Annotated in this window: 51 protein-coding genes (2 of these 51 cut by a window edge); 28 read left to right on the top strand and 23 right to left on the bottom strand. The window is 59.3% G+C overall.

The genetic code is table 11. From position 1 onward, the window contains the following. From TU73_RS28225 to TU73_RS10650, 3 genes are all read right to left on the bottom strand, one after another. Positions 1-82, bottom strand: the beginning of a protein-coding gene (locus TU73_RS28225; protein ID WP_082642573.1) for a Com family DNA-binding transcriptional regulator. It extends 86 nt beyond the left edge of the window; 82 of the gene's 168 nt are visible here — the first part of the coding sequence; its start codon is at positions 80-82; its stop codon lies off the left edge, out of view. Between the two features lie 88 nt (positions 83-170). Beyond that, positions 171-515 carry a phage holin family protein gene (locus TU73_RS10645; protein ID WP_057012141.1) on the bottom strand — a complete coding sequence of 115 codons (345 nt, stop codon included), beginning with the start codon at positions 513-515 and terminating at the stop codon, positions 171-173. 590 nt (positions 516-1,105) lie between these two features. After that, a complete protein-coding gene (locus tag TU73_RS10650) occupies positions 1,106-1,849 on the bottom strand; it encodes a LexA family transcriptional regulator (protein WP_173668907.1) in 744 nt (247 codons plus the stop codon). A 234-nt stretch (positions 1,850-2,083) separates the two neighbouring features. Here TU73_RS10650 and TU73_RS10655 point away from each other — a divergent pair, with 234 nt between their 5' ends. Both TU73_RS10655 and TU73_RS10660 read left to right on the top strand, forming a co-directional pair. Then, a complete protein-coding gene (locus TU73_RS10655; RefSeq protein WP_032877518.1) occupies positions 2,084-2,572 on the top strand; it encodes a Panacea domain-containing protein in 489 nt (162 codons plus the stop codon). Then, positions 2,565-2,936, top strand: a complete 372-nt coding sequence (locus TU73_RS10660) for a hypothetical protein (RefSeq protein ID WP_057012142.1) — start codon at positions 2,565-2,567, stop codon at positions 2,934-2,936. The genes TU73_RS10655 and TU73_RS10660 overlap by 8 nt, the downstream gene beginning before the upstream one ends. Positions 2,937-3,179: 243 nt before the next feature. On the opposite strand, the gene TU73_RS10665 is transcribed toward TU73_RS10660, so the two are convergent. After that, entirely contained in the window at positions 3,180-4,235 is a 1,056-nt protein-coding gene (locus TU73_RS10665; protein ID WP_057012143.1) for an NAD(P)-dependent oxidoreductase, read from the bottom strand. A gap of 352 nt (positions 4,236-4,587) precedes the next feature. Here TU73_RS10665 and TU73_RS10670 point away from each other — a divergent pair, with 352 nt between their 5' ends. The 3 genes from TU73_RS10670 (at position 4,588) to fdxA (ending at position 8,135) form a co-directional block, all read left to right on the top strand. After that, a complete protein-coding gene (locus TU73_RS10670; protein ID WP_057012144.1) occupies positions 4,588-4,863 on the top strand; it encodes a DUF3077 domain-containing protein in 276 nt (91 codons plus the stop codon). A gap of 214 nt (positions 4,864-5,077) precedes the next feature. Then, positions 5,078-7,669 (top strand): DNA mismatch repair protein MutS, encoded by a 2,592-nt coding sequence (gene mutS, locus TU73_RS10675; RefSeq protein WP_057012145.1) that lies wholly within the window; start codon positions 5,078-5,080, stop codon positions 7,667-7,669. A gap of 142 nt (positions 7,670-7,811) precedes the next feature. Continuing rightward, complete coding sequence (fdxA, locus tag TU73_RS10680; protein ID WP_046071163.1) at positions 7,812-8,135, top strand: ferredoxin FdxA; 324 nt, start codon at positions 7,812-7,814, stop codon at positions 8,133-8,135. A gap of 494 nt (positions 8,136-8,629) precedes the next feature. Here fdxA and apbC read toward each other — a convergent pair whose 3' ends face one another. Continuing rightward, positions 8,630-9,724, bottom strand: coding sequence for an iron-sulfur cluster carrier protein ApbC (gene apbC, locus TU73_RS10685; protein ID WP_057012146.1), 1,095 nt, complete (start codon positions 9,722-9,724; stop codon positions 8,630-8,632). Between the two features lie 172 nt (positions 9,725-9,896). Here apbC and metG point away from each other — a divergent pair, with 172 nt between their 5' ends. From metG to TU73_RS10705, 4 genes are all read left to right on the top strand, one after another. Beyond that, entirely contained in the window at positions 9,897-11,948 is a 2,052-nt protein-coding gene (metG, locus tag TU73_RS10690) for a methionine--tRNA ligase (protein ID WP_057012147.1), read from the top strand. Between the two features lie 84 nt (positions 11,949-12,032). Beyond that, the gene (gene rsxB / locus TU73_RS10695) at positions 12,033-13,202 is read left to right on the top strand and encodes an electron transport complex subunit RsxB (RefSeq protein ID WP_057012148.1); all 1,170 of its coding nucleotides are present in this window, start codon (positions 12,033-12,035) and stop codon (positions 13,200-13,202) included. A gap of 111 nt (positions 13,203-13,313) precedes the next feature. Then, entirely contained in the window at positions 13,314-13,952 is a 639-nt protein-coding gene (gene nth / locus TU73_RS10700) for an endonuclease III (RefSeq protein WP_046071159.1), read from the top strand. Positions 13,953-14,059: 107 nt separating this feature from the next. After that, positions 14,060-14,242 carry a PA3496 family putative envelope integrity protein gene (locus TU73_RS10705; protein WP_057012149.1) on the top strand — a complete coding sequence of 61 codons (183 nt, stop codon included), beginning with the start codon at positions 14,060-14,062 and terminating at the stop codon, positions 14,240-14,242. 83 nt (positions 14,243-14,325) lie between these two features. Here the strand turns inward: TU73_RS10705 and TU73_RS10710 are convergent, their stop codons facing one another. The 3 genes from TU73_RS10710 to TU73_RS10720 form a co-directional block, all read right to left on the bottom strand. Beyond that, complete coding sequence (locus TU73_RS10710; RefSeq protein WP_003188986.1) at positions 14,326-14,958, bottom strand: response regulator transcription factor; 633 nt, start codon at positions 14,956-14,958, stop codon at positions 14,326-14,328. A 623-nt stretch (positions 14,959-15,581) separates the two neighbouring features. Beyond that, positions 15,582-16,799 carry an argininosuccinate synthase gene (locus TU73_RS10715; protein ID WP_034118348.1) on the bottom strand — a complete coding sequence of 406 codons (1,218 nt, stop codon included), beginning with the start codon at positions 16,797-16,799 and terminating at the stop codon, positions 15,582-15,584. A gap of 129 nt (positions 16,800-16,928) precedes the next feature. After that, complete coding sequence (locus TU73_RS10720; protein ID WP_057012150.1) at positions 16,929-17,837, bottom strand: flagellar protein MotY; 909 nt, start codon at positions 17,835-17,837, stop codon at positions 16,929-16,931. Positions 17,838-17,994: 157 nt separating this feature from the next. Between TU73_RS10720 and pyrC the strand changes: the two genes are divergently transcribed. Then, positions 17,995-19,041, top strand: coding sequence for a dihydroorotase (gene pyrC, locus TU73_RS10725; RefSeq protein WP_057012151.1), 1,047 nt, complete (start codon positions 17,995-17,997; stop codon positions 19,039-19,041). Next, positions 19,038-19,709 (top strand): ribonuclease T, encoded by a 672-nt coding sequence (gene rnt, locus TU73_RS10730; RefSeq protein WP_046071155.1) that lies wholly within the window; start codon positions 19,038-19,040, stop codon positions 19,707-19,709. Before pyrC ends, rnt begins: the two co-directional genes overlap by 4 nt. 67 nt (positions 19,710-19,776) lie before the next feature. Here rnt and TU73_RS10735 read toward each other — a convergent pair whose 3' ends face one another. Continuing rightward, positions 19,777-20,379, bottom strand: a complete 603-nt coding sequence (locus TU73_RS10735; protein WP_003172097.1) for a peroxiredoxin — start codon at positions 20,377-20,379, stop codon at positions 19,777-19,779. Between the two features lie 243 nt (positions 20,380-20,622). Between TU73_RS10735 and TU73_RS28235 the strand changes: the two genes are divergently transcribed. Both TU73_RS28235 and bfr read left to right on the top strand, forming a co-directional pair. Further along, positions 20,623-20,841 carry a bacterioferritin-associated ferredoxin gene (locus TU73_RS28235; protein WP_017526354.1) on the top strand — a complete coding sequence of 73 codons (219 nt, stop codon included), beginning with the start codon at positions 20,623-20,625 and terminating at the stop codon, positions 20,839-20,841. A 200-nt stretch (positions 20,842-21,041) separates the two neighbouring features. Continuing rightward, positions 21,042-21,512, top strand: coding sequence for a bacterioferritin (gene bfr / locus TU73_RS10740; RefSeq protein ID WP_057012152.1), 471 nt, complete (start codon positions 21,042-21,044; stop codon positions 21,510-21,512). Positions 21,513-21,574: 62 nt separating this feature from the next. Here bfr and grxD read toward each other — a convergent pair whose 3' ends face one another. Beyond that, entirely contained in the window at positions 21,575-21,913 is a 339-nt protein-coding gene (gene grxD / locus TU73_RS10745) for a Grx4 family monothiol glutaredoxin (RefSeq protein WP_005785264.1), read from the bottom strand. A gap of 86 nt (positions 21,914-21,999) precedes the next feature. Further along, positions 22,000-24,108, bottom strand: coding sequence for a molybdopterin oxidoreductase family protein (locus tag TU73_RS10750; RefSeq protein WP_057012153.1), 2,109 nt, complete (start codon positions 24,106-24,108; stop codon positions 22,000-22,002). 436 nt (positions 24,109-24,544) lie between these two features. Between TU73_RS10750 and argF the strand changes: the two genes are divergently transcribed. After that, positions 24,545-25,465, top strand: coding sequence for an ornithine carbamoyltransferase (gene argF, locus TU73_RS10755; protein ID WP_057012154.1), 921 nt, complete (start codon positions 24,545-24,547; stop codon positions 25,463-25,465). Beyond that, complete coding sequence (locus tag TU73_RS10760; RefSeq protein ID WP_057012155.1) at positions 25,462-26,505, top strand: ABC transporter ATP-binding protein; 1,044 nt, start codon at positions 25,462-25,464, stop codon at positions 26,503-26,505. The genes argF and TU73_RS10760 overlap by 4 nt, the downstream gene beginning before the upstream one ends. Positions 26,506-26,647: 142 nt before the next feature. Here TU73_RS10760 and ybaK read toward each other — a convergent pair whose 3' ends face one another. Beyond that, a complete protein-coding gene (gene ybaK / locus TU73_RS10765; protein ID WP_005785257.1) occupies positions 26,648-27,118 on the bottom strand; it encodes a Cys-tRNA(Pro) deacylase in 471 nt (156 codons plus the stop codon). Positions 27,119-27,445: 327 nt separating this feature from the next. Here ybaK and TU73_RS10770 point away from each other — a divergent pair, with 327 nt between their 5' ends. From TU73_RS10770 to TU73_RS10820, 11 genes are all read left to right on the top strand, one after another. Continuing rightward, the gene (locus TU73_RS10770) at positions 27,446-28,300 is read left to right on the top strand and encodes an MIP/aquaporin family protein (protein ID WP_057012156.1); all 855 of its coding nucleotides are present in this window, start codon (positions 27,446-27,448) and stop codon (positions 28,298-28,300) included. A gap of 74 nt (positions 28,301-28,374) precedes the next feature. Then, positions 28,375-29,880, top strand: coding sequence for a glycerol kinase GlpK (gene glpK, locus TU73_RS10775; protein WP_057012157.1), 1,506 nt, complete (start codon positions 28,375-28,377; stop codon positions 29,878-29,880). A 95-nt stretch (positions 29,881-29,975) separates the two neighbouring features. Beyond that, a complete protein-coding gene (locus TU73_RS10780; protein WP_014717134.1) occupies positions 29,976-30,731 on the top strand; it encodes a DeoR/GlpR family transcriptional regulator in 756 nt (251 codons plus the stop codon). Between the two features lie 276 nt (positions 30,732-31,007). Continuing rightward, on the top strand, positions 31,008-32,546 hold the full coding sequence (glpD, locus tag TU73_RS10785; RefSeq protein WP_057012158.1) for a glycerol-3-phosphate dehydrogenase: 1,539 nt from the start codon (positions 31,008-31,010) through the stop codon (positions 32,544-32,546). A 374-nt stretch (positions 32,547-32,920) separates the two neighbouring features. Next, positions 32,921-33,847, top strand: coding sequence for a glutamate/aspartate ABC transporter substrate-binding protein (locus TU73_RS10790; RefSeq protein WP_057012159.1), 927 nt, complete (start codon positions 32,921-32,923; stop codon positions 33,845-33,847). Between the two features lie 193 nt (positions 33,848-34,040). After that, positions 34,041-34,787 carry an amino acid ABC transporter permease gene (locus TU73_RS10795; protein ID WP_057012160.1) on the top strand — a complete coding sequence of 249 codons (747 nt, stop codon included), beginning with the start codon at positions 34,041-34,043 and terminating at the stop codon, positions 34,785-34,787. After that, positions 34,787-35,458: an amino acid ABC transporter permease gene (locus TU73_RS10800; RefSeq protein ID WP_046071144.1), complete on the top strand. Its 672-nt coding sequence runs from the start codon at positions 34,787-34,789 to the stop codon at positions 35,456-35,458. The genes TU73_RS10795 and TU73_RS10800 overlap by 1 nt, the downstream gene beginning before the upstream one ends. Continuing rightward, the gene (locus tag TU73_RS10805; RefSeq protein ID WP_033896404.1) at positions 35,455-36,189 is read left to right on the top strand and encodes an amino acid ABC transporter ATP-binding protein; all 735 of its coding nucleotides are present in this window, start codon (positions 35,455-35,457) and stop codon (positions 36,187-36,189) included. The genes TU73_RS10800 and TU73_RS10805 overlap by 4 nt, the downstream gene beginning before the upstream one ends. A gap of 121 nt (positions 36,190-36,310) precedes the next feature. Next, positions 36,311-38,212 (top strand): two-component sensor histidine kinase AauS, encoded by a 1,902-nt coding sequence (aauS, locus tag TU73_RS10810; protein ID WP_057012161.1) that lies wholly within the window; start codon positions 36,311-36,313, stop codon positions 38,210-38,212. Continuing rightward, positions 38,209-39,558: a two-component response regulator AauR gene (gene aauR, locus TU73_RS10815; RefSeq protein WP_057012162.1), complete on the top strand. Its 1,350-nt coding sequence runs from the start codon at positions 38,209-38,211 to the stop codon at positions 39,556-39,558. Before aauS ends, aauR begins: the two co-directional genes overlap by 4 nt. Beyond that, the gene (locus tag TU73_RS10820; protein WP_057012163.1) at positions 39,558-39,896 is read left to right on the top strand and encodes a GlpM family protein; all 339 of its coding nucleotides are present in this window, start codon (positions 39,558-39,560) and stop codon (positions 39,894-39,896) included. Before aauR ends, TU73_RS10820 begins: the two co-directional genes overlap by 1 nt. Before the next feature lie 64 nt (positions 39,897-39,960). Here the strand turns inward: TU73_RS10820 and TU73_RS10825 are convergent, their stop codons facing one another. The 6 genes from TU73_RS10825 to TU73_RS10850 all read right to left on the bottom strand — a co-directional run bounded on the left by TU73_RS10825 (position 39,961) and on the right by TU73_RS10850 (position 47,318). Continuing rightward, on the bottom strand, positions 39,961-41,352 hold the full coding sequence (locus TU73_RS10825) for a sigma-54-dependent transcriptional regulator (RefSeq protein WP_057012164.1): 1,392 nt from the start codon (positions 41,350-41,352) through the stop codon (positions 39,961-39,963). After that, complete coding sequence (locus tag TU73_RS10830; RefSeq protein WP_057012165.1) at positions 41,342-43,120, bottom strand: sensor histidine kinase; 1,779 nt, start codon at positions 43,118-43,120, stop codon at positions 41,342-41,344. Before TU73_RS10830 ends, TU73_RS10825 begins: the two co-directional genes overlap by 11 nt. Further along, the gene (locus tag TU73_RS10835; protein WP_057012166.1) at positions 43,120-44,244 is read right to left on the bottom strand and encodes a GNAT family N-acetyltransferase; all 1,125 of its coding nucleotides are present in this window, start codon (positions 44,242-44,244) and stop codon (positions 43,120-43,122) included. The genes TU73_RS10830 and TU73_RS10835 overlap by 1 nt, the downstream gene beginning before the upstream one ends. Before the next feature lie 77 nt (positions 44,245-44,321). After that, positions 44,322-45,230 (bottom strand): alpha/beta hydrolase, encoded by a 909-nt coding sequence (locus TU73_RS10840; RefSeq protein WP_057012167.1) that lies wholly within the window; start codon positions 45,228-45,230, stop codon positions 44,322-44,324. Next, entirely contained in the window at positions 45,227-46,621 is a 1,395-nt protein-coding gene (locus tag TU73_RS10845) for an aspartate aminotransferase family protein (protein ID WP_057012168.1), read from the bottom strand. Before TU73_RS10845 ends, TU73_RS10840 begins: the two co-directional genes overlap by 4 nt. After that, on the bottom strand, positions 46,614-47,318 hold the full coding sequence (locus TU73_RS10850; protein WP_057012169.1) for an MtnX-like HAD-IB family phosphatase: 705 nt from the start codon (positions 47,316-47,318) through the stop codon (positions 46,614-46,616). The genes TU73_RS10845 and TU73_RS10850 overlap by 8 nt, the downstream gene beginning before the upstream one ends. Positions 47,319-47,557: 239 nt before the next feature. Here TU73_RS10850 and TU73_RS10855 point away from each other — a divergent pair, with 239 nt between their 5' ends. Beyond that, positions 47,558-48,328 (top strand): MipA/OmpV family protein, encoded by a 771-nt coding sequence (locus TU73_RS10855; RefSeq protein WP_057012170.1) that lies wholly within the window; start codon positions 47,558-47,560, stop codon positions 48,326-48,328. A gap of 171 nt (positions 48,329-48,499) precedes the next feature. Here TU73_RS10855 and TU73_RS10860 read toward each other — a convergent pair whose 3' ends face one another. The 5 genes from TU73_RS10860 to TU73_RS10880 all read right to left on the bottom strand — a co-directional run bounded on the left by TU73_RS10860 (position 48,500) and on the right by TU73_RS10880 (position 52,153). Then, positions 48,500-48,904 carry an EamA family transporter gene (locus tag TU73_RS10860; protein ID WP_057012171.1) on the bottom strand — a complete coding sequence of 135 codons (405 nt, stop codon included), beginning with the start codon at positions 48,902-48,904 and terminating at the stop codon, positions 48,500-48,502. Next, positions 48,901-49,281, bottom strand: coding sequence for an EamA family transporter (locus tag TU73_RS10865; RefSeq protein WP_057012172.1), 381 nt, complete (start codon positions 49,279-49,281; stop codon positions 48,901-48,903). The genes TU73_RS10860 and TU73_RS10865 overlap by 4 nt, the downstream gene beginning before the upstream one ends. Next, a complete protein-coding gene (locus TU73_RS10870) occupies positions 49,278-50,198 on the bottom strand; it encodes an arginase family protein (protein WP_057012199.1) in 921 nt (306 codons plus the stop codon). Before TU73_RS10870 ends, TU73_RS10865 begins: the two co-directional genes overlap by 4 nt. Positions 50,199-50,425: 227 nt before the next feature. Beyond that, complete coding sequence (locus TU73_RS10875; protein ID WP_057012173.1) at positions 50,426-51,079, bottom strand: DsbA family oxidoreductase; 654 nt, start codon at positions 51,077-51,079, stop codon at positions 50,426-50,428. Positions 51,080-51,133: 54 nt separating this feature from the next. Then, the gene (locus tag TU73_RS10880) at positions 51,134-52,153 is read right to left on the bottom strand and encodes an alpha/beta fold hydrolase (RefSeq protein ID WP_057012174.1); all 1,020 of its coding nucleotides are present in this window, start codon (positions 52,151-52,153) and stop codon (positions 51,134-51,136) included. Between the two features lie 187 nt (positions 52,154-52,340). Between TU73_RS10880 and TU73_RS10885 the strand changes: the two genes are divergently transcribed. Further along, positions 52,341-57,671: the 5' portion of a dermonecrotic toxin domain-containing protein gene (locus TU73_RS10885; protein WP_057012175.1), read on the top strand. Its footprint extends 243 nt past the window's final position; the window shows 5,331 of its 5,574 coding nt (coding positions 1-5,331); its start codon is at positions 52,341-52,343; the stop codon falls past the right edge of the window.

Genomic DNA, 57,671 nt, shown 5'->3' on the forward strand with positions numbered 1-57,671 from the left:
GACACTTGATCTGGAGCTCGTTACACCTGCCTGCTCGGGCAAGTAATTTATTGCAGCTGCCGCATCTGAATTCTTTGAGCATGCAGGGACTCCTTTCGCGAATTTATGACCCAGGCGCGCAGGGTCTGGGCTTGTCATTCATCGCGGCGAATACCCGGTCATCGCACCGATCACTGTTGATCCGGGCGTGTGGTAGGAGGGTCATTGACCCCAATACGCCTGGCGGCCCACCGCTCATAAAGGCCGATGGCCACGTCGGCACCGGCCATGGCGGTCAGGCAACCAATGGCACCGGCGGTCCAGATCGACATGCCGGCGGCGTAGCACAGCATCAGGGCCGAAACCCCGCAGACCATGCAGGCCCCGGAGCGCAGGGCCAGACGACGAATCAACGACCAACCGCGGGCACCTTCCTTGTCGGCGCGCCACATTTCTCCAGACACTCCGCCGATCACGGCCAATACAATCACCAGCCAGATAGGCATTTCCGCTAACGCTTGCTGTTCATTTGTCATGTCACGCCTCCTGGCTGAGCAATTAATAATCCATATTTCATTTACACATGCTTCACTAGGTAGGCATTCCAAAAAGCCCGGTTGCCCGGGCTTTTCAGTAATGCTGTCCTCGGACTTTCGGCGCTACTGGCGCGGTACGGCCCTTTCCTCAATGTTTTTCCGACCACGATCCCTGTCTGCCGGATAACTGCTTCTGGTGCTTTACGCTGCACACCCGGGTCAGTTGCCAACCCTCTGAACCGTCAAGGCCGGTTCATCGCTGCCTGTTTTTGAAGCGTTGAAACTAAAGAGCGTCGGCATCCTTGCCGGTGTTGCCTGGCATCCCTGCCATCGCTTCGATGGCGTCCTTGCCGATGTTGCGTGCCTTCCTTGTCTTCCTTGGCAGCATCCTTGCCGCCTCCACCAGGCCTTGTTGGCTGGCTTGAGGTGAAGAATATGCATGTATGCATATACAGTCAATGCACAAATGCATTTATTTTTGCTATGGAAATGCACATATGCATTTACAGCTTTGCGGGCCAGGGGTTTGGCGGTTTTCTGCGGGCGAAAAAAAACCCGCTCATGGGCGGGTTTCGTCTTACGCGAGGAGGTTAACGGGCGTACATGCCCCACCAGAAAACATGTCCGAGGATGCTGATCTGCTCATCCTGGATATCCTGGAAGCTGTAGTCCTCATCCGGATGCTCATCACGGTTGAAACTGCGCAGGCGGATTCCCGAAGGCAGGCGATAGAGCTGTTTGACCCGCAGTTGGCCGTTGTGGTTGATAGCGTACAGATCACCATCGACGATATCGCCGATGCCGCTCTTGCCGGCATTCACGCCAACCGTGGCGCCGTCGCGTAGTACCGGCAGCATGCTGTTGCCGCGCACCGTCACGCACTTGGCCTGGTCGAACTGCACGCCGTTATGCCGCAGGCTACGCTTGCCGAACCGCAGGCTGGCCTTCTCGCTTTCCTCGATGACGAATCTTCCTGATCCAGCAGCCAATTCAACCTCGCGCAGAAAGGGGATCGACACCTCGTCATCATTGACGGGAGTGTCGTCGTCCCACAGGCTTATGTCCTTGAGTTCCGAATGCATCGGGTCGCGCCCTTCGTCGCGCAACCCACCCACCGCAGCGCGCCCGCGCAATTGGTCGGTGCTCACGCGAAAATACTCGGCAATGCGGGAGATGTGTTTATCCGACGGATCAACGATCTTGCCGCTGAGGATCCGGGACAGTGTGGATTGAGGTACGCCGGTACGCCGGTGAAGCTCCGTGGGGGAGATCCGGTCGCGGTCCAGCAGCTCTCTTAAGACGATAGAAACGTTGCGTTTTTGCATAACGCGGATAGTGACGGGAGTTTTCGGGGTTGGCAAATGCTAATTTGCATATTTATGCATTAAACAGCCGATTCTGATTAGCCTGAAACAAAATACTGTATATGCAAACAGTTAAATGCTCACTATTATCCCCAGCGGCCTGAGGTAAGACGCGGCAAATGAACAGGCTCCCTTGCTTATCGACAATTCAGGGGCTATGTATAAAACTCGTCAATCACCTAGCCAGCAACGACGGAGGTGCTCATGGCTTATTCAGCGCTAGCTGTTGCTAACGCCTTCATTGAACGCGCGAAGGAAGGCAAGGTTTCGGGCCTGACCCCGATGAAGCTGCAGAAACTGCTGTTCTATACGCAGTCCTGGCATTTGCGCGAACGGGACCAGCCCCTTATGGATGACCACTTCGCCCGCTGGCAATATGGCCCGGTCATCCCGTCGCTTTACCATGAGTTGAAATCCTACGGTAATCGCCCGGTGACCTCGCTGCTCAGCAACCTGAAGCCCGACGCCGAAGACATTGTCTTCGTGACACCGAGGGTTCCTGAGAGCGATACCTACACCCATCGCTTGATTGACCGGATCATTAACAAATACGGCAAATGGTCCGGCACCCAACTGTCCAACCTTTCCCACGAGGACGGCACAGCCTGGGCCCTCAAGGGCGCCGACGGTTCCGCCATTGACTGGGAAGACATGGCAGCACTCATTCACCCAAAGAGCCGCATCCGTGAGTGAAGAACTCGACAACCTGGAACTCACCCTGCCCCCCGTGGCAGGGCCCGACCAGGACACCCAGGCCGGTGGCGAGCAAGCCCTGGGCACCGACGATGAAAGAAGCCAGAACCTCAAAGACCAGAAGGCCGAACGGCAACTGCGCAAGAAGTATGCGGGGCGTGCGTTTTGGTTCGCTGCCTGCGGGGTGATTTTCTGGGGGGTCCTGCTGGTGTGGAATGGCTGGTCGACGTATTACTCGGGTAAAGCGCCGTTCTCGGACAATGTATTGATTGCCATCACTACGGCGACTTCAATCAACTTGTTTGCGGCGTTTCTTGGGGTGATCAGAGGGTTGTTTCCGGCTAGTGGGCGTAAATCCAAATAGTCTGGTCGTACTCATGCCCTGACTTCTCTATATCCGGCATTGAGTTGTGAGCCCGCAAAAGTCAGCTCATTATTTTCAAGGCACTGATCGGTTTTTTAGTTTTTGCCCACCTTATCCAGCAGCGACCGGTTGCAAAGATCGCACCGCGGTGGAGTTTCATCTTGCGACCGTAGCGTGAAGCCGCACCCGCGGCGGCTTCTGTCAATAGAGGTTTGCATCATGTGGCCTTCTTTGTGGCCTGGGTCAACGCGCGGTGGCGGCAGCACTGAATGCGTGGATCTTGTCGACGATCTGGCGTGACGCCGTCCGGATTGCCGTGGTGGTATTGCCAGCGATGTGCGGCGTCAATTGCGCATTGGCAATAGCGGTCAATGGCGAGTCGAAGCGGTCTTTTTCAAGGGCAAAGGTATCGATGGCAACGGCTTTGATATGCCTGGGAAACTGGCGCATGAAGGCGGCCAGCTGATGTTCGTCGACGATCCCGCCGCGCGCGGTATTGATGAGGATTGATCCCTGGCGCATCTGCTGGAACTCGGCAGTGCCGAACAAGCCTCGGGTCTGCGGGGTGAGCGGTACGTGGATCGAGACGATATCCGCCTCGGGCAGTAACTGTTCAAGACCTGCCCGTCGTTCAAGCCCAAGGCTGTGCGCCACCGGTTCGGTAAAACGTTCGGACCCGGTGGCGATCACCTTGATGCCCAGCGCCGCAGCCTTGCGCGCCACCTGCCGGGCAATGCTGCCGGTGCCCACCAGCCCAAGCGTCAGTTCGGCGTATTCGCAGGCAGGAGCCAAGGAGCCTTTTGCCCAATGGCCGTTGTGCGTTTCGGTGTTGTAGTCATCAAGGTCGCGCGACAGAAACAGCGCCTGGGCCACGACGTATTCGGCAACAGCGGCCGCGTTGGAGCCCGGTGTGTTGAGGATCGCCACGCCACACTGCTCGCACGCCAGCCGATCAATATGATTGATCCCTGTGCCAGCCTGGGCAATGGCGCGCAGTGGCGTGGCCAACCCCGGCGAGGTGGCAGCGCGGATCAGGCCAGCGCCCAAGGGGATGTTCAGGCGCGTCTTGAACACGCTGTAGCCCCCGGCCTGACTCACGGCGGCAATAAATCCAGGCTCGTCATGGCAGTTGATATCGGCATAGTGAATGCGCGTGCCGTAGTGCTGCCGAATGCGCTCTTTGTCCGCGGAATAATGCAGGTTGAGGGTGATGCCCAGGCCCAGTTCAAGAAAGCGATCGACTTCCTCAAACAGTAACGGCGGCCCGGGGGCGTCCAGTATCAGGGTGGTAAATGCCATACAGTTGGTCCTCTTGGAGGGTAGCGCCTGTTAGCGATTCGTGCAGAACGAAGGGATGGTCATCTTCATTAAAGAGTTTGAATAAGGGAAGAGCGTGTCCACGAGACAAATTTGCTAATTTCGCCCGTCAACACTACCAAGTGGACAAACCACGTCCCCAGTTGCCCCCCACCATCACGCCGGTTGCCTTGATTGCCGGTTTCTCACCCTGCGCACAGCTGCCACCCAAACCTGTGAGAAGGTTCGTGGCAGTTCCTCAAATCAAGGAGCTTTCACTTATGTGCTTCTATATTTACCGCACCAAACGGCGTCGCCCCTCTCGATTCATTTCCTCCGTGCTCGGAGGTGCTGTATGAATTCTGTGCAAGACCTGACCACCCTCGGCGTCACCCCCTTCTCCTTTCACTCCGACCAGCCTCTATTCCGCGTCAACAGCGGTGTTTCCCTGCAAGAAGCCTTGCATCACGCCTCCAATCTTCTCCATGTCGCCAAGCTGCTCGCAGAAGACGCGGCGATGACTAAGGAGACGGGCCGTTATGCCTGGACGTCGCATTACTTGCAGGAAATGGTCAAGGCAGTGGTTGATGATGTGGTGAAGGTGTTGGACTCGCCGGTTAATGCTCAGTAAGCCGCGAAAATAGAAAAGGCGGGTAACCGCTAACCTGTGTCGGCGCCGCTTCTTTAGTGATGGATATCGGGGCGGCACCGCTTTTGCTTTTTACCTATCCGTTTGCGACCTGCGCCCCCCCGACCTCGCGTGTTAACCTTGCCGCCATCGCACAAAATGCTGGGCCAAGCGCCCCCTTTGCCCCATCACTTTCAACGAATTTGCCTACTACCCAATGAGTAAAAACACTTCAGACCTGTCCTCCCACACCCCAATGATGCAGCAGTACTGGCGCCTGAAAAACCAGCACCCTGATCAGTTGATGTTCTATCGCATGGGCGACTTCTACGAGATCTTCTATGAAGACGCGAAGAAGGCCGCCAAGCTGTTGGACATTACCCTGACCGCGCGCGGGCAGTCGGCGGGGCAGTCGATTCCGATGTGTGGGATTCCTTATCACTCGTTGGAAGGCTACTTGGTCAAGCTGGTCAAGCTGGGCGAGTCGGTGGTGATCTGTGAGCAAATCGGTGACCCGGCCACCAGCAAAGGGCCGGTGGAACGCCAGGTGGTGCGCATTATTACCCCGGGCACGGTGAGTGATGAGGCGTTGCTGGATGAGCGTCGCGACAACCTGATCGCTGCGGTATTGGGCGATGAGCGGCTGTTCGGCCTTTCGGTGCTGGATATCACCAGCGGCAATTTCAGTGTGCTGGAGATCAAGGGCTGGGAGAACCTGCTGGCGGAGCTGGAGCGTATCAATCCGGTGGAGTTGTTGATTCCGGATGATTGGCCCAAGGACTTGCCCGCAGAGAAGCGTCGTGGGACCAAGCGTCGTGCGCCGTGGGATTTCGAGCGCGATTCGGCACTGAAAAGTCTGTGCCAGCAGTTCTCGGTGCAAGACCTTAAAGGTTTTGGCTGTGAAACCCTTACATTGGCCATCGGCGCCGCGGGTTGCTTGCTCAGCTATGCCAAGGAAACCCAGCGCACCGCCCTGCCGCATTTGCGCAGCCTGCGTCATGAGCGTCTGGACGATACCGTGGTGCTCGATGGCGCCAGCCGTCGCAACTTGGAGCTGGACACTAACCTGGCCGGTGGGCGTGATAACACCCTGCAATCGGTGGTCGACCGTTGCCAGACCGCCATGGGCAGCCGCTTGCTGACCCGTTGGCTGAACCGTCCGCTACGGGACTTGACCGTGCTGCAAGCGCGTCAGACGTCTATTACCTGCCTGCTGGACGGCTATCGCTTTGAAAAGCTGCAGCCGCAACTGAAAGAAATCGGCGATATCGAACGTATCCTGGCGCGAATCGGCCTGCGTAACGCGCGGCCCCGTGACTTGGCGCGCCTGCGTGATGCCTTGAGCGCCCTGCCGCAGTTGCAAGTGGCGATGACCGAACTGGACACGCCGCACCTGCAACAGCTTGCCGTCACCGCTGGCACTTACCCGGACCTCGCGGCACTGCTGGAAAAAGCCATCATCGACAACCCGCCCGCGATCATCCGTGATGGCGGCGTGTTGAAAACCGGCTATGACAGCGAGCTGGATGAGCTGCAGTCCCTGAGCGAAAACGCCGGGCAGTTCCTGATTGACCTGGAAGCCCGCGAAAAAGCCCGCACCGGCTTGGCGAACCTTAAGGTCGGTTACAACCGTGTCCACGGTTACTTCATTGAGCTGCCAAGCAAGCAAGCCGAGTCGGCGCCTATCGACTATCAACGCCGTCAGACCCTCAAGGGCGCCGAGCGTTTTATCACCCCGGAGCTCAAGGAGTTCGAAGACAAGGCGCTGTCGGCCAAAAGCCGCGCCCTGGCCCGGGAAAAGATGCTTTACGAAGCCTTGCTCGAGGATTTGATCAGCCGTTTGGCGCCATTGCAGGATACCGCCGCCGCCCTGGCGGAGCTGGATGTACTGAGCAACCTCGCCGAACGAGCGCTGAACCTTGACCTGAACTGCCCACGGTTTGTCAGCGAGCCGTGCATGCGCATTGTTCAAGGCCGCCACCCAGTGGTAGAGCAGGTGTTGACCACGCCATTCGTCGCCAACGACCTGTCGCTGGACGACGATACCCGCATGTTGGTGATCACCGGTCCGAACATGGGCGGTAAATCCACCTACATGCGCCAGACCGCCTTGATTGTGCTGCTGGCCCATATTGGCAGCTTTGTGCCGGCGGCCAGCTGCGAGCTGTCCCTGGTGGACCGTATTTTCACACGGATCGGCTCCAGTGATGACCTGGCTGGTGGCCGTTCGACCTTCATGGTGGAAATGAGCGAGACCGCCAACATCCTGCACAACGCCACCGAGCGTAGCCTGGTGCTGATGGATGAAGTGGGTCGCGGCACCAGCACCTTCGACGGCCTGTCCCTGGCCTGGGCGGCGGCCGAGCGCCTGGCGCATTTGCGCGCCTATACGCTGTTTGCCACCCACTACTTCGAACTGACGGTGTTGCCGGAAAGCGAACCGCTGGTGGCCAACGTGCACCTCAATGCCACTGAGCACAATGAGCGCATCGTGTTCCTGCACCATGTGCTGCCGGGGCCGGCCAGCCAGAGTTACGGCCTGGCCGTGGCGCAGTTGGCCGGTGTGCCGAATGACGTGATCACCCGCGCCCGCGAGCACCTCAGCCGCCTGGAAACCACGGCCCTGCCCCATGAAACGGTGGTTGCCAGCCCCACCAAGGCCAGCAAGAAACCCGCGGCGCCGTACCAGAGCGATCTGTTCGCCAGCCTGCCCCATCCGGTACTGGATGAGTTGTCCAAGCTTGACCTGGATGACTTGACACCACGTAAAGCGCTCGAAATGTTATATGCACTGAAGACTCGGATATAACGCAGACGCTTGCAAGCTGGTAGACTCTCGCGCGGTTTGGGATGCTGTGGGCTTTTAGCCTGGCCTGCAGACTATCGCTCCCAAACCTCGCGAGCCCCGCCGGAAGGGGTTTCGCTGCCGCCGCCTGAGGAGAAAATTAGAAATGACCTTCGTCGTCACCGACAACTGCATCAAGTGCAAGTACACCGACTGCGTAGAAGTGTGTCCGGTGGACTGCTTCTACGAAGGCCCGAACTTCCTGGTTATCCACCCGGATGAGTGCATTGACTGCGCCCTGTGTGAGCCGGAATGCCCGGCCGTCGCAATTTTCTCCGAGGACGAAGTCCCGGCAGAGATGCAGGAGTTTATTCAGTTGAACGTCGAGCTGGCGGAAATCTGGCCGAATATCACTGAGAAGAAAGATCCGCTGCCCGATGCCGCGGAGTGGGATGGCAAGAAAGGCAAGATTGCAGACCTCGAGCGCTGATAGCATCGTCGCCCCCTAAAAGGCCCCTTGCGGGCCTTTTTGCGTTTCTGAAGGACGCTTTTACTTTTCTGCAGGCGAAAAAAGGGGCGGTATGACCCGCCCACATTTTTTCCCTAGTCCCTTTATTCCTTTTCATCGTCCTGATGAATCGCATCCTGCGACGTTCCTTCAAACCATCGTTCCTTGATGGCTGTGTCAATCCGTGGACACAGGACTGATCTTAGAGGGTTCAATGAGAAGTTCAACGGGATCCAACGTGCGAACTGACACGCGCCCTCACCAAGATTAAGATAAATAATTGTTATATTTCAAATAGATAGAAAAAACCCGCACGCATTTGAGACGTACACACCCAGCAAAAAAACCAAACGCTTACGAGAAAGTAAGCGAATGCTTACACGCCCAATTGGGTAATGCGCGAAGTCGCGTGCTTGACCTGTAAGCGAGCCAAAAAAAGCCCCGACCACGTCGAGGCTTCTTGTCCTTCGACTGGATCAGTCGTCACTGACAGTAATCGTCGGCATCGCTGGGGCAGCCGCTTCCTGCAACACGATGCGCGCCCCCACATGACGGGCCAGTTCCTGATAGATCATCGCAACCTGCCCATCGGGTTCGGCCGCAACAGTGGGTTTGCCACCATCGGCTTGTTCGCGGATATCCATCGACAGTGGCAACGAGGCGAGCAGTTCGACGCCGTATTGTGTCGCGAGCTTCTCACCCCCGCCCTCACCAAACAGATGCTCGGCATGACCACAGTTGGAACAGATGTGCACCGCCATGTTCTCAACGACGCCCAGCACCGGAATATTGACCTTGCGGAACATCTCTACGCCTTTCCTGGCGTCCAGCAGTGCCAGGTCCTGGGGCGTGGTAACGATCACCGCACCCGCCACCGGGACTTTTTGCGCGAGGGTCAGCTGGATGTCGCCTGTGCCTGGCGGCATATCGATCACCAGGTAGTCCAGGTCGCCCCAGGCCGTCTGCGTGACCAGTTGCAGCAACGCACCGGAGACCATCGGCCCCCGCCAGACCATCGGTGTGTTGTCATCGGTGAGAAAGGCCATGGACATCACTTCCACGCCCAGCGACTCGATGGGCACGAACCATTTCTGGTCCTTGATCTTAGGCCGTGTGCCTTCGGCGATACCGAACATCACGCCCTGGCTCGGCCCGTAGATATCGGCGTCGAGAATACCCACCCGTGCACCTTCCCGGGCCAGGGCCAGGGCCAGGTTGGCCGCGGTGGTGGACTTACCCACGCCCCCCTTGCCGGAGGCCACCGCCACCACGTTCTTGACGTTGGCCAGGCCCGGGATCTGCGCCTGGGCCTTGTGCGGCGCGATCACACACCGGATGTCGACCTTGGCCGAAGCCACGCCGTCCAGGCCCTCGATGCCCATTTGCAACATCTGCGCCCAACCGCTTTTGAACAGGCCCGCGGCATAGCCCAGCTCCAGTTGCACCGACACCTGGTCACCCTGGACCTCGATGGCACGTACGCAACCGGCACTGACCGGATCCTGGTTCAAATAAGGGTCGGTGTATTGGCGAAGAACGGCTTCCACCGCTGCGCGATTGACGGCGCTCATGGGCTACTCCCGAAAAAAGACTGACTGAAACAGGCGGCTATCCTAACCGTTCCAGCTGATGAACGGCATGCTTTCTGAGGCACCGAAAATTCTGAAACAGCCTCACGGGGTGAAATAAATTTCCCGGCGCTTTATAGTGGCCGACCTCCGTTTCATCAAGTAGCCGAGCCCCATGTCCGAGCCACGCAAGATCCTCGTCACCAGCGCCCTGCCCTATGCCAATGGTTCCATCCATCTTGGCCATATGCTTGAGTACATCCAGACCGATATGTGGGTGCGCTTCCAGAAGCATCGCGGCAATCAATGCATTTATGTCTGCGCGGACGACGCCCACGGTTCGGCCATCATGTTGCGCGCCGAAAAGGAAGGCATCACCCCGGAACAACTGATCGCCAACGTGCAGGCTGAACACAGCGCCGACTTTGCCGAGTTCCTGGTGGACTTCGACAATTTCCATTCGACCCACTCCGACGAAAACCGCGAGTTGTCGAGCCAGATCTACCTGCGGTTGAAGGAAGCCGGGCACATCGACCAACGTTCGGTGACCCAGTATTTCGACCCGGAAAAGAAAATGTTCCTGGCCGACCGCTTCATCAAGGGCACCTGCCCCAAATGCGGCACCGAAGACCAGTACGGCGACAACTGCGAAAAATGCGGCGCGACCTACGCACCGACCGACTTGAAGGATCCCAAGTCGGCGATCTCCGGTGCTACTCCGGTACTCAAGGACTCGCAGCACTTCTTCTTCAAGCTCCCGGATTTCCAGCAAATGCTGCAAACCTGGACGCGCAGCGGCACCTTGCAAGACGCCGTGGCCAACAAGCTCTCCGAATGGCTCGACAGTGGCCTGCAACAGTGGGACATCTCCCGCGACGCGCCGTACTTCGGCTTCGAGATCCCGGGCGAGCCGGGCAAGTACTTCTATGTATGGCTGGATGCGCCGATCGGCTACATGGCCAGCTTCAAGAACCTGTGTGATCGCACCCCGCAGCTGGACTTCGACGCGTTCTGGGGCAAGGACTCCACTGCCGAGCTGTACCACTTCATCGGCAAGGACATCGTCAACTTCCACGCGCTGTTCTGGCCGGCGATGCTTGAAGGCTCGGGCTACCGCAAGCCGACCGGCATCGCCGTGCACGGCTACCTGACGGTCAACGGCCAGAAAATGTCCAAGTCCCGTGGCACCTTTATCAAGGCACGCACCTACCTGGACCATCTGTCGCCGGAATACCTGCGCTATTACTACGCGTCCAAGCTGGGCCGTGGTGTGGACGACTTGGACCTGAACCTGGAAGACTTCGTACAGAAGGTCAACTCGGATCTGGTGGGTAAAGTCGTCAACATCGCCAGCCGTTGCGCCGGTTTTATACACAAGGGCAACGCCGGTGTATTGGTAGCCGAGAACGCCGCACCGGAACTGACCGACGCCTTCCTGGCCGCCGCGCCGAGCATCGCCGACGCTTATGAAGCCCGCGACTTTGCCCGCGCCATGCGCGAGATCATGGGCCTGGCCGACCGCGCCAACGCCTGGATCGCCGACAAGGCGCCGTGGTCGCTGAACAAGCAGGACGGCAAGGAAGCTGAAGTTCAGGCGATCTGCGCCACCGGGGTCAACCTGTTCCGCCAGTTGGTGATCTTCCTCAAGCCGGTGCTGCCATTGTTGGCCGCCGATGCCGAGGCGTTCCTCAACGTGGCGCCGTTGAGCTGGAACGATCACACCACTTTGCTCGGTAATCATCAGTTGAACGCGTTCAAGCCCTTGATGACCCGGATTGACCCCGTGAAAGTCCAGGCCATGACCGATGCTTCGAAAGAAGACCTGGTCGCCAGCCAGACCGATACCGGCCAATCCGCGCCGGCGGGCAATGGCGAGCTGGCCAAGGACCCGATTTCCCCGGAAATCGATTTCGACGCCTTCGCCGCCGTGGACCTGCGCGTGGCGCTGATTATCAAGGCCGAAGCCGTGGAAGGCGCCGACAAGCTGCTGCGCCTGACGCTGGACATCGGTGACGAACAGCGCAACGTGTTCTCCGGGATCAAGAGCGCTTATCCGGACCCGTCCAAGCTCGATGGTCGCCTGACCATGATGATCGCCAACCTCAAGCCACGGAAAATGAAGTTTGGCATTTCCGAAGGCATGGTGATGGCAGCTGGCCCCGGCGGCGAGGAAATCTACCTGCTGAGCCCGGACAGCGGCGCCAAGCCGGGTCAACGTATCAAGTAAGTCCTGCAAAATGCCCCGTTTCAACGACGGGGCTTTTCAGCTTGCCCACCTCACAGGGCCGGGCGTCAACGCTATGATCAACGCATGAACCTCATTCAACGTATCGACGCGCTGCTACCGCAGACTCAATGCGGCAAGTGCGGGCACCCGGGCTGCAAGCCTTACGCCGAGGGCATCGCTAAAGGCGAGGCAATCAACAAGTGCCCGCCGGGTGGGCAAGAAACCATCGCTGGACTTGCGTACTTGCTAGGCGTACCGGTGCTGGACCTGGATACCAGCCGCGGTGAAGCCCCGGCGCAGATTGCCTATATTCGCGAAGCCGAATGCATCGGTTGCACCAAGTGCATCCAGGCTTGCCCGGTAGATGCCATCGTTGGCGCCGCCAAATTGATGCATACGGTGATAATCGACGAGTGCACCGGTTGCGACCTGTGCGTCGCCCCCTGCCCTGTCGACTGCATTGAGCTGCGCCCACTGGTCAGTGTGGTCCCCATAGTGGGTGGCCTGGCGACCAACGATCTCGAGCGCCATGAACGTAGCCTCAAGCGTGATCGGGCACGCAGGCGTTATGAACAACGCAATGCGCGTCTGCAACGGGAAGAAGAACACAAGCTCGCTGAACGCCTGGCTCGTTCCAAGCGGCCGGCGCCGACGGACGCAATACCTGTAGATAACCATCAGGTTGTTCAGGATGTGGCGATCAAGAAAGCCAAGGTCGCCGTCGCGATGAGCCGCGCCCAGTTGTACAAGTCCTTGAAAGCGTTTGGCCATCCACCGACTTTTGAGCAGCAGTCGCAATTGATCGTCCTGCAACGGCAATTCGAAGCTGCGGAGCAGGTGCTGGCCATGCTTGAGGGGGACAGCCCGCCAGCGACAGCAATACCCAAGGACCCTGCACTCAAGCGGGCCAAGATCCAACTGGCCATGCGTCGCGCGGAATTGAAAAAGGCGCAGGAGCAGCGTGCTGACAACCAGCAACTGGCCACATTGAGTGCCGCGCTGACCGCCGCCGAGCACGACCTGCATGAAGCCGAAGCAGCCTCCGAGCAGCCGCGACCGTCTTTGCAGCGCGTGGAAAAACGCCCTATCGACAGCCAACTGCGTCAGTTGAAAACCGCGTTGGCCTACGCTCGCGCTGATGTCAGCAAATTGCAACGCCAACCGGCCCCATCTGTAGATGAATTGAACGCCGCACAGCGAAGGCTGGACGAGGCAGAGCGTCAGCTGCAAGCCCATAGACCGAGCCCGGAATGAGTCGGGGGGCTTGCTACGCGACATGGCCGCCACCACATTGATACGTGCCGGGTTCAGCCCTGGGCCCTTTTTTCAAATGACGTAGACCACCCGCAAGGAATCGCTCTGCCCATGAACGCCGCAAAACGCCTGGAAATTTTCCGCAGGTTTCACGAAGACAATCCGGAACCCAAAACCGAGCTGGCCTACTCCTCGCCGTTCGAATTACTGATTGCGGTGATCCTGTCGGCCCAATCCACCGACGTGGGCGTCAACAAGGCGACGGCCAAGTTGTACCCGGTAGCGAATACCCCCGCAGCGATTTATGCCCTCGGCGTGGAAGGCTTGTCCGAATACATCAAGACCATTGGCTTGTACAACAGCAAGGCCAAGAACGTGATCGAGACATGCCGCCTGCTAATGGAACTGCACGCAGGCGAAGTACCGCAAACGCGGGAAGCCCTTGAGGCCTTGCCGGGCGTAGGGCGTAAGACGGCTAACGTCGTGCTCAATACGGCATTCCGGCAACTGACCATGGCGGTGGACACGCACATTTTCCGCGTCAGCAATCGAACCGGTATTGCACGCGGGAAGAATGTGGTCGAGGTGGAAAAGCAACTGATGAAGTTCGTACCCAAGCCATATCTGCTCGACTCCCACCACTGGCTGATCCTGCACGGGCGCTACGTTTGCCAGGCGCGCAAGCCACGCTGCGGCAGCTGTCGTATCGAAGACCTGTGTGAATACAAAGACAAGACGTCCGACGATTGAGCGATCATTAGGTTTCTTGATCAGTCGATTGAAAAAATCTTTTTTACCCACTCGCGGTTTATCGCTATAAGGAGCCCCAACGGCAGTCTTAGCCTGGAGTTAACCTTATGAGCACTGGCAAAGAACAACTGGAAGTGGACGACGACCTCGTTGAGTCGGACGACGATGTGGTAGAGGCACCTGTGGCAGAGGTGGCCAAGACCAATTTAAGCAAACGCCGCACTATCGACAATCTTCTGGAAGAGCGACGCTTGCAAAAACAGCTGGCCGATTACGACTTCGACTTCTGATCGATGCGTCAACGACCGGAAGCCTCCCTGACGGAGGCTTTTTTCTGCCGGTTACACGGGTGTACGAGTGGTGCAATGCCCGCCTAGACCAGGCCGTTGCGCTGGGCCAGTTCGATCAGGTCCACGAGGGAGCGGGCATTGAGCTTGAGTAGCAGGCGAGTCTTGTAGGTACTGACCGTTTTGTTGCTGAGGAACATGCCGTCGGCAATCTCCTTGTTGGTTTTACCACGGGCCAATTGTTGCAGCACCATCATCTCTCGGCCTGAGAGGCGTTCGACCATATCGGCTTCACTGGCGTTGCCCATGGTTGAGCGCACCGAGTTCAGCGCCTGGTTCGGGAAGTAGCTGTAGCCGGAAAGCACCGCCTTGATGGCACTCAACAGTTCTGTCAGATCCTGCTGCTTGCACACATAGCCGGCCGCCCCTGCCTGCATGCAACGCATGGAAAAATGGCCGGGAGCCTGTGACGTCAGCACCAGCACCTTGAACGATACAGCCTGCTTGGTTGAAGCCAGCCGACAAATAACTTCCAGGCCATCGAGCTTGGGAATTCCTATATCCAGTATGACAATGTCCGGCATATGTTCCCGTGCAAGTTGCAATGCATCGACACCGTTATCAGTCTCGGCAACGACCTCATAACCATGACGCTCCATTAGCATGCGCACAGCAAGACGAATGACGGGATGATCATCCACGATCAGCACTTTATTCATGAGAAAGTCCAATTTCGCTGTTCGAATTATTTAGAGCAAGCACAATAGCCTAGTCGATTGCTAGTTGGCATAGCGTTCACCCCCGAGCAACAGTAAGCAGAGACCCACCCCACAAGAAGATAGGAATTAACCTACAAAAAATCGCCAACTTAGAGGTATGTGGCTTTATGCTTCCTTTCAGACCTTTCTCGATACGTACATATTTTGAGTGAAATATCTTCGGCATAAGCCGCAAAAGGTAAACGCACCGCACATGACTTTCAGGAAATGCCCCTTGTTTCTCGCGATCATGCACGCAAAGTGGTGAGCTCATTCCATTTACGTTAGTTCCATTTAACATATTTACACACACTCAAAATTCCTACAGAAAATTCAACAACTCGCATACCTACATCACTTACATGAGTGAATTTTCTGTCAGAAATAGTTCCTCCTCAGATGTAAAAAATCATTCATCCTAAAAACAAAAGACAACAACCGAAATCACCCTTGCAAGTTGCGGAAAAACTTACACAAGCTAAACGCAAATAAACATCAACACCTACTTAACGCTGGGCTACCAATACCCAGGCAAAAAAAATGGCCCCTTGAACAAGGGGCCATTTTCACAATGCGCCTGACAGTCAGAACAACGAACGGCCCTTGTTGGCAGCAATACGCATGCGCAGTGCGTTCAACTTGATAAACCCGGCCGCATCCGCCTGGTTGTAGGCCCCGCCGTCTTCTTCGAAGGTGGCGATGTTGGAATCGAACAGCGATTCATCGGACTTGCGGCCCGTGACAATCACATTGCCCTTGTACAGCTTCAGGCGCACGACGCCATTCACGTGAGCCTGGGAAGCGTCGATCATCTGTTGCAGCATCAGACGCTCAGGGCTCCACCAGTAGCCGGTGTAGATCAAGCTGGCGTACTTAGGCATCAGCTCGTCTTTGAGGTGGGCCACTTCACGGTCCAGGGTGATGGACTCGATGGCGCGGTGGGCGCGCAGCATGATGGTGCCGCCAGGGGTTTCGTAGCAACCACGGGACTTCATGCCTACGTAGCGGTTCTCAACGATGTCCAGGCGCCCGATGCCGTGCTGGCCGCCGATCCGGTTCAAGGTCGCCAGTACGGTGGCCGGGGTCATTTCAACGCCGTCCAGCGCAACGATATCGCCGTTACGGTAGGTCAGTTCCAGGTACTGTGGCTTGTCAGGAGCGTTCTCCGGGGAGACGGTCCATTTCCACATGTCTTCTTCGTGCTCGGTCCAGGTGTCTTCCAGCACACCGCCTTCATAAGAGATGTGCAGCAGGTTGGCATCCATCGAGTACGGCGACTTCTTCTTGCCATGGCGTTCGATCGGAATGCCGTGCTTTTCAGCGTAGTCCATCAGCTTTTCACGGGACAGCAAGTCCCATTCACGCCAAGGGGCAATCACTTTTACCCCTGGCTTGAGAGCGTAGGCACCCAGTTCGAAACGTACCTGGTCGTTGCCCTTGCCGGTGGCGCCATGGGAAATGGCGTCGGCGCCGGTTTCGTTGGCGATTTCGATCAGGCGCTTGGCGATCAGCGGACGTGCGATGGAGGTACCCAGCAGGTACTCGCCTTCGTAGACAGTGTTGGCGCGAAACATCGGGAAGACGAAGTCGCGGACGAACTCTTCGCGCAGGTCGTCAATGTAGATCTCTTTCACGCCCATGGCTTGCGCCTTGGCACGTGCAGGTTCGACCTCTTCGCCCTGACCCAGGTCAGCGGTGAAGGTCACCACTTCACAGTTATAAGTATCCTGCAGCCACTTGAGGATCACCGAAGTGTCCAGGCCGCCGGAATACGCGAGAACGACCTTGTTTACGTCGGCCATGCCATCACTCCACGGGGTTGTACGGAAAGGCGTCGATTCTACCGATCAAAACCGTGAAATTACAGGGGCGCGACAGCAAATGAAGATAAAGCGACAGATTATGTCGAGTGGGCGACCGATGGTCGCACCTTATGATGTGGCGGCAGGATTGCTCGGCGCAGTAGCCTGGGGTGCCGGTTTCTCGGGGACCGCTACCCGCTCCAGCTGGATATTCACACGACGGTTGCGGGCGCGGTTGGCCGCATTGGTATTGGGCGCCAAAGGATAGCTTTCGCCATGAAACCGCAGGGTGATCTGCGATTCCGCGATGCCGTTGGCCTTGAAATAGTCCATCACCGCCAGGGCGCGCCGGCGCGAGACATCGCGATTGGTCAGTCGGTTGCCACTGTTATCCGAATGGCCGTTCAACTCGACGTGATTAACCGTGGGGTCGGCTTTCATGAATGCAAGAATCACCGACAGCTTCTTCTTGGCAGCCGCGTCCAGTTCGATGCCGCCACCGGGGAAGCCGACTTCAGTCTGTTTGACCTGGTCATAGTTCATTGGCAGCAGCTTGGTGGTGCACAACTGATAGTCGCTGTAGGCCTTGTTGAACTTCACCGGCAGCAGGCGAATTTCCGAATACCTCCCCTCACGTCCATAATGCCGCACGGTCGGGCTACGCCCCTCGAGCAAGCCGGCGAACAGACGTCCGGCCTGGGCTTGGGAGCTGTTGAACAATACGTCACCACTGCCGACCCGTACGGCGCCGAGGTTGATATCCCCTCGGCCCGGCTGCCAGGGCGCAGCAGCAGCCAACAAAGTCGCCGAACCTGCGCCGAATGAGCCGCTATAGGCTTTCAAGCGAAACGTCGCCTGCTCACCGGCGCGGCGCACGAATTCGCCGGAGCCGAAATCGGTGATCGGCTGGGTCAGGCGGCACTCGAACTGGTCACCCTCTACCTTCCACTCAATATTCTCCAGGCGCGTCTGGAACGTGAGGGCCATCGCAGGCAGGCTGGCGAACACACTGAGCAGGGCTAGATAATGCTGGCGCACGGGAAGGCTCCACTGGTTTCTACAACACTTCAAAGCGTCATACATCGTTAAGGCATACCCGGGAATATCGGTCGCATCCGGCAAAACTTGATAGCGAGTGCCTGCAAGAGTCTTTTCCGGTAGCATTCCCACCAGATTGACCCGCCTGGAATCCCCAATGTCCGACCGCCTGACCCTGCTGCGTCCCGACGACTGGCATATTCATCTTCGCGATGGTGCTGCGTTACCCCAAACCGTGGCCGATGTGGCGCGCACGTTTGGCCGTGCCATCATCATGCCTAACCTGGTACCTCCGGTGCGCAATGCCGCAGAAGCCGACGCCTATCGCCAGCGCATCCTCGCTGCACGACCGGCCGGCAGCCGCTTCGAACCGTTGATGGTGCTCTACCTGACCGACCGCACCCAGCCTGACGAAATTCGTGAGGCCAAGGCCCGCGGCTTCGTGCACGCCGCCAAGCTGTACCCGGCCGGCGCGACCACCAACTCCGACTCCGGCGTGACCAGCATCGACAAGATCCTGCCAGCCATCGAAGCCATGGCCGAGGTCGGCATGCCGCTGCTGATCCACGGGGAAGTCACCCGTGGCGACGTGGACGTTTTTGATCGGGAGAAGGTCTTCATCGACGAGCACATGCGTCGCGTGGTCGAGCTGTTCCCGACCCTGAAGGTGGTGTTCGAGCACATCACCACGGCCGATGCCGTGCAGTTCGTCACCGAGGCTTCGGCCAATGTGGGCGCGACCATCACCGCCCATCACCTGCTCTACAACCGCAACCACATGCTGGTGGGCGGGATTCGGCCGCACTTCTACTGCCTGCCGATCCTCAAGCGCAACACCCACCAGGTGGCGTTGCTGGACGCCGCCACCAGCGGCAACCCGAAGTTCTTCCTCGGCACCGACTCCGCGCCCCATGCCCAGCACGCCAAGGAAGCCGCGTGCGGTTGCGCCGGTTGCTACACGGCGTTCGCCGCTATAGAGCTGTATGCCGAAGCGTTTGAACAGCGCAATGCCCTGGACAAACTCGAGGGCTTCGCCAGCCTCAATGGCCCGCGTTTCTACGGCCTGCCGGCAAATACCGACCGCATCACCCTGGTTCGTGAAGACTGGACCGCCCCTGCCAGCCTGCCATTCGGCGAGCTGACTGTTATCCCGCTGCGCGCCGGTGAAACACTGCGCTGGCGCCTGCTGGAGGAAAGCAAGTGAGTGAAGACCATTACGACGACGAACAAGAGCACAGTGGTGGCGGTTCCCGTCACCCGATGGCCGAGCGGTTTCGCGGCTATCTGCCGGTTGTCATCGACGTAGAAACCGGTGGTTTCAACTGCGCCACCGACGCCTTGCTGGAAATCGCCGCTACCACTATCGGCATGGATGAACACGGTTTTGTATTCCCGGAACATACCCATTTCTTCCGCGTCGAGCCGTTCGAAGGCGCCAATATCGAAGCGGCTGCCCTGGAGTTCACCGGCATCAAGCTCGACCACCCGCTGCGCATGGCGGTGAGCGAAGAAGCGGCGCTGACTGATATCTTCCGCGGTGTGCGCAAGGCGCTGAAGGCCAATGGCTGCAAACGCGCGATCCTGGTGGGCCACAACAGTAGCTTCGACCTGGGCTTCCTGAATGCCGCCGTGGCGCGGCTGGACATGAAGCGCAATCCGTTTCACCCGTTCTCCAGCTTCGACACCGCCACCCTTGCCGGCCTGGCGTATGGCCAGACCGTGTTGGCCAAAGCCTGTCAGGCGGCCGGTATCGACTTCGACGGACGTGAGGCTCACTCGGCTCGCTACGACACCGAGAAGACTGCCGAGCTGTTCTGCGGCATCGTCAATCGCTGGAAGCAGATGGGCGGCTGGGAAGACTTCAGCGATTGAAGTTGAACCCCGCGCATAAAAAAACCGGCCTTCTCAGGCCGGTTTTTTTGTACCGTGAAACGGGCGCTTACAGCTTGCCAGCGTTCTCGGTCAGGTAAGCAGCAACACCTTCTGGCGAAGCGTTCATGCCCTTGTCGCCTTTTTTCCAGTTGGCAGGGCAGACTTCACCGTGCTCTTCGTGGAATTGCAGGGCGTCAACCAGGCGGATCAGCTCTTCCATGTTACGACCCAGCGGCAGGTCGTTGATGATCTGCGAGCGAACGACGCCCTTGTCGTCGATCAGGAACGCGCCACGGAAGGCTACGCCGCCTTCGGATTCAACGTCGTAGGCCTTGGCGATGTCATGCTTCATGTCGGCAGCCATGGTGTATTTGACTTTGCCGATGCCGCCATCATTGATGGCAGTGTTGCGCCAGGCGTTGTGGGTGAAGTGGGAGTCGATGGAAACAGCCACCACTTCTACGTTGCGCGCCTTGAAGTCGTCCATGCGGTGATCCAGGGCGATCAACTCTGAAGGGCAGACGAAGGTGAAGTCCAGCGGGTAGAAGAAGACCAGGCCGTATTTGCCTTTGATGGCTTCGGACAGTTTGAAGCTGTCAACGATTTCGCCATTGCCGAGGACGGCTGGGACGTCGAAATCCGGGGCTTGTTTACCGACGAGTACGCTCATTGGATATCTCCTGACTATGGGATGACGATTGAAGCAAAAGGACCGGTCGAGTCTGCCAGTAGAATCCGACAGAAACATGACGCAATCACGCTTCGTGAAGACCGACCATCATACACTGAAAAAACCGTTCGTCAGCGCATGGGCAAAGCGCGGCTGATCGTTGATGAAACTACTTTGACAATCATTCTCGTTAACATTAAGATCCATCGCACTTAAGCCACAAACCCGCGACGGTTCTCCCTTATGTATGTCTGCCTCTGCACTGGCGTCACCGACGGACAAATCCGCGAAGCAATCTACGAAGGTTGCTGTAGCTACAAAGAAGTGCGTGAAACCACCGGCGTTGCCAGTCAGTGTGGCAAATGTGCGTGCCTCGCCAAGCAAGTGGTACGGGAAACCCTGACGCAGCTGCAAACAGCCCAGGCCGCGCTCCCCTACTCGACAGAATTTACACACGCCTGAAAAGGCTGTTTTAAAGAACCGGACCTAGTGTCCGGTTTTTTTATGCCTGTAATTCAATTAGTTAGCACCAAGACGCGGAACACAAACATTCTTATTCCGATTAATTTTCATTTATTATTCAATAACTTAGGTTTGACACTAGGATTTTCACCGCTCAGACTCTGCCCTATACACAGCTATTACAGGGCAGGACCCCAGTCATGAAAGGCGACATCTCAGTCATCCAGCAACTCAACAAAATCCTTGCCAATGAACTGGTCGCGATCAATCAGTACTTTCTGCATGCGCGCATGTACGACGATTGGGGCCTGGAAAAGCTTGGCAAGCGCGAATACAAAGAATCGATCAAGGCCATGAAGGACGCCGACGCGCTGATCAAGCGCATCCTGTTCCTGGAAGGCCTGCCGAACGTGCAGGACCTGGGCAAGCTGAACATCGGCGAGCATACCCTGGAAATGCTCAGCAGCGACCTGGGCTTTGAGCGCAAGAGCCATAGCGACCTCAAGGCCGCCATCGCCCATTGCGAAACCAAGGGCGACTTCGGCAGCCGTGAACTGCTGGAAGACATCCTTGAAGACCAGGAAGAGCATATCGACTGGCTGGAAACCCAGCTGGGCCTGATCGACAAGGTCAGCCTGGAGAACTACCTGCAATCGCAAATGGGTGAATAACCCGCAGGTACAAAAAAGCCCCGCTCTCGTATTGAGAAGCGGGGCTTTTTGTTGCAGGTCAATCAAGCTTCAGTCTTGGCTGCCGCTTTTTCCGCTGCGTCTTTGATCAGCGCTTGCAGCGAACCATCGGCTGCCATTTCAGTGATGATATCGCTGCCGCCAACCAGCTCACCGGCTACCCACAGTTGCGGGAAAGTCGGCCAGTTGGCGTATTTAGGCAGGTTGGCGCGAATTTCCGGATTCTGCAGGATATCCACGTAGGCGAACTTCTCGCCACACGCCATGATGGCCTGGGAGGCTTTTGCGGAAAAACCGCACTGAGGAGCGTTAGGCGCGCCCTTCATGTAGAGCAGAATGGTGTTGTTGGCAATCTGGTCTTTGATCGTTTCGATGATATCCATGGAACACCTCGGCTGGAACTTTGCGACTCACAGGTCGGCACGGTGGCGCATTGTAACGCAAAATCCCAGCGCGGTGCTCGGGCACCTCACGCCGCTGCCACTTGCACCGGCACGCCATTGAGCGCGGCGTTACCCGACAACTCGTCCAATTGCCGCTCGTCGGTCAAGTCATTAGCGCTCGCCCCGGGCTGAGCACTGGCGATGCTCATTTGTACGCCCGGGCGGCCATGCCCCCAGCCATGAGGCAGGCTGACCACCCCCGGCATCATATCCAGGCTGGCCACCACATCTACTTCGATCATCCCGATGCGCGAACTCACCCGTACCCGTTGACCATCATTGAGCTGTCGCCTGGCGAGGTCGTCAGGATGCATCAGCAATTGATGGCGTGGCTTGCCCTTCACCAACCGGTGGTAATTATGCATCCAGGAATTATTGCTGCGCACATGGCGACGGCCAATCAATAGCAGTTCGTCAGCCACCGGCAGCGGTTGCGCCTTGAAGCGCGCCAAGTCAGCGAGAATCACGGCAGGTGCCGCCTGGACCTTGCCATTGGCGGTCTTCAAACGCGCCGCGAGATTGGTCTTGAGCGGTCCCAGGTCCACACCATGGGGATGATCGGCCAGCATCGCCACCGATAGTTTGTGACTGGATGCATCGCCATAGGCACCTGCGCGCAACCCGACATCGATCATCTGTGCCGGAGGCAGGGTTGACTTGAGCGCTAGGCCGGTCTGCGCCGCGAATGCCTTGGCCAAGCCGACAAAGATCTCCCAGTCATGCAGCGCACCCTCGGGCTTGGGCAGGATCGCACGGTTGAAGCGGGTGACGTTGCGCACCGCGAACATATTGAAGGTGGTGTCGTAGTGATCGTTTTCCAATGCAGAGGTGGACGGCAGGATCAGGTCGGCATAACGCGTGGTCTCGTTGATATAGAGATCGACGCTGACCATGAACTCCAATCCATCCAGCGCCTGCTCCAACTGGCGACCGTTGGGCGTCGACAGCACCGGATTGCCGGCCACTGTCACCAGCGCGCGGATCTGTCCTTCGCCTTCGGTGAGCATTTCCTCGGCCAGGGCCGACACCGGCAACTCTCCGCCGTATTCCGGGCGCCCGGACACACGGCTCTGCCAGCGATTGAAATGGCCGCCACCAGTCGAGGCCACCAGGTCGACCGCCGGGCTGGTGCACAGCGCACCGCCGACGCGGTCGAGATTGCCCGTTACCAGGTTGATCAACTGGACCAACCAGTGACACAGGGTGCCGAACGCCTGGGTCGAGACTCCCATTCGGCCGTAGCAAACGGCTTTGTCAGCGCCAGCGAAATCGCGGGCCAACTGCCGAATCTGCTCGGCAGGCACTGCGCACTGGCGACTCATTGCCTCGGCGCTGAATCCGACAATTGCTCGGCGCACGTCTTCCAGCCCTTCAACTGGCAAATGGCTGTCGCGGGTCAGCCCCTCAGCGAACAAGGTGTTGAGCAGCCCGAACAACAGCGCCGCGTCGCCTCCGGGGCGTACGAACAAGTGCTGGTCGGCGATGGCGGCTGTCTCGCTGCGCCGAGGGTCGACCACCACCACTTTGCCGCCACGCGCCTGGATGGCCTTGAGGCGTTTTTCCACGTCCGGCACGGTCATGATGCTGCCGTTGGAGGCCAGCGGGTTGCCGCCGAGAATCAACATGAAGTCGGTATGGTCGATGTCCGGAATGGGCAGCAACAGGCCATGGCCGTACATGAGGTGGCTGGTGAGGTGATGGGGTAACTGGTCTACCGAGGTCGCGGAAAAGCGATTGCGCGTTTTCAATAGCCCGAGAAAGTAGTTGCTGTGGGTCATCAACCCATAGTTGTGCACGCTGGGGTTGCCCTGATACACCGCCACCGCGTTCTGCCCGTACCGGGCCTGGATGCTCGCCAGCCGTTCGGCCACCATGGCAAACGCTTCATCCCATGCGATCGGCTGCCATTCGCTGCCGACCCGCAGCATCGGCTGGTGCAGGCGGTCCGGGTCATTCTGGATATCCTGCAGGGCCACGGCCTTGGGGCAGATGTGCCCGCGACTGAAACTGTCCAGGGGGTCGCCCTTGATCGAGGTGATCGCCAGGCTGCCATCGTCAGCCTGGGTGGTTTCCAGGGTCAGGCCGCAAATGGCTTCGCACAGGTGGCAGGCACGGTGATGGAGAGTCTTGGTCATGGCCAGTCTCTTTATATAGGGGCTTTGGCTTAACTATGGGCGGCGAACTGCCAGCGCGCCAGCAACCTTCGTACTGTGAATCGGTGGGCATAGGCCAAGGCATGGCTAAGCATGAGTAAATGTTTCAGAAATCCTCCACCCAGTGGCTAAAACCGACGCTACCTGGCTTGGGCCCGCCTCGGCGCATTGCAAAAGGCCTCGGCGCCAGTGTACAAATGACCCGCTGCTGTCAGGAAATCGTCTTCAAACACGCGTCAGCGCCCTGCTTGAACACCCCTAAAAACCGTAGCCCTATTGGTAAGACGCGACATTTAATGTCAATATCGCGCCTTCCCCTATTTCGTCGCCCCGTGCGGCTTCCGCCGCAGGTCTCGCCCGTTGTCACAATAAACAAGGCTTTGAGTATCTGCGGTCTGTTGCAAAAAGGTAGTTAATGATGAGCGCAAGGCACTTTCTCTCCCTGATGGATTGCACGCCCGAAGAGCTAGTCAGCGTGATCCGTCGAGGCATTGAGCTTAAAGACCTGCGTAACCGCGGCGTACTGTTTGAGCCTTTGAAAAACCGCGTACTCGGGATGATTTTCGAGAAGTCCTCAACGCGTACACGCCTGTCGTTCGAAGCCGGCATGATCCAGCTGGGCGGCCAGGCGATTTTCCTGTCACCGCGTGATACCCAACTGGGCCGTGGTGAGCCGATCAGCGATTGCGCCAGGGTCATGTCACGCATGCTCGACGCGGTGATGATCCGTACCTTCGCCCACAGCAACCTGACTGAATTTGCCGCCAACTCCCGCGTGCCAGTGATCAATGGCCTGTCCGATGACCTGCACCCCTGCCAGTTGCTGGCCGACATGCAAACCTTCCTCGAACACCGGGGCTCCATCCAGGGCAAGACCGTGGCCTGGATCGGCGACGGCAACAACATGTGCAACAGCTATATAGAAGCGGCGATCCAGTTCGACTTCCACCTGCGTATCGCCTGCCCTGAAGGCTACGAGCCGAGCGCCGAGTTCATGGCCAAGGCCGATGGTCGCGTGCAATTGCTACGCGACCCCAAGGATGCCGTGGTCGGTGCCCACCTGGTCAGCACCGACGTCTGGACCTCCATGGGCCAGGAAGACGAAACGGCCAAGCGCCTGGCCCTGTTCGCGCCGTTCCAGGTGACCCGTGCCCTGCTCGATACGGCCGCGCCCGACGTGCTGTTCATGCACTGCCTGCCTGCCCACCGTGGCGAAGAAATCAGCCTCGACCTGCTCGACGACCCACGTTCTGTGGCTTGGGACCAAGCCGAGAACCGCCTGCATGCGCAAAAAGCCCTGCTGGAATTTCTCGTCCCACCTTCGTACCACCACGCATGAGCCAGCCACTCCTGCTGAACCTGCGCAATCTGGCATGCGGCTATCAAGACCAGCGGGTGGTCCAGAACCTCAACCTGCACCTTAATGCCGGCGACATCGGTTGCCTGCTCGGCTCCTCGGGATGCGGCAAGACCACCACCTTGCGCGCCATTGCCGGCTTTGAGCCGATACACGAAGGCGAAATCAGTCTGGCGGGTGAAGTCATCTCCAGCGCCGGTTTCACCCTGGCACCCGAGAAACGTCGTATCGGCATGGTGTTCCAGGACTACGCTCTGTTCCCGCACCTGAGCGTGGCCGATAACATCGGCTTCGGTATTCGCAAACATCCGCAAAAGGATCGCGTAATTGCCGAGTTGCTGGAACTGGTGAATCTGAAGGATCTGGGCAAGCGCTTTCCCCACGAGCTTTCCGGCGGCCAGCAGCAACGTGTCGCCCTCGCCCGCGCCTTGGCGCCGGAGCCACAATTGTTGCTGCTGGACGAACCTTTTTCCAACCTGGATGGCGAACTGCGCCGCAAGCTGAGCCACGAAGTGCGCGATATCCTCAAGGCGCGGGGCACCAGTGCGATCCTCGTTACCCATGACCAGGAAGAAGCGTTCGCCGTCAGTGACCATGTCGGCGTGTTCAAGGAAGGTCGCCTTGAACAGTGGGACACGCCCTACAACCTTTATCACGAACCGCAGACGCCTTACGTCGCGAGCTTTATTGGCCAGGGGTACTTCATTCGTGGCCGCTTGAACTCGCCGGAATCGGTGAGCACTGAACTGGGTGACTTGCGCGGCAACCGCGCCTATACCTGGGCTATCGGCGGCGCGGTGGATGTATTACTGCGCCCGGATGACATCGTCTACGCACCGGACAGTGCACTGAAAGCCCGGATTGTCGGCAAGACCTTCCAGGGGGCCTCGACCTTGTACCGGTTGCAACTGCCAACGGGCGCTCAGTTGGAATCGATTTTCCCCAGCCATGTTGATCAACAGATGGGGACGGATGTGGGGATTCGAGTGGCGGCCGAGCATCTAGTGCTGTTCCAGGCGTAAGCAGATTCCTGAGGAAACCGGGTTAAAGATGTGGGAGGGGGGCTTGTCCCCGATAGCGCTGGGCCAGTCAGTTTATCGGTAGCTGACCCAATGCAATCGGGGGCAAGCGCCCTCCCACATTAGATCTCCACAGGGCTGGTCATCAGGCCCGGCCGATGGCCGCGAATTTGGCCTGGGTATGTTCAGCCAGCACTGCTGCGGGTAACTCCACCTCCAGCCCCCGCCGCCCCGCACTCACAAAAATCGTTGCAAAGGGTTGCGCCGTTTCGTCGATAAACGTACGCAGGCGCTTCTTTTGCCCCAGCGGGCTGATGCCGCCCAACAGGTAACCGGTGGAACGCTGAGCCGCCGCCGGATCGGCCATTTCGACCTTTTTCACGCCCGCCGCATGAGCCAGCGCTTTCAAATCGAGACTTCCGACGACCGGCACCACCGCGACCAACAATTCGCCTTTCTCACTGCTCGCCAGCAGCGTCTTGAACACCTGCGCGGGGTCGAGGCCCAATTTTTCCGCGGCCTCCAGGCCATACGAAGCCGCCTTCGGGTCATGTTCATAACTGTGGATGCGATGTTCGGCGCGAACTTTTTTCAACAAATCCAATGCGGGCGTCATGGAGTCTCCGGGCAGGGAAAACAGGGGTCCAATTCTAGGCCAAGCGCAGGCAAAACGCTCTAGTTCAAGCGCTGCTGACGCATAGGCCAAACCTAACCTGCGTGATCATTCACCAGACCAATAGTTAGAAAGTGACTGCCGGTTCACTTTCGACCTTTGACAGCGGTCATTCTTGTCTATATTTTTTCGTTTCCGAATACTGTAGGAATACTCATCAGTACTCCAGCAGTAAGCCGCGACCCAGGATGGGGATCCTTGTCACGGTGAAAATCGCGCAACCGCCCGCTGAGGCAGTGCGCCAGACAAGAACAACAATCGAGGTTTTCCATGACAACTGCTCTTCAACAGCCTTCACTTTCGAGCCAATGCATGGCCGAATTCCTGGGGACCGCACTACTGATCTTCTTCGGTACAGGATGCGTCGCCGCGCTCAAGGTCGCGGGTGCGAGCTTCGGCCTCTGGGAAATCAGTATTATCTGGGGGATCGGCGTGAGCATGGCGATCTACCTGAGTGCCGGTATTTCCGGGGCTCACCTCAACCCGGCGGTCAGTATCGCCCTGTGCATTTTTGCCGATTTTGAAAAGCGCAAACTGCCCTTCTATATTCTGGCCCAGGTCGCCGGCGCCTTCTGCTCCGCCGCCTTGGTATATACGCTCTATAGCAACCTGTTTTTCGATTACGAACAAACCCACCATATGGTCCGCGGCTCCCAGGCCAGCCTGGAACTGGCATCCGTGTTCTCTACCTATCCCCATGCACTGCTGAGCACCGCCCAGGCATTCCTGGTGGAAATGGTCATCACCGCGATCCTGATGGGCGTGATCATGGCCCTCACCGATGACAACAACGGCCTGCCACGCGGCCCGCTGGCCCCGCTGCTGATCGGCTTGCTGATTGCCGTGATTGGTAGCGCCATGGGCCCGCTGACCGGCTTTGCGATGAATCCGGCACGGGATTTCGGACCCAAGCTGATGACCTTTTTCGCCGGCTGGGGTGAAATGGCCTTTACTGGTGGCCGCGACATTCCTTACTTCCTGGTGCCGATTTTCGCCCCGATTGTCGGCGCTTGCCTCGGTGCCGCGGCCTATCGCGGGCTGATTGCCCGCCACCTGCCAAGCGCCGCACCTGCTATAGCTGAAACACCTGACACGGCTGTCAACGGCAAGACCCGTATTTCCTGAAAGCGCCAGCCTGGTCCCCTGCCCTTCGCGGCCCAGGCTGATTTCTGACTTCCTTATTTCGTAAGGCACCTGACATGACCGACATTCAGAATAAGAACTACATCATTGCCCTTGACCAGGGCACTACCAGTTCCCGGGCGATCATCTTCGATCGTGACGCCAACGTGGTGTGCACCGCCCAGCGTGAATTCACCCAGCATTACCCGCAAGCAGGCTGGGTCGAACATGACCCGATGGAAATCTTTGCCACCCAGAGCGCGGTGATGGTCGAAGCGCTGGCGCAAGCCGGCCTGCACCATGACCAGGTCGCCGCCATTGGCATCACCAACCAGCGCGAGACCACCGTGGTCTGGGACAAGATCACCGGCCGCCCGATCTACAACGCGATCGTCTGGCAGTGCCGCCGCAGCACCGAAATCTGCCAGCAGCTCAAGCGCGACGGCCACGAGCAGTACATCAACGACACCACCGGGCTGGTCACCGACCCCTACTTTTCCGGCACCAAACTCAAGTGGATCCTCGATAACGTCGAAGGAAGCCGCGAGCGTGCACGCAATGGCGAACTGCTGTTCGGCACCATCGATAGCTGGCTGATCTGGAAGTTTACCGGCGGCAAGACCCACGTCACCGACTACACCAACGCCTCGCGTACCATGCTCTTCAACATCCACACCCTGGAGTGGGATGCGAAGATGCTGGAGATTCTGGATGTGCCGCGGGAAATGCTGCCGCAAGTGAAGTCTTCCTCCGAAATCTATGGCCGCACCAAGAGCGGCATCGCCATCGGCGGCATCGCCGGTGACCAACAAGCCGCGCTGTTCGGCCAAATGTGCGTGGAAGCCGGACAGGCCAAGAACACCTACGGCACCGGCTGCTTCCTGCTGATGAACACCGGCGACAAGGCAGTGAAATCCAAGCACGGCATGCTCACCACCATCGCCTGCGGCCCACGCGGTGAAGTGGCCTACGCCCTTGAAGGCGCGGTATTCAACGGCGGTTCCACCGTGCAATGGCTGCGTGACGAGCTGAAAATCATCAATGACGCCCACGACACCGAATACTTTGCCGGCAAGGTCAAGGACAGCAACGGCGTGTACCTGGTCCCGGCTTTCACCGGGCTGGGCGCGCCCTATTGGGACCCGTATGCCCGAGGTGCGCTGTTCGGCCTGACCCGCGGCGTACGCGTGGACCACATTATTCGTGCAGCCCTGGAGTCGATTGCCTTCCAGACCCGCGATGTACTCGACGCCATGCAACAAGATTCTGGCGAACGCCTCAAGGCCCTGCGTGTGGATGGCGGTGCGGTTGCCAACAACTTCCTGATGCAATTCCAGGCCGACATCCTCGGTACCCAGGTCGAACGCCCGCAAATGCGTGAAACCACTGCCCTCGGCGCCGCCTACCTGGCCGGCCTGGCGTGTGGCTTCTGGGGCAGCCTGGACGAACTGCGTGGCAAGGCGGTGATCGAGCGCGAATTCGAACCCCAGTTGGACGAAACCACCAAAGAAAAGCTCTACGCCGGCTGGCAAAAAGCGGTGAGCCGCACCCGCGACTGGGAACCGCACGAAGGCGCTGAATAAGCCAAGCGCCGGATCCATATCTGGTTGTAACTGGCAGGGAGCGGATTCCTGCGTCATCATGGGCCACTTTTGTATGGCAGCCCAAAGGACGCCCCATGAATCTGCCTCCCCGCCAACAACAAATCCTCGAACTGGTCCGCGAACGCGGTTATGTCAGTATCGAGGAAATGGCGCAGCTATTCGTTGTTACCCCGCAAACCATCCGCCGCGATATCAACCAGCTGGCGGACGCCAATCTGTTGCGCCGCTACCACGGCGGCGCCGCCTATGACTCCAGTGTCGAGAACACCGCGTATGCCATGCGTGCAGACCAGATGCGCGACGAGAAACAGCGCATCGGTGAAGCCATCGCCGCGCAAATTCCCGACCACGCCTCGCTGTTTATCAATATCGGCACCACCACCGAATCCATCGCCCGTGCACTGCTCAATCACAACCACCTGAAAATCATCACCAACAACCTCAACGTCGCCACGATGCTCAGTGCCAAGGACGACTTCGATGTGTTGCTCACCGGCGGCAACGTACGCCGCGATGGCGGTGTGGTCGGCCAGGCCAGTGTCGATTTCATCAACCAGTTCAAGGTCGACTTTGCCCTGGTGGGCATCAGCGGTATCGACGAGGACGGCAGCCTGCTCGACTTCGATTACCAGGAAGTGCGGGTTTCCCAGGCAATCATTGCCAATGCGCGGCAAGTGATTCTGGCGGCAGACTCCAGCAAGTTCGGGCGCAATGCCATGATTCGCCTGGGGCCGATCAGCCTGGTGGACTGCCTGGTGACTGACCAACAGCCGGTGCCGGCGTTGGTGCAAGTGCTGAATGAGCACAAGGTGCGACTAGAAGTCGTGTAGCGTCTGGACTGACGCCATCGGGGGCAAGCCCCCTCCCACATATGAATGGGTTCACACATTAAAGTGTGGGAGGGGGCTTACCCCCGATGGCGATCTGTCCAGCACTGCATTTCCTGAGCCTTCCCCAAGCTCGTGTTCACAAATTTTCCTTTTCCCACCCTTCGATGAGTTTTTTTAATCGAAGTCGGGTGGCTGTGTGCGCATTTATCAGCTACCATTTTCGCAAATGAACATTAATGTTCGAATTCCAAGACGAAAAGATCGCGAGGCTAGCCGATGAACCCTTCCACCTTGCCTGCTCCACCGCTTGCCGAAGTCTATGACGTTGCCGTAATCGGTGGCGGGATCAATGGCGTCGGCATTGCAGCAGACGCAGCCGGTCGCGGTTTGTCGGTATTCCTTTGCGAAAAGGACGACCTGGCCAGCCACACCTCATCGGCCAGCAGCAAGCTGATCCACGGCGGCTTGCGTTACCTGGAACATTACGAATTCCGCCTGGTGCGCGAAGCCTTGGCCGAACGTGAAGTGCTGCTGGCCAAGGCACCGCATATCGTCAAGCAGATGCGCTTCGTACTGCCCCACCGTCCGCACTTGCGTCCGGCCTGGATGATTCGTGCCGGCTTGTTCCTTTATGACCATTTGGGCAAGCGGGAGAAACTGGCGGGTTCCAAAAGCCTCAAGTTCGGCGCCGACAGCCCGCTGAAAAGCGAAATCACCAAGGGCTTCGAATACTCCGACTGCTGGGTGGATGACGCCCGCCTGGTGGTACTCAACGCCATGGCTGCCCGTGAAAAAGGCGCGCACATTCATACCCAGACCCGTTGCGTCAGCGCCCGTCGCAGCAACGGCATGTGGGAAATGAACATGGAGCGTGCCGATGGCAGCCTGTTCTCGATTCGCGCCCGCGCACTGGTGAATGCTGCCGGCCCGTGGGTCGCCAAGTTCATCAGGGACGACCTCAAGCTGGATTCGCCCTACGGCATCCGTCTGATCCAGGGTAGCCACCTGATTGTGCCAAGACTGTACGAAGGTGCCCACGCGCACATCCTGCAGAACGAAGACCAACGCATCGTCTTCACTATTCCGTACCTGAACCACCTGACCATCATTGGCACCACTGATCGCGAATACACCGGCGACCCGGCTGCAGTTGCGATTACCGAAGGTGAAACCGACTACATGCTCAAGGTGGTCAACGCGCACTTCAAGAAACAGCTGAGCCGTGACGATATCGTCCATACCTACTCCGGCGTACGCCCACTGTGCAACGACGAGTCGGACAACCCGTCGGCCATCACCCGCGACTACACCCTGGCGCTGTCCGGCGGCAACGGCGAAGCGCCGATTTTGTCGGTGTTCGGCGGCAAGCTCACCACCTATCGCAAGCTGGCCGAGTCGGCCATGGCCCAGCTGGCGCCGTACTTCACCCAGATGCGCCCAAGCTGGACCGCCACGGCCAGCTTGCCCGGCGGTGAAAACATGACCACGCCGGAAGCCCTGGCCGATGCGATCCGCGCCAAGTTCGACTGGATCCCAAGCGAAATCGCCCGCCGCTGGTCCACCACCTACGGCAGCCGCACCTGGCGCCTGTTGGAGGGCGTGCAATCGCTGGCCGACCTGGGTGACCATCTGGGAGGCGGCCTGTACACCCGCGAAGTTGATTATCTGTGCGCCGAAGAATGGGTGACGCAGCCGCAGGACGTACTCTGGCGCCGGACCAAGCTTGGCCTGTTCACCACGCCGCAGGAGCAGGACAACGTGCAACGCTACCTGGCGAAGGTCGAACAGAGCCGTAGCAAGATCGAAGCGGCCTGATAGCCATCCCCACACTGGAGCGAGCTTGCTCGCGAGACACCTGAGAGCGCCGCGTTTATTCAGAATAAACGCGGCGCTTTTGCGTTTTCGCGAGCAAGCTCGCTCCTACAGGTCACTTGGACGCATTCGGTTTTCCGAACGCAACTTGTCGCCCTATTCGGTTTGCCGGACCCGGCGTCGAAAATCGCGTCGCAACATAAAATTAATCTCGATATAAATCATGCAGTTAACCTTTTACTTTCGGTATGGCACGACTCATGCTCTACACTCTTTGACGATTACCTGAGGCGCCTTAGGAGCCGTCACGGGCATTCGCTGTACAAAAGAGCCGTTTAGCTGGCTTCATAAAAAAAACAAATGTCGAGGAAGTATTGATGCGCATCGTTCCCCATATCCTGGGCGCAGCTATTGCTGCTGCTCTGATCAGCACTCCAGTTTTCGCCGCCGAACTCACCGGCACACTGAAGAAAATCAACGACTCCGGCACCATCACTCTCGCTCACCGCGACAGCTCCATTCCGTTTTCCTACATCGCGGATGGTTCGGGCAAACCCGTGGGCTACTCCCACGACATTCAGCTGGCCGTCATTGAAGCCCTGAAAAAAGACCTGAACAAGCCCGACCTGAAGGTCAAGTACAACCTGGTGACTTCGCAAACCCGTATTCCGCTGATCCAGAACGGCACCGCGGACCTCGAGTGCGGCTCCACCACCAACAACGCCGAACGCGCACAGCAAGTTGACTTCACCGTCAACATCTTCGAAATCGGCACCCGCCTGCTGGTCAAGAAAGACAAGGAAGGCAAGCCCTCCTACAGCGACTTTGCCGACCTCAAGGGCAAGAACGTCGTGACCACCGCCGGCACCACGTCCGAGCGCATCATCAAGGCGATGAACGCCGACAAGCAGATGGGCATGAACGTCATCTCCGCCAAGGACCATGGCGAATCCTTCCAGATGCTCGAAAGCGGCCGTGCCGTTGCATTCATGATGGATGACGCCCTGCTCGCCGGTGAAGAAGCCAAGGCCAAGAAGCCGGACGACTGGGTCATCACCGGTACTCCGCAGTCCTTTGAAGCCTATGCCTGCATGGTGCGCAAAGGCGACCCGGCCTTCAAGAAAGCCGTGGACGACGCCATCGTCGGTTTGTTCAAATCCGGCGAAATCAACAAGATCTACGCCAAATGGTTCGAGAGCCCTATTCCACCAAAAGGCCTGAACCTCAACTTCCCGATGAGCGAAAAGGTCAAGGAACTGATCGCGAATCCGACCGACAAGCCGGCACCGGAAGTAAAGATCTGAAAACCTGACTAACCTTATCGCCAGGGGGGCTCACGCCCCCCTGGCATCTGTTACTACCTGCTGGCTTTAATTTGGAACACTCGACTTGGCGGTTTCCGAGCCGATCGTGTGTGCCTGGCATTCATTGCCAGGCGGGAAAGGATCTTCCCCAAGCAGGTGCTTGTACATTGATCGATCTCGAGGGGAGACCCTAATGAATTACAACTGGGACTGGGGCGTGTTCTTCAAGTCCACTGGCGTTGGCAGCGAGACGTATCTCGACTGGTACATCGCCGGCCTGGGCTGGACCATCGCCATCGCTGTCGTGGCATGGATCATCGCCTTGCTGCTGGGCTCCATTCTGGGGGTCATGCGCACCGTGCCAAACCGCATCGTATCGGGCATTGCGACCTGCTACGTGGAACTGTTTCGTAACGTGCCGCTGCTGGTTCAGCTGTTCATCTGGTACTTCCTGGTGCCCGACCTGCTGCCGCAGAACCTGCAGGACTGGTACAAGCAAGACCTGAACCCGACTACCTCGGCCTACCTGAGCGTTGTCGTGTGCCTGGGCCTGTTCACCGCCGCCCGTGTGTGTGAACAAGTGCGTACCGGCATCCAGGCGCTGCCCCGTGGCCAGGAGTCCGCGGCACGCGCCATGGGCTTCAAGCTACCGCAGATCTACTGGAATGTGCTGCTGCCCCAGGCCTATCGCATCATCATTCCGCCGCTTACCTCGGAATTCCTCAATGTGTTCAAGAACTCCTCCGTGGCGTCCTTGATCGGCTTGATGGAACTGCTGGCGCAAACCAAGCAGACCGCCGAGTTCTCGGCCAACCTGTTCGAAGCCTTCACCTTGGCCACGCTGATCTATTTCACCCTGAACATGAGCCTGATGTTGCTGATGCGCATGGTCGAGAAGAAAGTCGCAGTGCCCGGCCTGATCTCTGTGGGGGGTAAATAATGGACTTTGATTTCAGCGGCATCATCCCCGCCATCCCGGGCCTGTGGAACGGCATGGTCATGACCCTGCAGTTGATGGTCATGGGCGTGGTCGGCGGCATCATCCTGGGTACGATCCTCGCGCTGATGCGCCTGTCATCCAGCAAACTGCTGTCGCGTGTGGCCGGCGCCTATGTGAACTACTTCCGCTCGATCCCGCTGCTGCTGGTGATCACCTGGTTCTACCTGGCGGTGCCGTTCGTGCTGCGCTGGATCACCGGCGAAGACACCCCCATCGGTGCGTTCACCTCCTGCGTCGTGGCGTTCATGATGTTCGAGGCCGCGTATTTCTGCGAAATCGTGCGTGCCGGCGTGCAGTCGATTCCCAAGGGTCAGATGGCCGCGGCACAAGCCATGGGCATGACCTACGGGCAGACCATGCGCCTGATCATCCTGCCCCAGGCGTTCCGCAAGATGACGCCATTGTTGCTGCAACAATCGATCATCCTGTTCCAGGACACTTCGCTGGTCTACACCGTGGGCCTGGTGGACTTCCTCAACTCCGCCCGCTCCAACGGCGACATCATCGGCCGCTCCAATGAGTTCCTGATCTTTGCCGGTGTCGTCTACTTCATCATCAGCTTTTCCGCCTCGCTGCTGGTCAAGCGTCTGCAAAAAAGGTTTGCCGTATGATCTCTATCAAGAACATCAACAAGTGGTATGGCGACTTCCAGGTGCTGACCGATTGCAGCACCGAGGTTAAAAAAGGCGAAGTGATCGTGGTGTGCGGGCCGTCCGGCTCGGGCAAATCCACCCTGATCAAGTGCGTTAACGCTTTGGAACCGTTCCAGAAAGGCGACGTAGTGGTCGATGGCACCTCCATTGCCGACCCGAAGACCAACCTGCCGAAACTGCGTTCGCGGGTGGGCATGGTGTTCCAGCACTTCGAGCTGTTCCCGCACCTGACCATTACCGAAAACCTGACCATCGCGCAGATCAAGGTGCTGGGCCGCAGCAAGGAAGAAGCCACCAAGAAAGGCCTGCAGCTGCTCGACCGTGTGGGCTTGTCGGCACACGCCCACAAGCACCCTGGCCAGCTCTCCGGTGGCCAGCAGCAACGTGTGGCGATTGCCCGCGCACTGGCCATGGACCCGATCGTCATGCTGTTCGACGAACCGACCTCGGCGCTGGACCCGGAAATGGTCAACGAAGTGCTCGACGTGATGGTGCAATTGGCCCACGAAGGCATGACCATGATGTGCGTGACCCATGAAATGGGCTTTGCACGCAAAGTGGCCGACCGCGTGATCTTCATGGACGCCGGCAAGATCATCGAGGACTGCCCGAAGGAAGAGTTCTTCGGCGACATCAGCGCCCGCTCCGAACGTGCGCAGCACTTCCTTGAGAAAATCCTGCAGCACTAAGTACTACTTAGCTAAGCACACAGCTCCTACTGTAGAAACCGGGTCAATGTGGGAGGGGGCAAGCCCCCTCCCACACTGGACCACACAGGCTGGCAGCTCTGGTTGACCCAAGGCATCTGTGATGAAATGCGACCCCAATCAATATCGCGCCGCGCCGCCATCACTTGCCGTGAAGCCTCGTCTGATTCGCCAACTGTTCCTGCCGCCGTTGATCATCGCCCTGATGGTCGGCTTGGGTTATATCGGCTTCTGGGTCAGTGAGTACTATGGCATCCGCACCCTCAGCGACAACGGCGAACGCCAGTTGGAGCTGCACGCCCGCACCGTCGAAAGCGAACTGAGCAAATACACCTACCTGCCCAGCCTGCTGGAACTCGAGTCGAGCGTTTCGCAGTTGCTGGCCGACCCGAACCAGGAAACCCGCACCACGGTCAATGCTTACCTCGAGGGCCTGAACCGCCGCAGCCGCAGCCGGGCCATCTATGTGATGGACACCACCGGCCGCGTGCTGGCCACCAGTAACTGGCGCGATGCCGACAGTTACCAGGGCGAAGACCTGTCCTTCCGCGCCTATTTCCAGAATGCAGTACGCGGCCAGCCCGGCCGTTTCTATGGCATCGGCAGTACCAACGGCGAACCCGGCTATTACCTGGCCCATGGCCTGGAAGAGCATGGCAAGATCATCGGCGTCGCGGTGGTCAAGGTCCGCCTCGAAGCCTTGGAAGAACGCTGGCAACGCGCCCGCCTCGAAGCCTTCGTAAGCGACGAGAACGGCATCATCATCCTCTCCAGCGACCCGGCCCGCCGCCTCAAGGCCGTACGCCCACTGAGCGAAGACACCAAGGAACGCCTGGCCCACAGCCTGCAATATTACTGGGCAACGCTCAACGAACTGCAGCCCCTGGCCCGTGAGCGCCTGAACGAAGGCACCGAGAAACTGACCTTCCCGGCCAACAGCGAAGTAGTCAACGACGAGCACGCCGTCAGCTACCTGGCGCAAACCCGTCCGCTCAACGACACACCGTGGCATTTCACCTTGCTCACCCCGCTCAACGACCTGCGCCGCGCCGCGATCAACCAGGGCATCCTGGTAGCCGTTGCCTTTGGCCTGGTGGCCTTCTTGCTGATTGCCTGGAATGAACGGCGCAAGGTCATTGCCACCCGCCTCGCCGCCCGGGAAGCCCTGCAGGAAGCCAACAGCCAGCTGGAACGGCGGATTGCCGAACGCACCGCCGACCTGCGCGCCAGCAACGAACGGCTCAAGGGCCAGATCCGCGAACGGCGCCAGGCCGAAGAAACCCTGCGCCACGCCCAGGACGAACTGGTGCAGGCCGGCAAACTCGCGGCCATCGGCCAGATGTCTACCAGCATCGCCCACGAATTGAACCAACCGCTGGCGGCCCTGCGCACGCTGTCGGGCAACACGGTGCGTTTCCTCGAGCGCGGCGCCCTGGACACCGCCAGTACCAACCTCAAGGCCATCAACGAATTGATCGACCGCATGGGCCGCATCACCGCCAGCCTGCGCTCCTTTGCCCGACGCGGTGACGACCAGGGCGAAGCCAACCTCGGCAAGGCCGTGGACGCCGCGTTCCAGGTGCTGGGCGCACGCCTGGACGGCCTGCCGTTGACCTTGCACCGTGACTTCATCAACGTCCAATTGCAGATCGACCAGACGCGCCTGGAGCAGATCCTGGTCAACCTGATCGGCAATGCCCTTGATGCGATGCAAGCGCAAACGGCACCGCAGTTGTGGCTGGAAGGCCAGGTCGTCGATGGCAAATACCGCCTGCGGGTGCGTGACAACGGCCATGGCATCGACCCCGAGACGCGCAAGCATTTGTTCGAACCGTTCTTCACCACCAAGCCTGGCGAGCAGGGCCTGGGCCTGGGCCTGACGCTATCGGCCAGCCTCGCAGCGGCCACCGGCGGCAATCTCGCCGTGGAGCACCCTGCCGGTGGTGGTACTGCCTTTGTCCTGAGCCTGCCGCTGGTGGGCGCTCAACAAGCTGAGTCGACATGAATACAGACACTACAACTGCGACCGACGACCTCACCGTGCTGATCGTCGAGGACGACCCCCATGTGCTGCTCGGCTGCCAGCAAGCCCTGGCGCTGGAAGACATTCCCAGCGTCGGCGTGGGCAGTGCCGAAGAGGCGCTGCATCGCATCGGCGAAAACTTCGCCGGCATCGTCATCAGCGATATCCGCCTGCCGGGCATCGACGGCCTGGAACTGCTGACCCGACTCAAGGCCCTGGATAAAAGCCTGCCGGTGGTGCTGATCACCGGGCACGGCGACATCTCCATGGCGGTCGGTGCCATGCGCAATGGCGCTTACGATTTCATGGAAAAGCCCTTCTCCCCCGAGCGCCTGGTGGAAGTCGCCCGCCGCGCCCTGGAGCAGCGCGGGCTGGCGCGGGAAGTCTGGTCGTTGCGGCGCCAACTGGCCGAGCGCGACTCGTTGGAAGGGCGCATCATTGGCCGCTCGCCGGCGATGCAAAACCTGCGCGAACTGATCGCCAACGTCGCCGACACCTCGGCCAACGTGCTGATCGAAGGCGAGACCGGCACCGGCAAGGAATTGGTCGCGCGCTGCCTGCATGATTTCAGCCGGCGCCATTCCCACCAGTTCGTCGCCTTGAACTGCGGGGGCTTGCCGGAGAACCTGTTCGAAAGCGAAATTTTCGGCCACGAAGCCAATGCCTTTACCGGCGCCGGCAAGCGCCGCATCGGCAAGATCGAGCACGCCCACCAAGGCACACTTTTCCTCGATGAAGTGGAAAGCATGCCGATCAACCTGCAGATCAAACTGCTGCGTGTCTTGCAGGAACGCACCCTGGAACGCCTGGGTTCGAACCAGAGCGTGGCGGTGGATTGCCGGGTTATCGCCGCCACCAAGTCCGACCTCGACGAACTGAGCCGCGCCAGCCAGTTCCGCAGTGACCTGTACTACCGCCTCAATGTGGTGACCCTGGAACTGCCGCCCCTGCGCGAACGGCGCGAAGACATCCTGCAGCTGTTCGAACACTTCCTGCAGCAATCGTCACTGCGCTTCGACCGCAGCGTCCCGGACCTCGACAACCAGACCCTGTCCAGCCTGATGAGCCACGACTGGCCGGGCAACGTGCGGGAGCTACGCAACGTCGCCGAACGCTTCGCCCTCGGCCTGCCCGCCTTCAAGAAAAGCGGCACCGGCAGCGGTAACCAGGGCCTGGCCTTTACCGAGGCAGTGGAAGCCTTTGAGCGCAACCTGCTCAGCGACGCCCTGCAACGCAGCGGCGGCAACCTGACCCAGGCCAGCCAGGAACTGGGAATGGCCAAGACCACGTTGTTCGACAAGGTCAAGAAATACGGGCTGAGCCACTGATGGACCTGTTTTTGAAGGCCGCCCTCGGCGCGGCGGTGGTGTTGATCCTCGCAGCGTTGGCCAAGACCAGGAACTATTACATCGCAGGGCTGGTGCCGCTGTTTCCGACCTTTGCGTTGATCGCCCACTACATCGTCGGTAAAGGCCGTTCGGTGGAGGATTTGAAGACCACCATTGTGTTTGGAATGTGGTCGATCATTCCGTATTTTGTGTATCTGGCGACGCTGTATGTGATGGTGGACCGGATGCGGCTGGAAGCGTCACTCGCTGTGGCGGCCGTGGCGTGGTTGATGGCCGCGACGGTACTGGTCAGCGTGTGGGTACGCCTCCATACCTGACTCAACTCGGGCAAAAATATGGGAGAGGGGCAAGCCCCCTCCCACTTTTTTTGCCCGCAGTATGTCAGCGGACTATCTTGTCGACTTGGATGCCTAGCTTTTTCAGGCGATACCAGAAGCTGCGCTCGGAAATCCCGATGCGCTGCGCCGCCGCGGCCTGAACGCCATTGCTCTCTTGCAATGCCGCGAGGATGTAGGCCTTCTCCACCTCCGCCAACGCCGCATCCAGGTCCCGCGGCACGCCCGGCCCGTCGCTGAGGACCGCCGTCATCTCGCTCGGCTTGGAAGCAAACAGATACCCGGGCAAATCAATATCTTCGATCACCGGCGACGCCGCCACGATGGTCGCACGCTCCACGCAGTTCTGTAGCTCGCGGATATTGCCCGGCCAGTGATACGCCGCCATGGCCTGCAACGCCTCGGGGCTGAAACCGGTAATGCGTTTGCCGGCAGTGGCGCTCAAGGTCCGGGCAAAGTGCCGGGCCAGGGGTGCGATGTCTTCCACGCGCTCGCGCAAGGCCGGCAGCGGAATCGGGAACACGTTGAGGCGGTAATACAGGTCTTCACGAAACTCTTTGTTGGCCACTGCATCCAGCAGGTTCTTGTTGGTGGCGGCGATCACCCGCACATCCACCTTGCGCTCCCGCGGGTCGCCCACCGGCTCGATCACCCGCTCTTGCAAGGCACGCAAAATCTTGGCCTGCAATGCCAGTGGCATATCCCCGACTTCGTCGAGAAACAACGTGCCTTTGTCGGCTTGCATGAAGCGCCCGACCCGGTCGGCCACGGCGCCGGTGAAAGCGCCTTTGCGATGGCCGAACATTTCACTTTCCAGCAGGCCTTCAGGAATCGCCGCGCAGTTGACTGCCACGAAAGGTTTGTCGGCGCGGCTGCCGTGCTTGTGGATGGCGCGGGCGACCATTTCCTTGCCGGTACCGCTTTCGCCGGTCAGCAGGATGGTCGCGCTGCTGTCACGTACCGAATCCACCGCCTGCAATACCTTGCGGAACGCCGGGCTGTCGCCGACCAGGCTGTCAAACTGTGCATGCTCGTCCAGTTCGGCGCGCATGCGGGCGTTATCGCGCATGATGTCGCGAAATTGCAGGGCCTTGGCCACGGTGATGTCCAGCTCGTCGATATCGAACGGCTTGGCGATGTAGTCATAGGCGCCGTTGCGCATCGATTGCACGGCATTTTTCACCGTGCTGTAGGCGGTCATCACGATCACCGGCACCTGGGGGTAGCGCAGCTTGATCTCGGCCAACAGCGCCGGGCCATCCATGCCCGGCATGCGCCAGTCGCTGATGACCAGGTCGATGTCCTCATCTCCCAGTACCTTGAGGGCATGCAGGCCGTTGCCCGCGCTGAATACCTGGATGCCGTTCTGGCTCAGGGCGGACGACAACAGGTCACACAGCTTGGGCTCGTCATCCACCACTAATACGTTATGCGTCATGCCCGTCCTCGTCTTCGCCGTCGTCTTCACCGTTAGCCGGAATGTACAGGCTGAACGTGGCGCCGGCATCTTTCTCGCTGGCGCATTCGATGCTGCCGTCATGACTTTCCATGATCGAATAGACTTTGGCCAGGCCCAGCCCGGTGCCCGACGCCTTGGTGGTGACGAATGGCGTAAAGATGCGCTCGACCATATCCGTGGCAATGCCCTGGCCGGTGTCGGCGATGCTGATCACTGTGTTGCCGCCGACGCTGCGGATCCCCAGGGTCAGGCGCCCGCCTTCGGGCATCGCATCGATAGCATTGAGAATCAGGTTGAGGCAGGCCTGCTTGAGCTGCTTGGCGTCGGCGTAGATGGTGGCCTCGGGCGCCTGGTCGTCAATCTGGGCATCGATGTTGTGGCTGCTCAGCTCCGGGCTGCAGAAACCGAGGATCTCTTCCACCAATGTGCGGGCCGGCTGCAACACGCGGATCGGTGGGTTGGGCTTGGCGAAGTCGAGGAACTCGGTGATCAGGTCGTTGATGCGGCTGACCTCGCTGATGACATATTCCAGATGGCGCTTGTCGGTATCCGCGAGGTCGGCGCGCCGGTGTAACAGTTGGGTGGCGGTCTTGATGATGCCCAGCGGGTTGCGGATTTCGTGGGCCAGGCCCATGGCGACTTCACCCAGGGCGTGCAGGCGATCACGTCGGCGCAGTTGGGCTTCGAGGTGATGCAATTCACCCAGACGCTCGGTCATGTGGTTGAAGGTGCTGCTCAATTGCGCCAGTTCGTCACCGCCGCTGACCATCACGCGGTGCGTGTAATTGCCCGAAATCACCGCGTCCACGCCCTCGGACAAGTCCCGCAAGGGCTTGGTCAGGCGCCGCGACACCAGCAACCCGGCCGCCAGGGACAGGGCCGAGCTGAGCAGGAAGATCAGCACGAACAGGTTGCTCTGGTTCACCAGCCCCACCAGGCTGGTATGACGCAACAGGCCGCTGAAGATCACCCCTTGCAGCTCGCCGGCATCGTTGAAGATCGGCCAATACAAGCCGCTGTACTGGTTGGTGAACTGCTCGCTGGGTTGTTTGGTACTGCGCAGTGCAGCCTCGACGTTTTTCGGGATGCGCGACGGGTGATTCTCGAAGCGCTGGGTGGAAAATATTTCGGAAAAGCCAGCGGGGTTGGCCAGGTAAAGACGCAGGTCAAGGGAGTGCACATCGGCCACGCTGGTAAGGAAACTGCTGTCCAGATAGGTCGCGACCAACAGCAGGTAATCAATGCCGTCACGGCTGGTTTCGAAAGTCGACACCACCAGGCCGGTGCTCACCCCGGCGACTTGCACGGTCTGCAGCACCGCGTTGCTGGTCAGGCTGATCTGCCTGACGATGTCATCGGCGGCCGTGCTGAATACCACTTTATGGTCACTGGTGCGAATCAGCGCCACCACGTCGATATCGGTAGCCTCGGCGATATCGGCGGTCAGCCGGTCATGCTTGGCGGCTTGTTTGGACGACGGCGGGCTGGTGTAGCGCAGGAACAGTTTGGCCATGCGCGCGTTGTCATGAAGGATGTCGCCGATCTCGTCCTTGACGATCTTGGTCGACTCTTGCAGCCAGATGCGTACGTTGCTGTCGAAAATCTGCGACAGCGTGGTGGCGGCCAGCTCGGCCGCGATCATGGTCGGAATAACGCTGACCAGCCAGAACGCCAGCACCAGCTTGCGCTGGACGCTCCAACGCGAAATGGCAAAGGGGCGGGCTTTCTGGCGGGTCTTGGTGATCATCAGGTTTCGCTTATCGCAGCAGCCATGGCAGGGTCGGAACGATCCGGTCGAATAAACAGTTTCACAAGCTTGAGCAGGCCGTTGACCAGCCGGTTGCGGTGGCGGAAGAACAGGCTGTTGCCCTGGAACTCGCACCCCAGGCGCAGTTTACTGGCATACCCGGCCTGGCCGCACTCGTACAGCGGGATATTGTGTTGAATGCAATAGTCGACATTGGTCAGCCAACTGCGAAAGTACAGGTTGTATTCGCGGCTGAACTGGATGTCGTGGCCAAAGAACTTGTCCACCAGCCGATGCTCGTCCAGCAGGATCAGGTTGAACGCCACCAGGTGTTCGCCCACCCAGTAAAGAACACAGACCGCCCGCTCGTTGAGTTGTTCGAGCACTTGCGTGAAGTAACCGGCGGGCAGGCGCTCGAACTGCAGGTCCGCGCGCATCAGCGTTGCTTCATACAGGCGCATGACCTCAGGCAGCACGTCATCGATATTACGGCGCCACTCGACCCGCGGCCCCGGTGCGCGCAGCTTGCGGCGCAGGTCCTTGCGCGTGGATTTGCCCAGCGACCCCAGGTACGCGTCCACCGAACCGTAGGGCAGCGGCAACACACCAGTCGGCAGACTTGGCATGCTTTGAAAGCCCGCGGCGCGGCAGCTATCGACCCAATGCGGGTCGTTGCTCGGCGCGTCCTTGACCGCCACCAACCCGATACCGAACTGATTGGCATCGCCACGCGCAGCCGCCAGCAACCGTTGCAGCAACAACGGGCGCCGGGCCTCTGGCACATGGCTGGCGACCCCGGCATCACAGCGCTCAGCCACCGGCGAACCGATGGCGTACAACGCCACTTGCAAAGCACCCGGCCACAGCCGGTCCAGGCGCTCGGTCAGGCGCTTGCCGGCCCCCGACACTGTGGTGTCGAGGCGATAATGGGTGATGAACGCGGCAGCCACAGCCACCAGGGTTTGATCCTGGTAGACCGCCAGGTAACGCCACTGAAAGTCATCGATGGCGGCGTTTTCCACGGCCAGGTAATAGTCCCAATCCTCCAGGGCACCGGGAAAACAGTCGTTCCAGGCATCGCGCTGAATGGCGCGGATGGTCGGGAAGGCTTGGGTGGTTAGCACAGATTGCCCTTATTTCTATGGCGAACGCCGATCCAATGTGGGAGCTGGCTTGCCTGCGATGCAGGCGCCGCGGTGTATCAGGCGGATTGCAGTGATGCCATCGCAGCGGTGCGGCGATCCGACAAGCCAGCTCCCACAGGGGCCTGCATTGATTTGAAGACTGTGTGCTGCGCGACAAACCCGGCACTCAACTCGATCACCCGCCGGTACTGCAAATCGACCGTGATCATGTGGTAGCAGTTGTCCAACAGGATCTTGCTCACCGGTCCACCGAGGTGACGCTCCACGTAGTCGGCGTTCCAACGGCTGGTGATGTCATCCTCGATGGAGTGCAACACCAGCGCCGGTACCTTGACCTGGGGCATGCGTTTCTTGACCACGGCGTTCATACGGTGCAACTCGCGCACTGTGATGCCTTCCATGGTCAGCAACCCCGCCTCGCTGCTTTCCCCTTCCTTCATCTGCCGCTCGACGATGGCCCGCAGGCGCTCGTTCTTGATGCCGTAAGGCGGCTTCTCTTCGAAGCGGCAGATGTGCACGCCGAACGGAATCTTCATCAGCAACGGCGTGAGGAACGCCAGCTTGTTAATGCTCCAGCCGTCGTACTTCAAGGTGGTGGAATACATCAGCAGCCCGTCGACTTGCCCTGGGTGTTCAGATGCGACATACATCGACATCACCGCCCCCATGGACAAGCCACCGACGAACACCTGCTCGTGGCGTTGCCTGACCTGTACGAAGGTTTTGCGCACGCCTTCGTACCAGTCCAGCCAACCGGTGGCTTGCAGGTCGCTGTTGTCGCCGCAATGCCCGGCCAACGTCGGCACATACACCGTGCAGTTACCCGCCTTGACCAGGCCCTTGGCGACCTGGCGCAACTCGGTCGGTGTGCCGGTCAGGCCGTGGATCAACAGGATCCCGACCGGACCATCACCGAGAACGAAGCCGGCAGTGCCTTCACCGAGGTCGATCCCTTGAGCATTCACCGCTTGGTCGCTCGCACCAGCAGTTGCTCCAGCAACTTCAGGCCCAGGTCGATTTCCGGGTAGCTGATTTCCAGGGACGGGGCCAGGGTGATCACGTTCTTGTAGTAACCGCCTACGTCGAGGATCAACCCCAGTTTCTGGCCGTCTACGACCATGTCGCCTTTCATGCCTTCTTCGACCATGTAGTCCAGGGTCGCCTTGTCCGGTGTGAAGCCGTCCGGCCCGCAGATTTCGCAGCGCAGCGCCAGGCCCAGGCCATCGACGTCGCCGATGATCGGGAAGCGTTTCTGCAGGTCTTGCAAGCCTTCCAGGAAGTATTTGCCCTTGGCCATGACCATCGCGCCGTAGTCGACTTCGCTGGTCATCTTGAACATCTCCAGGCCCACCGCCGTACCCAACGGGTTGGAGGCGAAGGTGGAGTGGGTCGAACCTGGCGGGAAGATCTTCGGGTTGATCAACTCTTCACGGGCCCAGATGCCGCCCAGTGGGTTGAGGCCGTTGGTCAGCGCCTTGCCGAACACGATCACGTCCGGCTGTACGTCGAAGTGTTCGATCGACCACAGCTTGCCGGTGCGGTAGAAGCCCATCTGGATTTCATCCGATACCATCAGGATGCCGTGCTGGTCCAGCACATGCTTGAGTTCGCGATAGAAGTTCATCGGCGGGATCACGTAGCCGCCGGTGCCCTGGATCGGCTCCACATAGAACGCTGCATATTCGCACTGTTTGGTTTTAGGGTCCCAGACGCCGTTGTATTCAGTCTCGAACAAGCGCGCGAATTGTTGCACGCAGTGGCTGCCGTATTCTTCCTTGGTCATGCCTTTCGGGCCACGGAAGTGATACGGGAACGGGATAAAGTTGGCGCGCTCGCCAAAGTGACCGTAGCGACGACGGTAGCGGAAGCTGGAAGTAATCGATGAGGCGCCGAGGGTACGGCCATGGTAGCCGCCCTCGAAGGCGAACATCAGGCTCTTGCCGTTGCTGGCGTTACGCACCACCTTCAACGAGTCTTCAATCGATTGCGAACCGCCGACGTTGAAGTGCACACGGCCATCGAGGCCGAACTTGTTCTTGGCATCGACCGCGATCATTTCCGACAGCTCGATCTTGCCTTTGTGCAGGTACTGGCTGGCGATTTGCGGCAGGGTGTCGATCTGCTTTTTCAGCGCGTTGTTCAGGCGCGGGTTGGCATAGCCGAAGTTGACGGCCGAGTACCACATTTGCAGGTCGAGGTAGGCCTGGTCTTCGGTGTCCCAAACATAAGAGCCTTCGCAGCGACTGAAAATACGCGGCGGCTCGATGTAGTGAACGGTGTCGCCGTAGGAGCAGTACTTGGCTTCTTTATCCAGCAGAACCTGGTCTTCGGCGGTAGCGATACGGATATCAGACATGATGGAAGAGTTCCTGATTGTCAGCAGAGGTATTGAAGGTGGTGGCGTTGGCGGCGATGCCCTGTGGCAGCTTGGCCAGCAATGCAGGCACTTCGGCGAAGGTGTCGAAGCGCGCGTGAGGAATCTGGTTGGCGACGCAATATTCGGCGAGGCTGCCTTTGGCGAACACGAAGTCCGCAGTGGAGGCCACGCACATGTCCGATTTGCCGTCGCCGATCACCAGCACGCGCTTGTTGCGCGGGGTGGATTTGCACTTGCAGTTGCCGGACGCGGCGCGGCACGCATCGCTGGCATAGGGGAAGTCGATGCGCCAGCTGTTGTGGTCGACCTGGCGCAGGCGGTTGGCAAGGATCGGCAGCAGGGTCACGTAGTGGCGGGACAGGATGCGGGCGATGCCTTGTTCGATGCCGTCGCTGACCACTTCGATGGTCGCGCCCAGGTCCATGACGTGATCGACGAAATCCGGAAAATCCGGGTCGATCTCGACGCTGTCGAAATACGCCAGCAGTTCACTTGGGGTCGCCTTGATCAGCGCCAGTTGGCGGCTCAGGCATTCGCGTGAACCGATGTGCCCATCCAGCCATTGCTGTTCGATGGTTTCCCACTCGGGGCCGGCGAAGCGTTGGAGTACGTTGTCGATGACATCCGTGGGGGTAATGGTCCCATCGAAGTCACACACGATATGCCAGTGGATCATCTGCCTTTCCTTTAGGTAAAGGGCCTTGGAGAGTGCGCTGTATGCGCTTGCCAAGGGATAGAGCAGGGACTGTGCCAACTGGCCAAAGCCCAGCGGGGCTGGGGGTTTTCAGGATTTTCAGAGGACAACGTGTCTTGGGAGCTACAATTTTTGTAGCTTGCTACAAACAAGATGAGTGCTTGCACAGAGGCGAGGGTTTGCGCGTTCATGCGCGCCTGTCCACCTTAGGAAAACGCACCATGTCCAAGCTCACATCTGCTGTATTCACCGCTCTACTTGGGCTGTGCAGCGCTTCCAGTGCCGCGTGGGCGGACGGTATCAGCGGCGACGTGGGCGCGGGCCTGAGCTATCAGCCCCATGACCCCAGCGGCAGCCGTTACGAAACCCGGCCCGTGCCCTACCTGGACCTGGACTGGGGAGACGTCAGCCTGAGCACCGATGACGGCCTGACCTGGAGCGCGCTGAACAGCCACGGCATCACCGCCGGCCCTTATATCAATTACCTGGCGGGGCGCACTTCCAACGGCGAGTTGCAGGGTTTGCGCAACGTGTCGGACATGGCCGAGGTCGGCGGTTTTATCCAGTACGCCCCGGCCGATTTCTGGCGCGTCTACGCGCAACTGGGCCAGGCCGTGGGTGGCGGGCATTCCCAGAGCGGCACCCTGGGCAAAGTCGGCGGTGAATTGGGCTACCCGCTGGGTGGCGAGATTATCGGCAGCAGTGGCCTGGTGGCGCATTTTACCGATGCACGCCAGGCCAACACCTTCTTCGGCGTCGACAGCAACGAAGCCGCCGCCACCGGCTTTCGGCCCTACAACGCCAGCGGCGGTTTCCAGAACGTGACGCTGAGCCAAAGCTTCGCCTTCCCCCTGGCGCCCCATTGGTCCCTGCTGACCAGTGCCAGCTGGGTGCACCTGGTGGGTTCGGCAGCCAGGAGCAGCATCGTCAAGCAGGCAGGCGATGTGAACCAGGGCCAGGTGCAGACGGCGATCAGCTATACCTTCGATTAAAAGCCAGAGCAAAAAGCAGGTATAGATCAGCCTGATGTAAGAAAATCAAAATGTGGGAGGGAGCTTGCTGCCGATAGCGGTGGGTCAGTCAATTAATAAGTTGACTGACACCCTGTCATCGGGGGCAAGCCCCCTCCCACATTTTGAACTGAGTCCGACATACCAGCCCACTCAGCTCTCCTCCCCCTCCGCCAACAACACAATCCCCGCCACAATCACCACCACGCCCACCCAATGCAACAGGCTGATGTGCTCCCCCAACCCCAGCCAAGAACCCAGCAGCACCGCCACAAACACCAGCGAACTCAACGGAAATGCCAAGGACAAACTGCTGCGCCGCAGGATCAGCATCCATACGAAAAACGCACCGAGATAACTGGCAATCGCCGCCAGGATCCCCGGGTTGCGCGCCACGTCAGCCAGCCACTGCCAGGTGAAATCCATCTGCCCCAACTGATCACCGGCCACCTTGGTAAACAACTGCCCGGCGCTTTCGGTGGCGATCAGCAGCGCCCACAGCACCAGGGTGCCAACACGCCCATGCAGCCAGCCGGTATTGATTGTTTGCGTTGTCATGCCTGGTTCCCCGCTATTGCTACCAACATCACACCCAAAGTGATCACCAACGTGCCCAGCCAACGACGGCGGCTGACGGTTTCCTTGAGCACCACCCTGCCCGCCAGGACCACCAGGCAATAGGCCAACGCCGCCAGTGGAAACAGCAAACTCAACGGTGCGCGGGACAGCGCTTCGAGCCAGACAAAAAACTCAATCACATAGGCCCCGACGCCGGCCCACAGCAGCGGCGCATTGAATACCTGGCCCCAGAATGCGCGCAGGCGAAAGCCGCCATCGAGCTGGGGCAAACGGTCCACGCCCAACTTGAAACACACCTGGCCAATCACATCGAGGACGATGGAAAAGGCCAGCAGCAACACCACGGTCAGGGTCACGGAAACAGCTCCTCAAACAGGTCGATCAAGGCTTCATTGGTCGCGGCATTGCGCTGCAGATCCTGCGCACTCCAGCGCTCCGGTGGCGGCTGGTCGGACTTGGCTTCCCAGCGCTTGAACGCGTTGCTGAACGCCGGCACAGCGAACTCACCGCACACGTCGATACCAATGATGCGTTTATGCGCCGCCAAAGCCCGCAGGGCCTGGAGCAAGTGGGTCAGGCGCATGCCGCCCTGGTCCCAGTTGGTGGCGGCGTCTTCGCTGGCCAGCACATCTTTGTCGATGGTGATCCAAATCGCTTCGGTGGGCAGGCTGGCAATCATCTGGTCGAGGAACGCTGCCCAGTCCAGGTCCGCCAGGTTGCGCCAGTGCAGGTGGTTTTCCTGCTGCTGGTGGCCGGCACCGTCGCCGACCCGGCCCCAGACTTTCGACGGCGGGTGCTGCCAGGGAAACAGCTGCAAGTGGCCGCGCTTGAGGGCGCCGAGGTTGCCGCCGCGCAATTGCGGGTTATGCAGGTCATCACTGCACGGGCCGAGGGTAACGATGCGTTTTATCGCCGGCATCTTCAGCGCACGGTTGACCCACGAACCACAGTGGCGTTTGGGCGCAAAGCGCACCCAGTCGGGGTGATTGTCGAAGTGGATCAGGCTGATGGGTTCTTTCAGGTCGGCCAAAAAGGCCGGCGTGAGATGATGATAGTCACCGGAGCCGACAAACAGGATCTCCGGTCGCGCATCCCTGGGCCTGGGCCGTTGGGCCAGACGCGCTACAAAGCGCTTCCAGGTTTTTTCGGTGGCCCACAAACGCAGTTTCGGGCCCAGGTCCAGCAGATCAAGGCGCGTGGCCCGGCCGCTGGCCAACTGCCGGGCAATCGGCGCCTGGCCGGTGAGGCTGTGGTCGAGGTCAAGAATGTTCAAGGTAAGTTTCACCCCTAATGGCAGCGCCCAACCGCAGGCCGGTTGGGCTTTAAGGGGGTAATGCAAGGGATGGGCCAGCGCTTGGATGAGCGCCATTTTTGCAAACAATGAGTATCAAGTGTGGGAGCTGGCTTGCCTGCGATAACGGTGTGTCAGCCAGCCCATTTGCAACTGACAGTCCGCTATCGCAGGCAAGCCAGCTCCCACATTTTGCTCCGTGCCCGGCCTCAGGATTTCGATTCGTTGATGATCTGGCGAATCGCGCCAACGAAGGCTTCAGCCGGCTGCCCACCGCTCACCGCATACTGGTCATTGAACACAATGGTCGGCACCGAACTCACCCCACGGGAAACCCACAGCTGTTCCTGCTCGCGGACGTCGGCGGCATATTCATCGCTGGTAAGAATCTGGGCGGCGCGCGCAAGGTCCAGCCCTACGCTTTCGGCGATGATCGCCAGGGTCGCGTGGTCGGATGGGTCCTGGCCATCGCTGAAATACGCCTTGAACAGTGCTTCCTTGAGGTTGTACTGCAAGCCTTCAAGCCCAGCCCAATGCAACAGGCGATGCGCATCGAAGGTGTTGTAGATACGGCTCTGGCCGTCGGTGCGAAACGCAAAGCCCAATGCGGCGCCCATGTCGCGGATACGCGCACGGTTGGCTTGGGACTCTTCAACCGTGGAACCATACTTTTCAGTGATGTGCTCGACGATGTTCTGACCGATGGCGGGCATGTTCGGGTTCAGTTCGAACGGCTGGAAATGAATCTCGGCCTGCACCTCGCTGCCGAGCTGGTCGAGGGCTTCGGTCAAGCCGCGCAGGCCAATGACGCACCAGGGGCAGGATACGTCGCTGACGAAGTCGATTTTCAGGGGAGTACTCATGGTGAAGCAACCTCGCGGGCAGTCTGCGCATAAAGGTTGCACGATACACCACCTTCACAGCACCTTCGAAGGCTCGCTCAAATCGATCTGCGCCCAGTGCGCGGTATCCTGGCGATGGGCTTGCAGATAGGGCAGCACCGCCGCCAGCAAGGGCGCCTTGAACGCTTCTTGAAAACGGTGGGCCAGGCCGGGAATCAATGTCAACTGGCTGCCGTGAATATGCGCGGCCAGGTGCACGCCGTGCATCACCGGCAGCAACGGGTCGGCGGTGCCATGGACCACCAGGGCAGGCACGCGCAGTTGGTTGAGCAAGGGCACACGGCTCGGCTCGGCCAGGATCGCCATGATCTGGCGCTTCACGCCTTCGGGGTTGAAGGCCCGGTCATAGGACAGCGCCGCCTGGTGCAACAATGCCTGGCGATCGTCCTTGATGTCCGGGCTGCCCAACGCCGCGAGCAGATCCGCCTGTTGCTCCAGCGCCACCTCACGATTGGGCGCGCTGCGCCGCGACAACAATTGCACCAGCGCCGCGTTCGGCGCGGGCAGGCCCTCGGCGCCGGAGCTGGTCATGATCAGGGTCAGGCTTTCCACACGCTGTGGCGCCATGGCCGCCAGGTGCTGGGCGATCATGCCGCCCATGCTCGCGCCGAGTACATGAAATTGCTGCACCTGCAGCGCATCCATCAAGCCCAAGGCGTCGTCGGCCATATCGGTCAAGGTATAGGGCGCCGCCACCGGCAGGCCGAGCTTGTAGCGCAGCACTTCAAAGGTCAGGTTGGCGCTCGCCGGCGCCTGCCGCCAGGTGGACAGGCCGACGTCGCGATTGTCGTAGCGAATCACCCGAAAGCCTTGCTCGCACAGGGCAACCACCACTTCATCCGGCCAGTGAATCAACTGCCCGCCCAGGCCCATCACCAGCAGCAGGGCCGGGTCAGACGCACGCCCGATACTCTGGTAGGCGATGCTCACCTTTTCCAGATCGACCGTTTGGGTCGGGACATTGACATCACATCGAGAAGCCGCAAAAGACGGCAGGCCGAACAGTAGAGCGGCCACTAAAAACAACGCACGCATGAAAAACACCAAAACGCAGAACCCCAGTAGAGCGCGAGTCTGATGAAGTTTGTTCAAGCGCGCTGCCACAGTTCGATGACAGTTTGATGAAGTTCGCCCAGCGGTCAAGTCGATAGCTATATGCCGCCGACCGCAGGGCAAGTCGCTCTCTAATAGGTTTTTTACCTTTATAGAGTCGACAAGCACCATGACCTCGTTCCTCACGCCTCTCCCCCAGCTACCACCACTGACACAGCACAGCCTCGACGATGACCTCGTATGGGATGCTACCCAGCGCTGGCAGGACTGCCACCGCGAACTGCGCACGCTGATGGCCGGCATCCCCAGCGTGCGCAGTTCAATCAATCAGTTGCTGCAAGAACACCTGCAACTGGATGGCGAACGCGTGGGACTGCAGTTCGCTGCCAACGAGCAGCGTGGCAGCAGCCGGATTTCTCTGACCGAAGCCTGCCTGTACATGCAGCAGCACCCCAACCTGGACACGACGCAACTGCCACCGGCAGCTGTGCTTTACCTGCCTGCGCAACACTCACTGTCGCTGTACACCCCGAGCATGTTGCTCGATCAACTGAAAATCCTGGACCTGAAACAAGCCATCGACAACAACTGGCTGCGGTATTGGCGTACAGCGCGAGCCCCCGACTCCCCGGCCACCTGCCTCAAGCGGGCGGAAGAACTCTACCGGGTGCATTTCGAAGCCAGCGCCGAACACTTGCTGGCCGAGGGCAAGGTCAATAGCGAAGTCCTTGCACCGCTGTTCCGGCTGATTAACCCGACGCACACTACGCCCGAGCCGCAAAACGTCTGCTGCGAGCAGGTGTTGCTCAAGCCCGCAGCCTCAAGCGCCATCGCCCTGCCGGGTGCCTGGGTGCTGACCCTGGACAGCGAACAGCCGGTCAGGCAGCTGCTGTACGTGCCTGCCTTCGCGCCCGCATGGTACATCTTTACCCGGCGCGAGGATTTGGAGCGCTGGGTGCTCGACCGGCAAACGTTGCTGTTCGCGACCGCCAGCAGCGATCCACAGGCAACCATTGAGTACCGGATCAAAAACAACCCGCTGGACGACGGCATCAGTCTCTGGATCAAACAGCTGACCGAGGAGCAGTACCAGGACGCGATCAGGCCGGTGGCGGGTGCCACCCTCGACGATGCCTTTTTGGCGCGTCTGCACATCGATCAGCTTGACGCTCGGCGTCAGGGGCTTTCATTGTTTGCCGAGGCGCCGCCGCTGCCGCAGGTGGATGCCGCGCAAGAAGCGCAACTCCCGCAGTTCGGGCAGTTGCACAACGGTGTGGATGCCGCTCAACGTGAAGCGCTGGTGCGCCATCAGCGCGACGCACTCGAGCGCCTGTTTGCCAACGACTCGCCTGTCGGCCCCACAGGCACACGCTGGCAAGCCTTCAGGCTAAAACTGGACGAGTTAAAGGCACAGCAGCGCGCCGGCGAGGCGGCAGCACAGGCCATGCTGAACCGCCGGCCCTTCGATCTAACCACACTCAACACGCAGTATTCAGCGCTCTATCAGGCCCGCCTGCAGGGGCTGCGGATAGAGGCGCAACTTCAGCAGATGCTCGGACAGATCAGCGAAGATGAACTGCAACTGATCGAAAGCGCCGTCGCCACTCCGTTGCCAGACGTGGTGGCATTGGCCTTTTCGATCAAGCTCCCTGACCACGCCAACCCGACCGTGCGCGCACTCAACGGGCCGCTGGTCTTCCTGCCGCCACAAAACCCGCAAACACCTGACGTGCGCGACGGCTGCCACGTCCTCTATTGGCCTGGCAACGATGGCGGGGTGCAGCGTTTCGCGTCGCGACAGGCCCTGGAAGAGCAAGTGTTCAGCATCCACCCTGAGGATGATGTCCTGGCCCTGCAATTCATCACATTGAGCGCAGACCCGTTCGATCACAGCTTGAGCAGCCAACAGACCGCCTTTGAGGAGCAAGCCGCACGCTTGCACCAAACCTGGTCCGCCCCCGAACAGGCCACTAGGCTGGCCAGCGAGCTGGAACTGCTGCGCGAACAAACCGTGCCGACCCTGCTGATACCGGATAACACCGCGCGTGAGGTCGCGCTTGTGCAGCTTGTCGAACAGCACAATGCTCGCCTGCTGGCCGAACAATTGCCGTCGTGGCTGCGCACGCAAACGACTGAGGACCACAAGACGCTCAAGGTCTTGCTCAACTCATACATCGACGCCCTGGGCCGTTCGCAAGCGCTGCAACAGCGCTCCCTGCTATCACGCGACGCGTTTGTCGACCAACAGATACAAGCCCGCTTGCGCAAGGACTTTGCCCTCCAGAAAGGCTTCACGCTGCAACTGGACCTGCCCGACATTGTGGAGCAAAAACGCGACATTATCTCCGGGTCCGCACCGGGCACGCCGATCAAAATCATTCATGTTCCCAGCAAAAAACGCAGCAAGATGAGCCTGAATGAACTGGCCCTGCGCAACATCGACAGCGATATCAGCCAGCGCCTGTTTCACATGAAAGTCGAGGCGACGGCCGATGACGCCAGCGAGCTCGCCACCCTGAGGGCAGGGATCACCTACGACTACCTGAAAAGCACCGTGAGCGACCTCGACCTGGCAAAACGCTATGAAACGTTGATCCTGGAAACCTTCAGGGGTGCTGGCAACGAATCCTTGCACGAGAAACAGTACCGCCGCGAGTGCCTGATAAAACCCCTGCAGGTGATGCTCAAGGCGCAAAGCCTGCTGGCGCGCATGCAAAACCATATCAGCGCCGACGAGCGGCATATCCTCGACATTGCCATCGATGCCGATACGCGTGACGCCTGGCGGGTCGACGGCAAGCACATCAGCCTGCTGCCCGCACACCTGAGCGCGGGTGGCAAAGACACCAACGACGAGAGCCCCATCACGTTGTCGGGCATCACGTTCATCGAAGAAAAAATCTCGGGCACCACCCTGCTCTACCTGCCCGATACGCCCGACGGACGCTGCTTGCGCGGTTTCGCCAACCTCAATCAAGCGCGCATCGCCCTGTTTGACCTGTGCCGACTCGACAGCATGGTGGAGTATGTCGCGGGCCGCGCGATCAAGGGTGATGTACGCGCGCACATCGAGCGAATCGATCGGGCCATTCGCCAAGACTACGACGCGATGATTCAGGCCGGCCTGGCCTGGCCGGCCACCACTTCGTTGGCCGCACACCTGTTGAATGCGCATATGGGCCGGCTGATCGAGGCTAATCGCAATGACGCACGCTCCAACGATGACCTGGCGCAAGAGAAGTACGCGCTCAAAAGCGGCGAGTTGCTCAACGGCATCAAAATTGCGTTGGGATTTGTGCCGTTCATCGGCACCGCCGTGTCTCTGGTAGATGCCGGCATCAGCCTGTATCAGGCGGTGGAGGCGTTCAGGCGCGGCCAGACCGGGCACGGCATCGACCAACTGGCCTCGGTGTTCGAGTGCCTGGTATTCGCGGTTCTGGATGCCGTCGGCATTGCCGCTGCGCCCGCAGCACGCGGCAGCTCGGCCCGACAATTGACGCGCGCCCGCCAAGCCAAGCCCTGGCCCCGCCCAAGCTTCTTGCGCTCGGTAAAGTCACGCCAGGCTACCCCTGCCCGCCATCGCTTTGCTGGCTACGAACATCCCGAACCTCTGCAAGTCGGCAGCCTGCAACCCGTGCAGGTGGGGCCTTATCGCCACACTTTTCGCCACACCTCGGGCGAGCACTTCATCCTCAGTGAAGGGCGCTATTTCAAGGTCAAGTTCGATCCCACGGCTCACGAAATGCGGCTGAGCGTCACAGGCAAGTCCTACGCACCGGTCATCGCGCTGGATCACGCCTTGCAGTGGGACACCTACTCGGCCCTGCACCGCGGCCAACTCACCGCTTATTCGGGCGGCACTGGCCGGGGGCGTGGCAGGGCGCGTGGTGCTGAAGCGCCCACATCCTCTGCCGTGGCACGACAGACTCCGCCCGAGGTAACTCAGGTACGCACACAACGCCAGCACACAATCGACCAACTTAGTACGCAGACCCAAGAACTCGCCAAACAAGCGCTGGAGACCAACACAGCAATAGAGAATCTGGCGGATCAGTTCAGAGCCCCCACTACCGAGACAGGCATAACTTCGAAACACCGGGCGACCCATGCTCTGGATGTGATCCTGACCAGCGAAGCTGACCGCGCCAAAGAGCTATATGCGTTAAGTCAAACAGCCTCGACGCTTCCAGGCAGTACCCTGCGTCAGACCGCTATTCAAGGTCAAGACTGGAGCGCTATGGTCGTGGGCAATCGTAACGCGCATCTGGCCCTGAATGCCCGCCGACGGATGATTGGCCTGCGGGAACAGTTCGTCACGTTAAAGGCACGCATGGCGGCGCTGACGCCTGGCAGCACCGAATACTTGAGCGTCGATCGCGCGCTCAAACAGTGCCGAGTCGACATGTTCAACGACCTGAAAAAGATAAAAAGTGCGCTCAAAGACGTGGATATCTGGTTAAAGCGTATATCTGCCCCCTCCAGGCGTTCGGAAGTTACCAACTTGGCATCGTCACTGCAGGAAACATTCACCCCATTGCGCGTGCAGACATCGCAGGCCGAGCTGTTGTCAGAACTCGTGCAGGGTCAACGTCAGGCCGGGAACCCTGGATGGATCTATCAAGAAAGGCTGCTGAGACCGGCCATCGACAAACTCAAGCGCACCATCGCCACTCATCGAGATTTACCCGAGGCCAACATTAGTCACACCCAGCGCAACCAAGTGCTGAATAACATCATCGAGACATATGAGCAGTTTAACCGCCATCTGACCACCTGGAGTGCCCTCTCACCGGACCACTTTGACCCGAGCCATGTTTCACACATGCTGGAAATCCTGCCTAAATTGATAGAACGCGCTCGCCGAAACATAAAAAAGACTTACACCAACCCGCAGCCACAGCACACTAAAACACTCTTTGAAACGGAAGATGGCCAGACGCTGGTGGGCGCAGAGAGGCCACCGCAGCAACAATCACCGCGGCAATTCATCGTCACCGACAGGGACGGGCAACCTATCGAGGTCTGGGAGCAGATCTCCGACAGCCGGCGCTACCGCCTGAACATCGAGCAGAGCCAGCCCAGAGCTTCGTCCCCGGCACTGCCCAGCGACCTGCCAACCATAGTTAACGAGGCCCAGGCCCGCTTGGATGCAGTGGACGCGCTCGAAAGCAAAGTTCGCGCTTACAACACAATGGAGCCGATCAACCTTGAACACATATTGGTCAATGAAGCCGAGGCGCTCGAGTTTCGCGCCCACCAAGTGCAAAGCCTGGCCCCCGATCATTTGCTGATCGAACAACTGCGCAGCCGGGCAACACTGCTCAAGAGCGCCGCTGAGAACTTGCGTATCGAGCGTACGTTGGCCAGCAAAACACCCACCGAAGGCTATGTGGACTATCTGATAGAAAAGAACCGCCTGGAGGTACGCAAAGTCGGTATCCGGCGAGAGCTGAAACAGAAACGTCCCGATGGCAAAACCGATTATTTGCAGGAATACGCC

This window comes from Pseudomonas libanensis (genome assembly GCF_001439685.1).
GTDB lineage: Bacteria > Pseudomonadota > Gammaproteobacteria > Pseudomonadales > Pseudomonadaceae > Aquipseudomonas > Aquipseudomonas libanensis.

What these genes read in the sequence shown, in the direction of transcription:
- TU73_RS10710 (WP_003188986.1), bottom strand. Translation starts at nt 14,958, where the DNA reads ATGAATAAAGTGCTGATCGTGGATGATCATCCCGTCATTCGTCTTGCT.
- apbC (WP_057012146.1), bottom strand. Translation starts at nt 9,724, where the DNA reads ATGAGCGCCGTCAATCGCGCAGCGGTGGAAGCCGTTCTTCGCCAATAC.
- TU73_RS10655 (WP_032877518.1), top strand. Translation starts at nt 2,084, where the DNA reads ATGGCTTATTCAGCGCTAGCTGTTGCTAACGCCTTCATTGAACGCGCG.
- TU73_RS10705 (WP_057012149.1), top strand. Translation starts at nt 14,060, where the DNA reads ATGAGCACTGGCAAAGAACAACTGGAAGTGGACGACGACCTCGTTGAG.
- TU73_RS10850 (WP_057012169.1), bottom strand. Translation starts at nt 47,318, where the DNA reads ATGATCCACTGGCATATCGTGTGTGACTTCGATGGGACCATTACCCCC.
- TU73_RS10665 (WP_057012143.1), bottom strand. Translation starts at nt 4,235, where the DNA reads ATGGCATTTACCACCCTGATACTGGACGCCCCCGGGCCGCCGTTACTG.
- fdxA (WP_046071163.1), top strand. Translation starts at nt 7,812, where the DNA reads ATGACCTTCGTCGTCACCGACAACTGCATCAAGTGCAAGTACACCGAC.
- TU73_RS10825 (WP_057012164.1), bottom strand. Translation starts at nt 41,352, where the DNA reads ATGACGCATAACGTATTAGTGGTGGATGACGAGCCCAAGCTGTGTGAC.
- TU73_RS10750 (WP_057012153.1), bottom strand. Translation starts at nt 24,108, where the DNA reads ATGACCAAGACTCTCCATCACCGTGCCTGCCACCTGTGCGAAGCCATT.
- rsxB (WP_057012148.1), top strand. Translation starts at nt 12,033, where the DNA reads ATGAACCTCATTCAACGTATCGACGCGCTGCTACCGCAGACTCAATGC.
- TU73_RS10830 (WP_057012165.1), bottom strand. Translation starts at nt 43,120, where the DNA reads ATGATCACCAAGACCCGCCAGAAAGCCCGCCCCTTTGCCATTTCGCGT.
- TU73_RS10795 (WP_057012160.1), top strand. Translation starts at nt 34,041, where the DNA reads ATGAATTACAACTGGGACTGGGGCGTGTTCTTCAAGTCCACTGGCGTT.
- bfr (WP_057012152.1), top strand. Translation starts at nt 21,042, where the DNA reads ATGAAAGGCGACATCTCAGTCATCCAGCAACTCAACAAAATCCTTGCC.
- TU73_RS10790 (WP_057012159.1), top strand. Translation starts at nt 32,921, where the DNA reads ATGCGCATCGTTCCCCATATCCTGGGCGCAGCTATTGCTGCTGCTCTG.
- glpD (WP_057012158.1), top strand. Translation starts at nt 31,008, where the DNA reads ATGAACCCTTCCACCTTGCCTGCTCCACCGCTTGCCGAAGTCTATGAC.
- TU73_RS28235 (WP_017526354.1), top strand. Translation starts at nt 20,623, where the DNA reads ATGTATGTCTGCCTCTGCACTGGCGTCACCGACGGACAAATCCGCGAA.
- TU73_RS10645 (WP_057012141.1), bottom strand. Translation starts at nt 515, where the DNA reads ATGACAAATGAACAGCAAGCGTTAGCGGAAATGCCTATCTGGCTGGTG.
- mutS (WP_057012145.1), top strand. Translation starts at nt 5,078, where the DNA reads ATGAGTAAAAACACTTCAGACCTGTCCTCCCACACCCCAATGATGCAG.
- argF (WP_057012154.1), top strand. Translation starts at nt 24,545, where the DNA reads ATGAGCGCAAGGCACTTTCTCTCCCTGATGGATTGCACGCCCGAAGAG.
- TU73_RS10875 (WP_057012173.1), bottom strand. Translation starts at nt 51,079, where the DNA reads ATGAGTACTCCCCTGAAAATCGACTTCGTCAGCGACGTATCCTGCCCC.
- TU73_RS10855 (WP_057012170.1), top strand. Translation starts at nt 47,558, where the DNA reads ATGTCCAAGCTCACATCTGCTGTATTCACCGCTCTACTTGGGCTGTGC.
- ybaK (WP_005785257.1), bottom strand. Translation starts at nt 27,118, where the DNA reads ATGACGCCCGCATTGGATTTGTTGAAAAAAGTTCGCGCCGAACATCGC.
- nth (WP_046071159.1), top strand. Translation starts at nt 13,314, where the DNA reads ATGAACGCCGCAAAACGCCTGGAAATTTTCCGCAGGTTTCACGAAGAC.
- pyrC (WP_057012151.1), top strand. Translation starts at nt 17,995, where the DNA reads ATGTCCGACCGCCTGACCCTGCTGCGTCCCGACGACTGGCATATTCAT.
- TU73_RS10880 (WP_057012174.1), bottom strand. Translation starts at nt 52,153, where the DNA reads ATGCGTGCGTTGTTTTTAGTGGCCGCTCTACTGTTCGGCCTGCCGTCT.
- metG (WP_057012147.1), top strand. Translation starts at nt 9,897, where the DNA reads ATGTCCGAGCCACGCAAGATCCTCGTCACCAGCGCCCTGCCCTATGCC.
- TU73_RS10805 (WP_033896404.1), top strand. Translation starts at nt 35,455, where the DNA reads ATGATCTCTATCAAGAACATCAACAAGTGGTATGGCGACTTCCAGGTG.
- TU73_RS10735 (WP_003172097.1), bottom strand. Translation starts at nt 20,379, where the DNA reads ATGAGCGTACTCGTCGGTAAACAAGCCCCGGATTTCGACGTCCCAGCC.
- aauS (WP_057012161.1), top strand. Translation starts at nt 36,311, where the DNA reads ATGAAATGCGACCCCAATCAATATCGCGCCGCGCCGCCATCACTTGCC.
- TU73_RS10860 (WP_057012171.1), bottom strand. Translation starts at nt 48,904, where the DNA reads ATGACAACGCAAACAATCAATACCGGCTGGCTGCATGGGCGTGTTGGC.
- glpK (WP_057012157.1), top strand. Translation starts at nt 28,375, where the DNA reads ATGACCGACATTCAGAATAAGAACTACATCATTGCCCTTGACCAGGGC.
- TU73_RS10770 (WP_057012156.1), top strand. Translation starts at nt 27,446, where the DNA reads ATGACAACTGCTCTTCAACAGCCTTCACTTTCGAGCCAATGCATGGCC.
- TU73_RS10780 (WP_014717134.1), top strand. Translation starts at nt 29,976, where the DNA reads ATGAATCTGCCTCCCCGCCAACAACAAATCCTCGAACTGGTCCGCGAA.
- TU73_RS10845 (WP_057012168.1), bottom strand. Translation starts at nt 46,621, where the DNA reads ATGTCTGATATCCGTATCGCTACCGCCGAAGACCAGGTTCTGCTGGAT.
- TU73_RS10800 (WP_046071144.1), top strand. Translation starts at nt 34,787, where the DNA reads ATGGACTTTGATTTCAGCGGCATCATCCCCGCCATCCCGGGCCTGTGG.
- TU73_RS10715 (WP_034118348.1), bottom strand. Translation starts at nt 16,799, where the DNA reads ATGGCCGACGTAAACAAGGTCGTTCTCGCGTATTCCGGCGGCCTGGAC.
- grxD (WP_005785264.1), bottom strand. Translation starts at nt 21,913, where the DNA reads ATGGATATCATCGAAACGATCAAAGACCAGATTGCCAACAACACCATT.
- TU73_RS10670 (WP_057012144.1), top strand. Translation starts at nt 4,588, where the DNA reads ATGAATTCTGTGCAAGACCTGACCACCCTCGGCGTCACCCCCTTCTCC.
- aauR (WP_057012162.1), top strand. Translation starts at nt 38,209, where the DNA reads ATGAATACAGACACTACAACTGCGACCGACGACCTCACCGTGCTGATC.
- TU73_RS10760 (WP_057012155.1), top strand. Translation starts at nt 25,462, where the DNA reads ATGAGCCAGCCACTCCTGCTGAACCTGCGCAATCTGGCATGCGGCTAT.
- TU73_RS10820 (WP_057012163.1), top strand. Translation starts at nt 39,558, where the DNA reads ATGGACCTGTTTTTGAAGGCCGCCCTCGGCGCGGCGGTGGTGTTGATC.